The 57671-nt window shown below is 61.4% G+C and carries 52 protein-coding genes, 1 other RNA gene and 1 pseudogene (1 of these 54 running past the window's edge); 25 read left to right on the top strand and 29 right to left on the bottom strand.

The features are described from left to right. From QF629_08090 to QF629_08060, 7 genes are all read left to right on the top strand, one after another. Positions 1–762, top strand: the 3' portion of a protein-coding gene (locus tag QF629_08090) for a cytochrome c (protein ID MDP6013486.1). It extends 6 nt beyond the left edge of the window; the window shows 762 of its 768 coding nt (coding positions 7–768); the start codon falls outside the window, past its left edge; it ends in the stop codon at positions 760–762. Then, entirely contained in the window at positions 755–2299 is a 1545-nt protein-coding gene (locus QF629_08085; protein MDP6013485.1) for a c-type cytochrome, read from the top strand. The genes QF629_08090 and QF629_08085 overlap by 8 nt, the downstream gene beginning before the upstream one ends. A 16-nt stretch (positions 2300–2315) precedes the next feature. Further along, positions 2316–2495 carry a hypothetical protein gene (locus tag QF629_08080; GenBank protein MDP6013484.1) on the top strand — a complete coding sequence of 60 codons (180 nt, stop codon included), beginning with the start codon at positions 2316–2318 and terminating at the stop codon, positions 2493–2495. A gap of 2 nt (positions 2496–2497) precedes the next feature. Then, positions 2498–4147 (top strand): universal stress protein, encoded by a 1650-nt coding sequence (locus tag QF629_08075; protein MDP6013483.1) that lies wholly within the window; start codon positions 2498–2500, stop codon positions 4145–4147. After that, positions 4140–5405, top strand: a complete 1266-nt coding sequence (locus QF629_08070; GenBank protein MDP6013482.1) for a radical SAM protein — start codon at positions 4140–4142, stop codon at positions 5403–5405. The genes QF629_08075 and QF629_08070 overlap by 8 nt, the downstream gene beginning before the upstream one ends. Further along, positions 5402–6808: a protoporphyrinogen oxidase gene (hemG, locus tag QF629_08065; protein ID MDP6013481.1), complete on the top strand. Its 1407-nt coding sequence runs from the start codon at positions 5402–5404 to the stop codon at positions 6806–6808. The genes QF629_08070 and hemG overlap by 4 nt, the downstream gene beginning before the upstream one ends. 353 nt (positions 6809–7161) lie before the next feature. Further along, complete coding sequence (locus QF629_08060; GenBank protein MDP6013480.1) at positions 7162–8364, top strand: putative porin; 1203 nt, start codon at positions 7162–7164, stop codon at positions 8362–8364. Between the two features lie 221 nt (positions 8365–8585). On the opposite strand, the gene QF629_08055 is transcribed toward QF629_08060, so the two are convergent. From QF629_08055 to QF629_08015, 9 genes are all read right to left on the bottom strand, one after another. Then, positions 8586–9902: a TRAP transporter large permease subunit gene (locus tag QF629_08055; protein ID MDP6013479.1), complete on the bottom strand. Its 1317-nt coding sequence runs from the start codon at positions 9900–9902 to the stop codon at positions 8586–8588. Beyond that, complete coding sequence (locus QF629_08050) at positions 9899–10399, bottom strand: TRAP transporter small permease subunit (protein ID MDP6013478.1); 501 nt, start codon at positions 10397–10399, stop codon at positions 9899–9901. The genes QF629_08055 and QF629_08050 overlap by 4 nt, the downstream gene beginning before the upstream one ends. Before the next feature lie 27 nt (positions 10400–10426). Further along, positions 10427–11446 carry a TRAP transporter substrate-binding protein gene (locus QF629_08045; GenBank protein ID MDP6013477.1) on the bottom strand — a complete coding sequence of 340 codons (1020 nt, stop codon included), beginning with the start codon at positions 11444–11446 and terminating at the stop codon, positions 10427–10429. A 13-nt stretch (positions 11447–11459) separates the two neighbouring features. Further along, on the bottom strand, positions 11460–12527 hold the full coding sequence (locus QF629_08040; GenBank protein ID MDP6013476.1) for a TRAP transporter substrate-binding protein: 1068 nt from the start codon (positions 12525–12527) through the stop codon (positions 11460–11462). A gap of 32 nt (positions 12528–12559) precedes the next feature. Next, positions 12560–13393 carry a phytanoyl-CoA dioxygenase family protein gene (locus tag QF629_08035; GenBank protein ID MDP6013475.1) on the bottom strand — a complete coding sequence of 278 codons (834 nt, stop codon included), beginning with the start codon at positions 13391–13393 and terminating at the stop codon, positions 12560–12562. Between the two features lie 69 nt (positions 13394–13462). Then, positions 13463–14182, bottom strand: coding sequence for an SDR family NAD(P)-dependent oxidoreductase (locus tag QF629_08030; GenBank protein MDP6013474.1), 720 nt, complete (start codon positions 14180–14182; stop codon positions 13463–13465). Positions 14183–14398: 216 nt separating this feature from the next. After that, the gene (locus QF629_08025) at positions 14399–15898 is read right to left on the bottom strand and encodes an FAD-dependent oxidoreductase (GenBank protein ID MDP6013473.1); all 1500 of its coding nucleotides are present in this window, start codon (positions 15896–15898) and stop codon (positions 14399–14401) included. Next, entirely contained in the window at positions 15895–16800 is a 906-nt protein-coding gene (locus tag QF629_08020) for a sugar phosphate isomerase/epimerase family protein (protein ID MDP6013472.1), read from the bottom strand. Before QF629_08020 ends, QF629_08025 begins: the two co-directional genes overlap by 4 nt. Before the next feature lie 111 nt (positions 16801–16911). After that, positions 16912–18102 (bottom strand): CoA transferase, encoded by a 1191-nt coding sequence (locus QF629_08015; protein MDP6013471.1) that lies wholly within the window; start codon positions 18100–18102, stop codon positions 16912–16914. 93 nt (positions 18103–18195) lie between these two features. Here QF629_08015 and QF629_08010 point away from each other — a divergent pair, with 93 nt between their 5' ends. From QF629_08010 to QF629_07970, 9 genes are all read left to right on the top strand, one after another. Further along, on the top strand, positions 18196–19044 hold the full coding sequence (locus tag QF629_08010; protein MDP6013470.1) for an amidohydrolase family protein: 849 nt from the start codon (positions 18196–18198) through the stop codon (positions 19042–19044). Next, positions 19041–19877, top strand: coding sequence for an amidohydrolase family protein (locus tag QF629_08005; GenBank protein MDP6013469.1), 837 nt, complete (start codon positions 19041–19043; stop codon positions 19875–19877). The genes QF629_08010 and QF629_08005 overlap by 4 nt, the downstream gene beginning before the upstream one ends. Continuing rightward, a complete protein-coding gene (locus QF629_08000; protein MDP6013468.1) occupies positions 19874–21481 on the top strand; it encodes a carboxyl transferase domain-containing protein in 1608 nt (535 codons plus the stop codon). The genes QF629_08005 and QF629_08000 overlap by 4 nt, the downstream gene beginning before the upstream one ends. 4 nt (positions 21482–21485) lie before the next feature. Further along, positions 21486–22277, top strand: a complete 792-nt coding sequence (locus QF629_07995; protein ID MDP6013467.1) for an enoyl-CoA hydratase/isomerase family protein — start codon at positions 21486–21488, stop codon at positions 22275–22277. A 12-nt stretch (positions 22278–22289) separates the two neighbouring features. Then, positions 22290–22655 (top strand): ion channel, encoded by a 366-nt coding sequence (locus QF629_07990; GenBank protein MDP6013466.1) that lies wholly within the window; start codon positions 22290–22292, stop codon positions 22653–22655. Between the two features lie 65 nt (positions 22656–22720). Then, a complete protein-coding gene (locus QF629_07985) occupies positions 22721–24766 on the top strand; it encodes a biotin carboxylase N-terminal domain-containing protein (protein MDP6013465.1) in 2046 nt (681 codons plus the stop codon). A 3-nt stretch (positions 24767–24769) separates the two neighbouring features. Continuing rightward, positions 24770–25684, top strand: a complete 915-nt coding sequence (locus QF629_07980) for a hydroxymethylglutaryl-CoA lyase (protein MDP6013464.1) — start codon at positions 24770–24772, stop codon at positions 25682–25684. 96 nt (positions 25685–25780) lie between these two features. Continuing rightward, complete coding sequence (locus tag QF629_07975) at positions 25781–26014, top strand: hypothetical protein (protein MDP6013463.1); 234 nt, start codon at positions 25781–25783, stop codon at positions 26012–26014. Then, complete coding sequence (locus tag QF629_07970; protein MDP6013462.1) at positions 25981–26769, top strand: SDR family NAD(P)-dependent oxidoreductase; 789 nt, start codon at positions 25981–25983, stop codon at positions 26767–26769. The genes QF629_07975 and QF629_07970 overlap by 34 nt, the downstream gene beginning before the upstream one ends. Before the next feature lie 91 nt (positions 26770–26860). Here QF629_07970 and QF629_07965 read toward each other — a convergent pair whose 3' ends face one another. The 13 genes from QF629_07965 to QF629_07905 all read right to left on the bottom strand — a co-directional run bounded on the left by QF629_07965 (position 26861) and on the right by QF629_07905 (position 40271). Then, the gene (locus QF629_07965) at positions 26861–28951 is read right to left on the bottom strand and encodes a thioredoxin domain-containing protein (GenBank protein ID MDP6013461.1); all 2091 of its coding nucleotides are present in this window, start codon (positions 28949–28951) and stop codon (positions 26861–26863) included. Further along, complete coding sequence (locus QF629_07960) at positions 28948–29559, bottom strand: 4Fe-4S dicluster domain-containing protein (GenBank protein MDP6013460.1); 612 nt, start codon at positions 29557–29559, stop codon at positions 28948–28950. Before QF629_07960 ends, QF629_07965 begins: the two co-directional genes overlap by 4 nt. Continuing rightward, positions 29540–30136, bottom strand: a complete 597-nt coding sequence (locus QF629_07955; GenBank protein ID MDP6013459.1) for a hypothetical protein — start codon at positions 30134–30136, stop codon at positions 29540–29542. Before QF629_07955 ends, QF629_07960 begins: the two co-directional genes overlap by 20 nt. 3 nt (positions 30137–30139) lie before the next feature. Continuing rightward, entirely contained in the window at positions 30140–30733 is a 594-nt protein-coding gene (locus QF629_07950) for a 4Fe-4S dicluster domain-containing protein (protein ID MDP6013458.1), read from the bottom strand. Beyond that, positions 30730–31725, bottom strand: coding sequence for a 4Fe-4S binding protein (locus QF629_07945; GenBank protein MDP6013457.1), 996 nt, complete (start codon positions 31723–31725; stop codon positions 30730–30732). The genes QF629_07950 and QF629_07945 overlap by 4 nt, the downstream gene beginning before the upstream one ends. Continuing rightward, positions 31726–32316, bottom strand: a complete 591-nt coding sequence (locus QF629_07940; GenBank protein ID MDP6013456.1) for a 4Fe-4S dicluster domain-containing protein — start codon at positions 32314–32316, stop codon at positions 31726–31728. 37 nt (positions 32317–32353) lie between these two features. Further along, positions 32354–35062, bottom strand: a complete 2709-nt coding sequence (locus QF629_07935) for a molybdopterin-dependent oxidoreductase (GenBank protein ID MDP6013455.1) — start codon at positions 35060–35062, stop codon at positions 32354–32356. Between the two features lie 15 nt (positions 35063–35077). Then, positions 35078–35731 carry a c-type cytochrome gene (locus QF629_07930; protein MDP6013454.1) on the bottom strand — a complete coding sequence of 218 codons (654 nt, stop codon included), beginning with the start codon at positions 35729–35731 and terminating at the stop codon, positions 35078–35080. A 12-nt stretch (positions 35732–35743) separates the two neighbouring features. Further along, positions 35744–36415 carry a NapC/NirT family cytochrome c gene (locus QF629_07925; protein ID MDP6013453.1) on the bottom strand — a complete coding sequence of 224 codons (672 nt, stop codon included), beginning with the start codon at positions 36413–36415 and terminating at the stop codon, positions 35744–35746. Positions 36416–36983: 568 nt separating this feature from the next. Further along, positions 36984–37928 (bottom strand): chloride channel protein, encoded by a 945-nt coding sequence (locus QF629_07920; protein ID MDP6013452.1) that lies wholly within the window; start codon positions 37926–37928, stop codon positions 36984–36986. Beyond that, positions 37852–38733 (bottom strand): chloride channel protein, encoded by an 882-nt coding sequence (locus QF629_07915; GenBank protein ID MDP6013451.1) that lies wholly within the window; start codon positions 38731–38733, stop codon positions 37852–37854. The genes QF629_07920 and QF629_07915 overlap by 77 nt, the downstream gene beginning before the upstream one ends. Before the next feature lie 284 nt (positions 38734–39017). Further along, a complete protein-coding gene (locus tag QF629_07910) occupies positions 39018–39395 on the bottom strand; it encodes a DUF4389 domain-containing protein (protein MDP6013450.1) in 378 nt (125 codons plus the stop codon). Positions 39396–39773: 378 nt separating this feature from the next. Continuing rightward, a complete protein-coding gene (locus QF629_07905; GenBank protein MDP6013449.1) occupies positions 39774–40271 on the bottom strand; it encodes a thioesterase family protein in 498 nt (165 codons plus the stop codon). A gap of 89 nt (positions 40272–40360) precedes the next feature. On the opposite strand from QF629_07905, the gene QF629_07900 reads away from it, so the two are divergent. Further along, positions 40361–41293 (top strand): alpha/beta fold hydrolase, encoded by a 933-nt coding sequence (locus QF629_07900; GenBank protein ID MDP6013448.1) that lies wholly within the window; start codon positions 40361–40363, stop codon positions 41291–41293. Positions 41294–41398: 105 nt separating this feature from the next. Here the strand turns inward: QF629_07900 and QF629_07895 are convergent. Beyond that, positions 41399–41629 (bottom strand): annotated as a pseudogene (locus QF629_07895) (thiamine pyrophosphate-binding protein). A gap of 250 nt (positions 41630–41879) precedes the next feature. Here QF629_07895 and QF629_07890 point away from each other — a divergent pair. Next, the gene (locus tag QF629_07890; protein MDP6013447.1) at positions 41880–45941 is read left to right on the top strand and encodes an AsmA family protein; all 4062 of its coding nucleotides are present in this window, start codon (positions 41880–41882) and stop codon (positions 45939–45941) included. A gap of 8 nt (positions 45942–45949) precedes the next feature. Here the strand turns inward: QF629_07890 and QF629_07885 are convergent, their stop codons facing one another. The 4 genes from QF629_07885 to ssrA form a co-directional block, all read right to left on the bottom strand. Then, complete coding sequence (locus QF629_07885; GenBank protein ID MDP6013446.1) at positions 45950–46165, bottom strand: ribbon-helix-helix domain-containing protein; 216 nt, start codon at positions 46163–46165, stop codon at positions 45950–45952. A gap of 14 nt (positions 46166–46179) precedes the next feature. Continuing rightward, on the bottom strand, positions 46180–47802 hold the full coding sequence (locus tag QF629_07880; GenBank protein MDP6013445.1) for a fumarate hydratase: 1623 nt from the start codon (positions 47800–47802) through the stop codon (positions 46180–46182). Between the two features lie 48 nt (positions 47803–47850). Beyond that, entirely contained in the window at positions 47851–48309 is a 459-nt protein-coding gene (locus tag QF629_07875) for a ClpXP protease specificity-enhancing factor SspB (GenBank protein MDP6013444.1), read from the bottom strand. 8 nt (positions 48310–48317) lie between these two features. Further along, positions 48318–48674: a transfer-messenger RNA gene (gene ssrA, locus QF629_07870) on the bottom strand. A gap of 21 nt (positions 48675–48695) precedes the next feature. Between ssrA and thyX the strand changes: the two genes are divergently transcribed. Continuing rightward, positions 48696–49646: an FAD-dependent thymidylate synthase gene (gene thyX, locus QF629_07865; protein ID MDP6013443.1), complete on the top strand. Its 951-nt coding sequence runs from the start codon at positions 48696–48698 to the stop codon at positions 49644–49646. Here thyX and apbC read toward each other — a convergent pair. Next, on the bottom strand, positions 49643–50725 hold the full coding sequence (gene apbC / locus QF629_07860) for an iron-sulfur cluster carrier protein ApbC (GenBank protein ID MDP6013442.1): 1083 nt from the start codon (positions 50723–50725) through the stop codon (positions 49643–49645). The genes thyX and apbC overlap by 4 nt on opposite strands. Positions 50726–50868: 143 nt before the next feature. Between apbC and hflK the strand changes: the two genes are divergently transcribed. The 4 genes from hflK to QF629_07840 all read left to right on the top strand — a co-directional run bounded on the left by hflK (position 50869) and on the right by QF629_07840 (position 54627). Further along, on the top strand, positions 50869–51981 hold the full coding sequence (gene hflK, locus QF629_07855; GenBank protein ID MDP6013441.1) for an FtsH protease activity modulator HflK: 1113 nt from the start codon (positions 50869–50871) through the stop codon (positions 51979–51981). Beyond that, positions 51978–52865, top strand: coding sequence for a protease modulator HflC (locus QF629_07850; GenBank protein MDP6013440.1), 888 nt, complete (start codon positions 51978–51980; stop codon positions 52863–52865). The genes hflK and QF629_07850 overlap by 4 nt, the downstream gene beginning before the upstream one ends. Before the next feature lie 20 nt (positions 52866–52885). Beyond that, entirely contained in the window at positions 52886–53050 is a 165-nt protein-coding gene (locus QF629_07845; protein MDP6013439.1) for a DUF2065 domain-containing protein, read from the top strand. 149 nt (positions 53051–53199) lie between these two features. Then, on the top strand, positions 53200–54627 hold the full coding sequence (locus QF629_07840; GenBank protein ID MDP6013438.1) for a DegQ family serine endoprotease: 1428 nt from the start codon (positions 53200–53202) through the stop codon (positions 54625–54627). A gap of 3 nt (positions 54628–54630) precedes the next feature. Here QF629_07840 and serB read toward each other — a convergent pair whose 3' ends face one another. Further along, positions 54631–55536: a phosphoserine phosphatase SerB gene (serB, locus tag QF629_07835; GenBank protein MDP6013437.1), complete on the bottom strand. Its 906-nt coding sequence runs from the start codon at positions 55534–55536 to the stop codon at positions 54631–54633. Here serB and miaA point away from each other — a divergent pair. Further along, entirely contained in the window at positions 55535–56539 is a 1005-nt protein-coding gene (miaA, locus tag QF629_07830; protein ID MDP6013436.1) for a tRNA (adenosine(37)-N6)-dimethylallyltransferase MiaA, read from the top strand. The two genes, serB and miaA, sit on opposite strands and share 2 nt — an antisense overlap. 29 nt (positions 56540–56568) lie before the next feature. Next, positions 56569–57671 (top strand): thiamine pyrophosphate-binding protein (locus QF629_07825; GenBank protein ID MDP6013435.1); only part of this gene is annotated, 1103 nt, incomplete at its 3' end.

Genomic DNA, 57671 nt, shown 5'->3' with positions numbered 1-57671 from the left:
GTCCCCCGGCTCTTACAGGCGGCGTTGGTCCTGATTGGGGTCTACCTCGGCTTCATCGTTGTCTTCGACGTCATTCTCGGTCAGCCGATTCCGGCGAGCTTGCTGAACATGTACATGTTCTTCGTCTTCGCCGGCGTTTTCATGGTCTTCACCTTCAGTGACGAGAGCACGGCGGCGCTGGTGGCGCCGATCAAGTTGCTGGTCGACGATCCAAGCCGCAAGCTGGCGCGCAATGTTGTCTTCGTGTTGCTGCCCCTGGCCGCCGGCCTGTTCGCGTTCATGCGCATGCTGCCGAGTTTAGAGGCACCGTTGGAGTTGCGCTCTATCCATCCGGCGCCGCCGGCCGCGGCGACGCTGTTCGGTAAGCGCTATGACCTGCTTACCCTGGAGAACCCCTACCGCGTCCTTGAGAGCGAGGATCCCGAGGCCTTTGCCGAGGCCGTCGCCGAAGGCGCCGAAGTCTACATCCGAAATTGCCAGTATTGCCATGGCGACAAACTAGACGGCAATGGCCCCTATGCAGCCGGACTCAATCCCGTGCCGCTCAATTTTCAAGACATAGGCACCATTGCCCAGCTACAGGAATCCTTTCTCTTCTGGCGCATCGCCACGGGTGGACCGGGCCTGCCAAAGGAGGCGACCCCGTGGCTGTCGTCGATGCCGGTCTGGCAGGACTTCCTCAGCGAGGATGAGATCTGGAAGGTCATCCTTTTCCTCTACGACTACACCGGCCACGTGCCGCGGTCTTGGGATCATGAATAACGTCGGTAAGATCTTGGCCTGGTCGGGGGTCTTGGCCCTGTCGCTTGCGGTATTGCCGGTGCATGCTCAGCAGGGTGACCCCGACAACGGAGAGGTCATCTACTTCGAGCACTGTGTCGGTTGCCACGGCGAGGATGGCGACGGCGCCGGACCGGCGGCTGAGCGACTTAACCCGCCGCCGCGCGACTTCAGCGAAGGTGCCTACAAGTTCAAAACCACTGGTTTCGACGACTTCGTGCCAAACGATGCTGACCTCTATCGCATGATCAGCGACGGTATGCCCGGTACAGCCATGCCGGACTGGAGCGATGTGCTGAGCGAGACTGAGATGTGGGATCTCGTGGCCTATATCAAGATCTTCGCCGGCCTCGAAGAGGAGGAGCCGACAGATCAAATCGATTACGGCACCCAGATCGCGACCTCGGCCGAGAGTATCGCGCGGGGCCGCGACCTGTTCCACGAATCCCAGCGCTGCTCCGAATGCCATGGTCATGATGGCCGCGGCGATGCGGTCAAGAAGCTCAAGGACGACGGCGGCGAGCGCACCTGGCCGCGTAACATGACCAAGCCCTGGACTTTCCGCGCCAGCAACGATCCGCGCGACATCTTCACGCGCATGACCGTGGGTATTCCGGGCACCCAGATGCCGTCCTTCGACGATCCTGTGAACAAGAAGCGCCTGAGCATCGATGATCGCTGGCATGTCGCCAATTACGTCACTTCCCTGGCCGAGACCGAGCGCGTGCCGCGGGCAGAGAACACGGTCATTAAGGCGGTTCGCGTCGACGGCGGCGTGCCTGCCGCACCCGACGATGCCCGCTGGGCGGAAATCGCGCCGACGACCTTCTTGCTGGTGCCGCAGATCATCGCTGACGAGCGCCTGTTCACGCCGTCGAACGATACCATCAGCGCCCGCGTCACCTATGACGACGAGACGCTCGCCATCCTGCTCGAATGGGACGACCGCACCCAGTCCATCCCCGGCGACACCGATGCCGAGGCTATTGCCGACCCCAACATGGGCGAGGACAGCGTCGCCGTGCAGTTTCCGGTGGCGATACCGGGTGGTGTAGAGAAACCGTATTTCGGCATGGGCGATGCGAGCAATCCGGTCAACATCTGGCGCTGGAGCAGCGGCACGACCGAGGAGCCCGAAAGCGCTGTGCTGATGAATGCCAGAGGCTTCGCCGACATCGTGCCGCGTGAGGCTGCCGCCGCCGGCCTGCAAGCCACTGGCACTTACACCAACGGCACCTGGCGCGTGGTCATGACGCGACCGCTGACGCCAGTTGATGTCGAGGCCGACATTGGTTTCGAAGAGGGGCGTTTCATCCCCATAGCCTTTGCCGCTTGGGACGGCAGCAATGCCGAGCGCGGCTCGCGCCATACCCTGACCACTTGGTATTGGCTGCTGCTCGAGCCGCCGGGGAGCGCGCGACCAATCATCGTTGCTCTGCTCATTGCCGCCCTGATCGCTGCCGGCGAGGCCTGGTGGCAGCGCAGTGCAACGGCAAGACGACGCAAGGCCGATGTCTAAGGCAGCGCAAGCGTTTATGCCGCGCCGGGGGGTCAAAACCCGGCTGGTCGGCGTGGTGCTTATCTTTCTCGGTATCCTCGATAGTCTGCTCGTATGGCGCGGTGGAACCGCGCCCGAAAATCCCTTCCTTTTGCTGATGGTGGCCGGTGTCACCGTCTATGTCGTCGGTGCCATCAGAGGCCGACAGGAGGCTTGACCATGTCACAGACCGCGCAAACCGAAACTGCGATCCCCATTGCCAGAGAGCCTGCCTTGGGTGGGCGCATATTGGTGGCACTAGATGCCTCGGAACGCGCTGACCGGGCGTTGGCCGAAGCCTTGCGCATCGTTGGCTTCGCCGGTGGCGAGGTCACCGGCATTCACGCATATGCCGCCAAGTTGCATGACCGCCGTTTCCGCCAGATGGAAGGCGGCTTACCTGATCGCTACCGTCAGGAAGACGAGATGGAGCGTCAGCGCGTCGTGCACGACGACTTGATCACACGTGGGCTAGACGTGATCAGCGACAGCTATCACGATAGTGCCGCTGAGACCTGCGCCACGGCCGAGGTCCCCTATCGCCGCCTCAGCCCCGAAGGCAAGAATTACCGGCGCATTGTCGAGGCTGCCAACAGCGGAGATTTCGATCTTATGGCACTCGGCGCGCTGGGGTTGGGAGCCGTACCGGGCGCTGTCATCGGCACGGTTTGCGAACGCGTGGTGCGGCGTTGCGATATTGACGCGCTGGTCATCCGCGATGCCGGGCACGCCATCGGCGACGGTCCCCTGGTGGTCGCGCTCGACGGCTCGCCGCGCGCCTTCGCCGCCCTCAAGACCGCCTTGCGCATGGGCCGCGAGCTTGCTGCACCGGTGCATGCGGTCGCCGCCTACGATCCCTATTTCCACTATGTCGCCTTCAACAAGATTTCCGGGGTGCTCTCCGAGGAGGCAGGCAAGACCTTCCGTTTTAAGGAACAGGAAGCGCTGCACGAGGAAATCATCGATGACGGCATCGCCAAGATCTACCAGTCGCATCTCGACATCGCGGCAGGCATCGCCAAGGATGAGGACGCTCACCTGACCTGCAAGCTCCTTGACGGCAAGCCCTACCAGGCGATCAGCAAATATCTCGATGTCGTTGGCGCCAGTCTGTTGCTGATCGGCAAAACCGGCATCCATGCCGATGCCGATCTCGACATCGGCGGCAATGCCGAGAACCTGTTGCGCCTGGCGCCGTGCCACATCTGGCTGGGTCAATCTACCTACACGCCGCCGGCCGATGCGGTGGCGCGCGAGACCATCGCCTGGACACCAGAGGCTGAGCGCAGTCTCGAGCGCGTGCCAGAGGGCCCGAGACAGATGGTGCGCATGGCGATCATTCGCTTTGCCCAGGAGAGTGGGCACACGATGATTACCTCGGGACTGATGGAGGAGGCGACGCAGCGCTTCTGCCCCGAGCGTGGCGGCGGCATGGCTGCTGACGAGACGTTGGAATGGTCGGCCGAGGCGATGCGGCTGCTCGATGGCGTAGCCGATACCTCTCTTGCGGCTACCGTGCGCCTGCGCGCTGAGAAGCGCGCCCGGCGCGATGATGCCGTTGTGGTGTCGGAAGAGCACGTGCGGCCATTTCTGGAAGACGATGGCGTGCTGTCCATGACCTGGACCGCGACGGCATTGGCGCGTCTCGCCAGAGTGCCGGAGATGGTGCGCGGCTCGGTCAAGCGGCGCATCGAAGTCAATGCCCGTGATGCTGGCCTCGGCGAGGTAACACTGGAAGCTGTTGAGGACGGCCTCGCCGAATCACGATGCGTCATGGAGAGCACCATGGGTGCCGGCGGGCATCGGTTGGGAATGGACGAGGATGGCTGACCCGGCACCGCCATTCCTGGTCGCCTTCAATCTAACGCGGCGCTGCAATCTGCGTTGTGAGCACTGCTATCTCGATGCCGGTACGCGCCGCGATGGTGGGCCGGAAGAGCTTGCCACTGCTGAGGTCAAGGGGATCCTTGACGACATCGCCGCCCTAAGCGACGAGACCATGGTGGTGCTCACCGGCGGGGAACCGCTGTTACGCCCGGATATCCACGAGCTCGCTCGACATGCCAGCGGCCTCGGGCTGATGGTAGTGGTCGGCACTAATGGCTGCCTGCTCGACGATGCAGGCGTTGTAGCCTTGCAGGAGGCCGGGGTCAGTGCCGTCGGCATCAGTCTTGATTCCCTGGACCCGGCACGGCATGACACCTTCCGTGGCGCGTCGGGTGCTTGGGAGAAGACCCTCGCCGGCATTGATGCCTGCCGTCGCGCCGGCTTCATGTTCCAGCTGCATTTCTCAGTCACCGACGACAACGGTGGCGAACTCGAGGATATGGTGGCCTTTGCGCGCTCGGCTGGCGCGGCGGTGCTCAACATCTTCTTTCTCGTCTGCACGGGTCGCGGCGCCGGCATGAGCAACATCAGCGGCGCCACATACGAGGACGTGTTGCGGCGCGTTGCCGAAGCTGCACGCGACGAAACTGAGCTGCTCGTGCGCGCCCGCTGTGCGCCGCATTTCAAGCGTATGGCCATGGCCATGACGCCCCCGCTGCCGATTACACTAATAGACGGCTACGAGGCTGGTGGCTGCCTTGCCGGCACCCGCTATTGCCGTGTCACCCCCGAAGGCGATCTCAGCGCCTGCCCCTACATGGAAGAGACCGTCGGCTCGCTGCGAGCGCAGTCCTTCGCGACGCTGTGGGCTGAGGCACCGATGTTCGAGGCCTTGCGCAAGCCCAAGCTCGAGGGACGCTGCGGCGCTTGCGAATATGTCAAGCTCTGCGGTGGCTGTCGGGCGCGGCCTTTGGCACGCGACGGCGAACTGATGGGCGAGGACTTTCTTTGCGACTATCAGCCCGGCGGCGAAGCTGTCATCGAGCCCTTACCAGATCGTGGCGACAGCCTGCGTTGGAGCGACGAGGCGCAGTCCCGGCTCGGGCACGTGCCGTCTTTCGTGCGCCGTATCGTGCGCCAGCGTGCCGAGGCCCACGCACGAAACCTTGGCGAGTCCGTCGTCACCGCCGAGCACCTGAGTGAGCTTGCCAAGCGGCGCTTCGGCGATGCGCCACCGTGGCGGCGATCGGGGGGGCCATGAGCTTCGATGTTGCTATTATCGGCGGCGGCATCTCGGGTCTAGCGACGGCACAGTCGCTGAGGGAAAAGGGCCTGCGCGTCGCGGTACTCGAGCGCCAGGTCCGTGCCGGCGGCAATGCTGTCTCGGAGCGTATCGGCGGCTTTCTCATGGAGCACGGGCCAAGCTCTCTGAATGCCGGTTCACCTGTGGCTTTGCAGGCCTCGCACAAGCTCGGCCTCGACGCCAAGCGTTGTGATTTAGGGGCCGGTGTGCGTCAGCGTTATCTGGTTCGCGACGGCCGTCTGCACGGCATCAGTGTGCGCCCACTCGGACTCTTCGCTTCCAACTATCTTTCGCTCGCAGGCAGGACGCGATTACTGATCGAACCTTTGGTTCCGGCGCGGCGTGGCGGCGCTGATGAAAGCGTTGCTGCGTTCTTCACTCGCCGCTTTGGCCGCGAGTTTGCTGAGCGCTTGGTCGATCCTTTGGTCGGCGGGTTGTTTGCCGGCGATGCCGGGTCTCTATCTCTGAAGGCGGCGTTTCCGCGTATGGCGAAAATGGAGGCTAGTCACGGCTCGATCCTTGTCGCCGCTGCAAAGGCGCGTATGGCGGCACGCTCGATGCCCGGAAGGCGGCTATTCTCGTGGCGCGACGGTGTCGGTTCCCTACCGAAAACGCTGGCCGCGGGTCTGGGATCGGCCTTGCACACGGGGGTCGCCGTCCGCCGCCTGCGCCAAGCGGGCAGGCGCTGGCGCGTCGAGACGGCGCGGCACGGCACCATCGATGCCGGCGCCGTGGTGATCGCGACGCAGCCACATGTCGCTGCCGGCCTCGTTGAGTCCCTGCAACCGGTGTCCTGCGAGGCATTGGCGGCAATTGCTGCACCACCGCTGGCGGTAGTTTTTCTGGGCTATACGCGACGCCACATCTCGCACCCGCTCGACGGTCTCGGCTATCTGACGCCAAGCAGCGAACAGCGCCTGGTCTCAGGGGTGTTGTTCTGCTCCACCATGTTTGCGGGGCGTGCACCGGAGGGTCAGGTAGCTCTTGCTGCCTATGTCGGCGGCCGGAGGGCGCCGCAGGCCGCGGCTCTGCCGGAACGAGACCTGATCGATCTGGTAGAAGGCGAACTGCACGACCTTGTTGGTGCCGTCGGCCCGCCCACTGTCGCGCGCGTGCGCCACTGGTCGCGCGGCATTCCGCAGCTTGATCTGGGTCACGGCGCCCGCATGGCGGACATTCACATGGCCTTAACAGAGCACCCGGGACTGTTCCTAAGCGGGAACTACTTTGATGGCGTTTCAGTGACGGCCTGCTTGGAGCGGGCGGGCGAAACAGCTGAGCAGGTGGCAGGTTATCTTATGGAAGCCGGCCGCGATGAGGTCTGGATGCAAGAATCATTCGCAGACATGGCGAAAATTTGACCCAAATTAAGGTCATCCTTGTCCAAATACACATAGTGTAGCATCTGTATGCGAGACGAGTGAGTGTTACTGGTGTGTTACCATATATGCCGCGGGCCCCACAGTAGTTTGTAAGAGTCGGCTCTGAATGATTAAATAACGGGGATAGATTTCTTTTTCAGTAATCCAGAATACGGCCGTTTCAGTTGTTATCGGGCACTGTTGCTGGCCGTGCATCAGCGGACTGTTACTGGCGTGTTACCAGACCATGCTACGGACTCCACTGTAATCTGTACGGTGGGGACATATCCGCCACGTTCAGGGGCGCGCGAAGCCTATTTTCAACACTTAGTGGAATTGAAAGAGTTCCTATTATGATCGGATCGAAGCACAAGAGAACATGCTCTGAAGGGCCGAATGCAAGTACTGGTGGGGGTGGCGGGCTGCTGGTAGCTGGCCTCGTGGCCGGATTTGTCTCGCTGCTTGCGACCGGCCCGGCCAGTGGCGACGTTGCGCTGGTAGAAGGCGGCCCGCTCAAGGTCTATGGCGACTTTCGTGCCCGTCAGGAATTCGACTGGGATTCTCAACGCGCTAACGGCGCCATGCGCACCGACCGCACGCGCGCCCGCATTCGTGCCCGATTTGGCTTTAAGTACAAGCCGATCGATGAACTCGAGTTCGGTGTGCGCGCGCGCAGCGGTAACCAGCGCTCGCAGCAGTCTCCGCATGCGACGATCGCCGACTTTTCGAGCGACGACCACGGAGAGCGTAGCGGCGTTCTCGACAAGTATTTTGCTAAGGTCAGCCTTGACCCAGTGTGGGTCTGGGGTGGGAGCAACGGCTTTCCGTTCTGGAAACAGAACGAGCATTTTTGGGATGACGATGTGACCCTACTCGGCGGCGCCGCCGGCGGCGGCTTCGACACGGGCGTTGGCAAACTGTCGGTCACCACAGGCGTCTTCGCGTTGCCGGACGGCATGATGTCGCATCAGCTCGGCAAAATGATCGCCGGGCAGCTCAAGTATTCTGGTGATGTCGCGGAGGGTATAAAACTGAACGCCGCAGCCGGCTATTTCGACATGAAGGGCAAGGACGGCGCAGTCAACATACGTAACGGTAACGGCGCGAGGGACTACCAGATTGGCGTCGTCAGTGTACAGGCGAAGTTGTTGGCCATGGATATGCCGATCACACTCGGTGCTGACTTCATGCATAACTTCGAGAGCTATTCGGCAAGCGATTCCAACGCCTTTACCGTGGCAAATCGCAACGAGCGTGACGGCTTCATACTCTCGGCCAAGGTTGGTAAGCTGAAGGAATGGGGAGATTGGCTGGTCGGCTACTACTTTGCCCGTATCGAGACTCTGGCAGTTAATGCTTCCTACGCGCAGGATGATTGGGTGCGCTGGGGCTCAGCTAACCAGACCGATTCGAGTGATCTGCGTGGCCACGAGTTTCGCACCGCCTTTGCGATCTCTGGCAAAACGAACCTAGTCGCCCGGCTTTATATCGTCGATGCCATTACCAGCACGCAGGACGGGAAGCGCTTCCGCATAGACTTTAACACTAAGTTCTGAGCCTCGTATCCTTAAGCGGGAGGCTCTGATTAAAATTAAGGTCATCCTCTTCAAGATATACATAGTGTAGCATCTGCATGCGATATGGATGGCTGTTACTGGTGTGTCACCGAGCCATGCTACAGACCTCATAGCAATCTTGCTCGGGCGCTTCATTCACTTTTAATAAGTTCACTACGTTGTACTGTATCGGTCAAGTTTTAGTGGGTGCGCTGAATCGGCTAATTCCGGAGCTGAGCCGGTAACCAAAGCGCGATCTCCGGGAAGAACAGCACCAGCACCAGGCCGCAGGCTTGTAGCGCGATAAAGGGCCACATGGCGTTGTATATGTGGCCGAGTTTGATGCCCGGTGGTGCCACTCCCTTGAGGTAGAAGGCGGCGGGGCCGAAGGGCGGGGTCAGGTAGCTAATCTGCATGTTCATGCAAAATAGAATGCCGAACCAGATAGGGTTGTAGCCCAGCGTGATCACCACCGGCACGAAGATCGGCATGGTCAAGAGACAAATGCCGATCCAGTCCATGAACATACCGAGGATGATGAGAATCGCCATCATCACTACGATGATGGCAAGGGGGCCGAGCGGCAGGCCGGTAATCAGACCCTCGACGAAGGTGTCGCCACCCATGCGGTTGTAGATGCCGATCAGTGCCGTAGCACCGAATGTGATCCAGAGAAGCATGCCGCACGTGTTCATGGTCTGATAGAGAGCTTCGCGCAACATGGTCCAAGACAGCTCGCGGCGCACGCCTGCAGATATGATGGCGCCGAGCGCACCCATGCCGGCGGCCTCGGTGACGCTGGCGATACCGAGATAGATCGAGCCCAGCACCGATGCCGCGACACCGAGCGGCAACGATAATCCGATGATTAGGCGCAGCTTTTCTTCACGCGGCAACTGTCGCTCTTCGAGCGGCGCCGGCGGCCCCAGCTCTGGGTTGAGTTGGCAGCGGACGATGATGTAGCCGACATAGATGCTGGCGAGTAGCAGTCCCGGCATGACAGTGGCGACGAAAAGCTGGCCAATATCCACGCCGGCTGTCAGGCCATAGATGATAAGCACGATCGATGGCGGGATCATGGTGCCTAGCGAGCCGCCGGCGCAGATCGTACCAATGGCGAGCCCGCGGTCGTAGTTGAGACGCAGCATCTGCGGCAGGGCGACGAGCCCCAGCAGGATGATCTCGCCGCCGATGATACCGGTCATTGCCGCCATTAGAACGGCCACTACCATGGTCTGGATGGCGAGTCCGCCACGCAAGCCACCGGCCAATATGTGCATAGCTCTGTAGAGGTCGCGCGCCACTCCCGAACGCTCGAGCACTGAGGCCATGAGGATGAACATGGGCACGGCGACGAGCACGAACTCGCGCACCAGGCTAGTGATGCGGCTTTCGATGAGAAACAATCCAGAGAGGCCGAACTCGCTCACGGCAACCGTCATGGCCACGGCCCCAGTCACGAAAGCGAGCGGCAGGCCCATGATCAGCAGCACGGCAATGGCGCCAACCATGAGGCAAGTGAGTAGCTCGATGCTCACGTTTGGTCCACGCTACGCGGTTCGCCTGAAGGCTGGCGTGTTAGCGACTGGATCAGATGCACCAGCGCCAGAATGAACATGAGGATGCAAACAGTCGCCAGCGCCGACTTCACGATGGCCGGTAACGGCAACTGCGACGCCGTGCCCGCGGTCTCGCCGATGCTGACCGAGGTGATCGCGCTCTTGGTTGACTGATAGCCCAGCAGCCCGAGAAAACCTAAAATGATGAGACTATTGACTACGTCGAGGACGTCGCGGACGGCTGAAGGTAGGTGTTCGTACACAAGCGACACGCGGATATGGGCGCGCCGCTGCATGGTATAGAGCCCGCTCAGTAAAAAGCCTGTCGCGCACAGCGCCGTGGTGACGTCATGGGCCCAGATTGTGGGCGCATTGATGCCGTAGCGCATCACCACCTCGTAGGCGATGATCGCCATGCAGATGAGAAAGAGGAAGCTGAAGAGCCGCCCGATGCGCTCGGACAGCCATTCGATCATGGCGAAGAGACGTGCCATACGAGTGCGCTATTCCGTAGCCAACAGCCCGATGGCGCGCAGGAACGCGGTTTGCGCTTCGTAGGCGCGCCGTGCCATCTTGCTGCGCCCCGCCCAATCCTGCCAGATTTCGACGGCGATCTCACGCATGCGGTCTCGCTCAGCCTTTGGCCAGTCGACCACCTCGATTCCCTTAGCGCGGTCGGCGGCAACGTCGGCAAGGTCCTGCAGCTCCAGCCGGCGCGTGACGTCACCCGCAAAGTCGCGCACTCCCATTTCCAGAATAGCCTTGAGGTCGTCCGGTAACGCATTCCACTTCTCTGCGTTCACCGAGATGTCGATCACTGGCATGGAGTGGATGCCGGGATAGATCGGGTAGCGGGCGATGGCATGAAACCCGAGCTGGTGGTTCATGGAATAAGTCGCCCAATCGGCCGCATCGACGACGCCGCGCTCTACCGCCGTATAAACTTCCGCCGCTGGAAGATTAACGGGCGCCGCGCCGATGCGCTCGAAAATGTCCTGGGCCATGCCTTCGGGTGCGCGCAGCTTGACGCCGGCGAAATCGTCGACGCGGCGGATCGGAATTTTGGAGACGAACGCCTCCTTCCCAGTCGCCGAGCCGCCGATGTAATGCACGCCATAGGGTGCCATCAGCTCGCGCAGTAAGGCATCGCCGCCACCGTGGCGCAGGAACATGAACACTTGCTCCGGATGCTCGTAGGCCGCGATGAGGTCGCCGAGAAGCGCAAAAGCCGGATCTTTACCGGAAAAGTACACTGTCGCCGTGATATGGCCGTCGAGCAGGCCGGTGCCGACCGCATCCAGTGTCTCATTGTATTGTACCACCGAGCCCACAGGCACCAGGCGCACGGCGAGGCGCCCGTCCGTCAGCATCTCGATGGAATCGGTGAATTCCTTGGTGATGACGAAGGCGATCTCGCCGGCCGAGGTCGACGCTTGCCAAGTCCATTCGACATCCGCCGCCTGGGCAGGTGTCGCGGCCAGTAGCATGGAGACGGCGGCAACAAGCCTTTTGGGTTTTCGCATGTCTCTCGCTCCCTTACAGCAAACCGAGACGCGCGAGAAACGCCATGTGAGATTCATAAATGCGCTGAGCCATCGGGCTTTGCGCCGCATATTCGGCCCAGACGCCAGACGCCACCTCACGAAATTTGCGCCGCTCCTCGGCACTCCAGGCGACTAGCTCGATGCCCTTCTCAGCTGCCGCTGCTGCCACCGCCGCGTCTTGTATTCCGATACGTTCGATCATGTCGCGATTGAAGTCGCGTACCGCCATTTCGACCAACGCCTTGATGTCGTTCGGCAGCTCGTTCCAGCGCTCCATATTGACCGCCACGTCCGCTATCGGCGCGGAATGGAACCCAGGATAGATGGGATAAGGAGCGATAGCGTGAAAGCCCAGATCGTCGTTCATGCCGAGGGTGCCCCAGTCGGCGGCCTCAACGACGCCCCGATCAAGCGCGGTGTAGACTTCGGCACCGGGAATGTTTACGGGAGCGGCGCCGATACGCTTGAATATGACTTGCGACATGCCCTCTGGTGCGCGAATTTTGACGCCAGAAAAGTCAGCAATCTTGCGGATTGCTTTCTTGGCCGGAATCGATTCGTGACCCCAGGAAACACCGCCAATGTAATATAATCCATAGGCAGAGAATAGCTCGCGGGCCAGTTCTTTGCCGCCGCCATATTCAAACCACATGGTGAGCTGGCGCACATGCTCATAGCCGCCGTTGATATCGCCGATGATGCCGAAGGCGGGGTCCTTACCGGCAAAATAACCTGTGCCGCCGTGTTGGGCGTCGAGCACGCCGGCGGCGACCGCGTCGAGGGTCTCGTTGTAGCCAACAACACTGCCCACCGGCAGCGGCTCGATGACGAGCCGGCCGCCGGTAATTTCGGTAACGCGGTCGCAGAAATCTTCGAAGACCGTCTGGTTGATTGACCCCGCTTGCCACAGAGACTGCATCTTCCAGCGATATTCGGCTGTCTCTTGGGCGCCCTTCTGCTCGCTGGTTGGCGCGCTGATCTCGTCGCGGAAAAGCACCGCAGCGATGATCACGAGCGCTGCTACGCCGCCAGTCAGAAGCCATCCTACGCGGCCTGACATCGCTTAATCCCCCCTTGACGCTGCCGCTCAACTCATGAGTACGGCTGCCGTTCGGTCCCCTGATAGAGCAACTGACCGTGCAACTCAGCGCTGCGGGCATGATAAGCTACCGCTTTGGGATCAAGATCCGTGCGCGGGCTCGGCTCGATCTCAAAATTGCCATACTCGTCATCGCCGCGCACTAGGCCTGCGGCATCGTGCGGCCCATTGACTTGATGTAGGTGCGTCGGAATGTAGCGGATAGCGAAGCCGATGCGGCGGCCATCGGAGTGGTTGGCCTCAGAGCCGTGGATCAGGCGCACGTGGTGCAGTGACATCTCGCCGGGCCTAAGCACAATATTGACCGCCCTGCTCTCATCGATCTCGGTGTCGATCACTTGGCCGCGGCTCAGCATATTGTTTTCGTGGTGGGTGTCTGTATGGCTGATTTGTTCGGCGGTGTGGCTACCCGGTATGACGCGCATGCAACCGTTCTCTGGTGTGCTCGAACTTAGCGCCACCCATGCCGTCGTCACCTCCGGCGTGCTCAGCCCCCAATAGGTCGAATCCTGGTGCCAGGATACGAAGCTGGGGTCGTGCGCTTCTTTGGTAAAAAACGCCGAGGCCCAGCACAGGATGTTGGGTCCGAGCACGTCCTCTACCGCGTCGAGAAGGCCCTCATCGCGCACCAAATCGTCGAGAAAGGTGTAGAGAATGTGCGGCTTGAAACGCAGTGCACCGGCCATCGGCCCGCCTTGCGTTGCCTCTGCCGCCAACAGTCTGGCGCGAATCTCGGCCGCCGCGTCTTCGCTCATAATGCGGATCGGCGCGACATAGCCGTCGTGCTCGTAGCCGGCGATCTGCGCTGCAGTCAGGCTCTTGCCCATCCCTGTCTTTCCTCGTCGTTTGTCCGGGCGCATGATAGACCATCGCCGAAGTTGAATGCCAGCACCTGCCTAAAAGCGCTCCTTGTACGGCCTCAACTCGGTCTCGAAGGTCCAGGCGCTGGGGTGCTGGGCGTGCAGCTGCCAGAAGGTCTCGGCAATGTGCTCAATACCGAGCAGACCGTCTTCGCCGCGCTCCTTGGCCATCTCGGGAACTCGGCTCAGCAGGCGTTCACCGTTGATGCCGCCATCGATGATCACATGCGCGACGTGCAGGCCTTGCGGGCCGAATTCGCGCGCCATGGCCTCGGCCACCGCCTTGATGGCGGCCTTTCCGGCTGCAAAATGGGCAAAGCCAGGCCGGCCGCGGCGGCTGGCCGAGGCGCCGGTGAAGGTGATCGTGCCAGAGCCCCGCGTCAGCATGCGCCGTGCCGCCTCCTGGCCGACCAGAAAGCCGCCGAGGCAGCAGGTACGCCAGAAATTTGTGAAGGTGGCCTCGTCAAGATCGAAGAAGGGGATACGGCGGTTGTTGCCCGCGTTGTAGGCGACCACAGTTGGCACGCCGGCCTCGGCCTCGACCGCATCGAAGATCCGCGCCACGGCGTCACGATCGGTGGCATCACCCGGTAGCGCGGTGACGGTCTCGCCGCATTCTGCCGCTACCCGGCCGAGGCGCTCACCATCGCGCCCGACAATAAAAGTATGATAGCCCTCTCGCGCAAAACGCCGTGCGATTGCAGCACCGAGCCCGTTGCTCGGCCCGACACCCAGAACCAGTATGCTGTTCGTCATCCGTCGTCTCCTCCTGCGTTCGCGAACGGTTATAGCAGACGGGTGGCGATTGACCCGCCGGTGCGCGGTTTCTACACTTTTGTTAAACCCCTCCCCAACAAGGCTGCCGGACATGAGCAAAAGCGCCAATCGGTCCAGCCCGCGGGGCAAATGATCGCCGGCAACGTCATGCTGTGTCTGTTTGTGGGTGCGGGGCGCTCTATGCCGCCCACGCGATTAGGTTTTGACGGTATCTGCTGTTGTCACTTCGTAGGCCGCATTTCGTCCGGCTAGGCGGCCTGAGGTGAAGGCCCAGCCTAGGTGGTGGCCGTGGCCTTCGAGTAGCAGGCCACCCTGGCCCGCGGAGCCGGCGCCGAAAAGGCCGGGGATGGGCGTATCGTCGGCGAGCACGCGTAGGCGCTCGTCGACGGCCACGCCACCCTCGACGATGATGATCGAGCTTTTGACAGGGCCGAGCGCCACGAAGGGCGGCTTGGTGATAGGTTGGCGGTCTCCGGTTAGGGAACTATTGTATTCCTCGATATTTGCCTTGAGCACGTCTGTCGTCATGCCAAGTACTTTGGCCAGCTGGTTGAGGCTGCGGGCGCGGTGGTAGACGTCTTTACGGTTGCGCTTATAGTCGGGGAGATAGGCATAGGCGATGCCGGGCGCCGTTGAGATGAAATGCGGCCATTTGGAAAATTTCTTGGCCACGCGTCTATCAAACAAGATGTAACCAATTTTGTCGGGGCGCGACGGCAGGTCGAAGGCGGGCTCGGCTAGCTCGTCGGTGAAGCGCTCACCGCGCGCGTCAACCAACACCGCCCCTTCCCGGAAGAGAGAAGGGTCGGCCGCCAAATGGGTGGTCACGAAGCTCATCATGAAGGGCCGCAACAGAACGGCCGGCACGTGATCCATCGACCAGGCCATGAACCGCGCCAGCCAGCGCCAGGGCGGCAGACGGCGAACGAAGCTGTCCTGGGGCGGCGGTACGAAGCGGATCTCTGGCCCCAAGGTCAGGTCACCATTGAGTACACGCCCGCCAAGGTCCATGGCCATGCTCTGGCCGTCGCCCGTGTTGCTTGGGTTGATGGGATCGACGGCGGCGGCCTCAGGCGACATGAAGCGCGCCTTGAGCTCGGCGCTTGCTGCATAATCGCCGCTCGCCAGCACGACGCCGCCGCGCGCGCCGAGGCGGACCCCCTGGTCGGCGATCTCGGCGCGGACACCAACTACACGCTCTCCCTCGCGCAGCAACTCCCAGGCCCTGGCATCGGTGCGAATATCGACACCACGGTGCGCCGCATGCCCACCCAGCACGTGAATGTAAGCGCGCGAGTTGGGCAGCACGTTGTGCATGCGCGGTTTCTTGTGCGGTGGCTCGGGCATGGGTCCGTAGAACACTAAACCGAGATCGCATAGCCAGCGAAAGGTCTCTGGCACGTTCTCTGTCAGTAGGCGGCGCAGGGCGAGATTGTCCCGGTTTTCGAGCCCTGGTGCGAACTTTGGCATGTCGGAGAAATGATCTTGCGGCCGATCCTTGATACCCGCCGCGATCTGGTGCGGCGTGGCGGTCGCGGTGATCGAGCCGATAGAAAGCCCCGTGGTGCCGCCGAGCGCCGGGTTCTTTTCCAGCAGCACGACGCTGCGTCCAGCCTCGCGCGCCGACAACGCTGCTGCAAGCCCACTGCCGCCGCCGCCGACGACGATGACATCGAAGATCTCGTCCATACTCATGCCAACCACTCCTGCCATGCCGGCATGGCTAGCAGGCGTGTGATGCTGTCGCTGATTTCACGATCGGGCTCGGGTGAAATAATCTCCAACATAGCCTCGCCGGCATAGCCGATCTCGACCAACCCCTCGGCAAAGGCCGTGAAATCCACGGCCCCTCCGCCGACGGGATCGTGGCGGTAGACTTTGCGCGGCGTGTCGGAGAGATGCACCAATTCCAGGCGGTTCTGGACGTGGCGCAGCCCCTCGCGCACGTCTTCGCCGATGAATACGGCGTTGGCCACATCGTAGACTACACCGACCTCGCGATAGGGTGTGATGGCCTCCATGAGGCGCTTGGCATCGGGCAAAAAGGCGAACGGCATGTTCTCGGCCAGCAACCGTGTGCCGGCCGCTTCGGCTGCCGGCAGAAGCACGTCTAACGCCGCCTGGAACCAGCCTATGAGCTGGTCTTGTGGCGCCGGCAGGAGTGGATTTGGCTTACCCGGCCCGATCACCACGCCGGGCACACCGAGGTCGCCGGCAAGTGCGATCACACGCACTAGATGGGCGACGCTGAGGGTGCGCATACCATCGTTCGCCGCCGTCAGATTGACGTCGATATTGGGCATGTTGAGGGTGCGGATCTGCAGGCTGTGGCTCGCCACCAGAGCCGCCAGAGAGCGCCGCGCCACTGCGCCCATCTCGCACGGCCAAGCGTGCCCAGGATACATCATCAACTCTACGCTGGTCGTACCTTGGTCGGCCAGCCGCGTCAGACAGTCGGCGGCACTATGGCCGAGCGTATAGGAGTAGGTATTGACCCCGAACGGACGCGTGGCTGGCAAGACGCTCTCCCAGAAAATCCACAGGGGATCGTAGTAGCGCGCAAACGGAAAAAAGGCGAGTGGGCTATCGCGCCGCATCGATATCGTCTGCAAGCATGCGACGATTGGCGCCGAGCATAGAGACGGCGTGTTTGATGCTCGCCGGACCTTGTCGCCGCGGCCGTCCGGGACTGGTGGCTTAAAGCCTGATTAGCTTTCGCCGGTCGCCATCTCGATCTCTGCTTCGGAAAGGCCAGCTTCGGCCAGCACCTCGCGGGTGTGTTCACCGAGACGCGGAGCGTGGCGACGCAGCGCGAAGGGCGCCTTGCCGAAGTTCACCGGCCGGCGCACCATCTGATGGCGACCCTCGCTGGGATGCTCGACGGTCTCGAACAGTCCAACCGCCTTCACGTGCTCGTTGTCGCGTAAGTCCTCGAAGGCGAGCACGGGCATGCTGGGAATACTCGAACGATCGCAGAACTGGACCCATTCCGCGGTCGAGTGCTTGGGCGCAGCCTCGGCGATCAGGCCGTAGAGAAAATCCACGTTCAATCCGCGCGTGGTCACCGATTCCAGTCGTGGATCGTCCTTCAGTTCGGGTTGGCCGATAAAATCCACGAAATCGCGCCAGTTGGCGTCCGAATAGGGCATGATGCAGCAATAGCCGTCTGCCGTGGGAAAGGGCTTGCGGTTCTTCGCCAGTACGCGCGGATAGCCGAACTCGGACAGTGGCGGCTCGAACACGGCACCGGCATAGTGCTCGGGCGTAAGAAACTCGATTGCGGTCTCGAACATCGGCACTTCTATGGCCTGGCCGCCACCGCCGCGCTCAAGCTGCAACAAGCCGGCGAGAATAGAATAGGCGATCGCCTGTCCAGCTAATTTATCGCAGACTACTGTCGGTGCGTAATTAGGCTCACCATAGCGCTTTCCGTGCAAAGCGGCGAGGCCTGAACCCGCTTGGATGACGTCGTCATATGCTGCCTTGTCAGCATAGGGACCGTCCTTGCTGAAGCCGTAGGCGCCGCAATAGACGATGTCCGGTCTAAGCGCTGACACCGACTCGTAGTCGAGACCGAGACGGTCGATGGCCTTTGGGCGCAGTGCATGCACGAAGACATCGGCAGTGGGAATCAAGCGCTTGAGTGCCGCCAGCGCCGGTTCGTGTTTGAGATCCAGCATTACGCCGCGCTTATTGCGATGTAGCTGCAGAAAGGCGCCGCCCATGCCGGCATTGCGGTACGGCTTAAGGTTGCGCATCAGGTCGCCCTCGGGCGCCTCGATCTTGATCACGTCCGCACCCATGTCCGCGAGAATATGGGTAGCGAACGGCCCCATGATCACGTTGGTGATGTCGATAATGCGAATGCCGTCGAGTGGCCCCGCGCCGAAGTCCGTCATGCCGTCCATCCCTCGTGTCGTACTTGAGCCGCCGACAAGACCGGGACGGGCGCAGTCTGTCAAGCACGCGCCGCTGTTGCTACACTGCACGCCATGGAACCGTTGATCGACTCCCATTTCCACCTATGGCGCGTGAGCGATATGCGCGAGCCGGGGATCGTCGCGCATCCGCGTTTCGCGGGCGAAATCGGCTGGCAGGACTATGCGGCGGCGCGCGGGGAAATAGCGTTGGCCGGCGCTGTGGCCGTGCAGGTGGATCAGAACCCGGGGGACGGCGAACCGGAGGTGGAGTTCTTCGAGCGTGCTGCCGCCGAGCATCCCGAGCTCAGCGGCATTGTCGCTTTCGCGCCCGTGGAAGGCCCCGATCTCGTCGCTCATATCGACCGTTTGTCACGGCATCCCCTGGTGTGCGGCATCCGACGCAACACGCAACACGAGGCTGACGACGCCTTTTGCCGGCGCGAGGACTTCATTGCCGGCGTGCGCCTACTTGGGCGACGCGGTGTAATCTGCGACATCTGCGCCCGCCACTGGCAGCTCGAGAGCGTGATCGCCATGGCCCGCGCCTGTCCCGACACCACTATCGTCATTAATCATCTCGGCAAGCCTGATGTGCAAGGCGGCAAACTCGATCCCTGGCGCGAAAATATGAGCCGGCTGGCGGCTCTACCCCATGTCTTCGTCAAGCTTTCCGTCGTGGTGCAAATGCCCGATGACAACACCTGGACGGAATCCTCTGTGGCGCCTTTCGTCTCCCACCTGCTCGCAGAGTTTGGGCCCGAGCGCATGATGTGGGCGAGCAACTGGCCTGTCGCGGCCCTGGTCACGCCATATGGCGACTGGCTTGCTGCGGCGCAGTCCATGACCGCACATTTGCCTGACGCTGCCCGCCGGCAGATCTTCCATGACACTGCCGCGACGATCTACGGGCTTGAGCGATGAGCGTGGTTGACGCCCATTTCCACGTATGGCGTGGCGCGGTCCTGCACCAACCCGGTTTGCTGGGTGAGCTATTTGCGGAAGACTACGACTGGGAAGAATACGCCTCGGCCCATGGCGGCGTGCCGGTAACGGCCGCTATCGCTGTGCAGGCCGATACCGATGTTAGCGACGGTGAGCCGGAAGTCGAATTCCTCGAGAGCGTCGCGGCCGCGCATCCGGTCTTACGCGGCATCATCGCCGCCGCTCCGATCGAAGCCGACAACGCGCGCGACAAGCTCACGGTGCTCAGGGGTCACTCTCTAGTCAAGGGCGTACGGCGCACGGTGCATCATGTCGCCGATCCGCATGTTTGGGCCCAACCCAACTTCATCCGCGGCGCCCAACTTCTGGCCGAGTTCGGGCAGGTCTGCGATATCAATGCCCATCATTTCCAGCTTGCTGGCGCGCTGGCCGCAGCGCGGCAGGCACCGCAGACGACGATCGTGCTCAACCACATCGGCAAGCCCGACATCACGGAAGATGGCTTCGACGCCTGGCGGGCGCGGCTCGATCCCTTCGCCGATCTCGCCAATGTTTCCATCAAGCTGTCCATTGTCACGTCGGTGAGCACGGAACCGGAATGGTCCATCGACCGGCTCGCGCCTTACGTGGCGCACGTCTTGGAGCGTTTCGGTGCGCAGCGGGTGATTTGGACCAGCAATTGGCCTGTCTCCGGGCGCGTAATCGGGTATGAAGCGTGGTACGACGCGGCGCAACAGCTCACCACTCACCTATCGGAGAGCGAGCGCCGGAGCATATTCCACGATAACGCGGTGCGTATATACGGCCTATGACTACTTTGCAGACAGCGCTCGATACGCGCGCACCGCGATACCAGGAGAACGCCGCGCGCGTCGTGGCTCTGGTCGAGGACCTGCGCGCCGAAGTAACCAAGGCCAAGCTAGGCGGCGGTGAAAGTGCCCGCGAGCGACATCTCGGTCGCGGCAAGTTGCTGCCGCGCGACCGGGTGCGCCTGTTGCTTGATCCCAGTTCCCCGTTCTTGGAGCTTTCGCAGCTCGCGGCACACAGCATGTACGACGACCAGGCGCCGTCAGCCGGCGTCGTTACCGGTATAGGCCGCATCCGCGGGCGTGAATGTGTGGTTGTCGCCAACGACGCCACGGTTAAGGGCGGCACCTACTTCCCGATGACGGTGAAGAAACACCTGAGGGCTCAGGAAATTGCTCGCGAGAACCGCCTGCCATGCCTCTACCTCGTCGATTCCGGCGGCGCCTATCTGCCCAAGCAGGATGAGGTATTTCCCGATCGTGAGCATTTTGGGCGCATCTTCTTCAATCAGGCCACCATGTCGGCCGAAGGCATTCCGCAGATCGCGGTGGTGATGGGTAGCTGCACGGCGGGTGGCGCCTATGTGCCGGCGATGTCTGACGAGGCTGTCATCGTACGCGAGCAGGGCACTATATTCCTCGGTGGCCCGCCATTGGTTAAAGCAGCGACCGGCGAGGTGGTCAGCGCCGAGGAACTGGGCGGCGCTGACGTTCATACGCGCATCTCGGGTGTCGCCGACCATTACGCTCAGAACGACCGCCACGCGCTCGCCATCACCCGCCGCCTGGTTGGCCATCTGAACCGGTCCAAGCGAGTCGCGCTCGATATGGCTAAGCCGCGCGAGCCGCTGCACGATCCGGGTGAGATATACGGGCTGTTGCCGGGGGATCTGCGCCAGCCTTACGACGTACGCGAAGTCATCGCCCGTTTGGTCGATGCCAGCGAGCTCGACGAGTTCAAGCCGCTTTACGGTACCACACTAGTCACAGGCTTCGCTCGGCTCGGTGGCTATCCCGTCGGCATCGTCGCCAATAACGGCATCTTGTTCTCGGAATCGGCGCTCAAGGGTGCCCACTTCATTGAGCTCTGCTGCCAGCGAGGCATTCCGCTCGTCTTTTTGCAGAACACTGCCGGATTCATGGTGGGGCAGAAGTACGAGTCCGGCGGTATCGCCAAGGATGGCGCCAAGCTCGTCACTGCTGTGGCTTGCGCACAGGTACCTAAGCTCACGGTGATCATCGGCGGCAGCTTTGGCGCCGGAAATTATGGCATGTGCGGCCGTGCCTACAGCCCGCGCATGATGTGGATGTGGCCGACGGCGCGCATCTCGGTGATGGGCGGCGAGCAAGCGGCTACCGTGCTCGCGACGGTGCGCCGTGATGGCATCGAGAAACGCGGCGAAAGCTGGAGCGCCGACGACGAAGCCGCCTTCAAGGCGCCGATCCTCAAACAGTATGAGCACCAGGGCCACCCCTATTACGCCAGTGCGCGCCTTTGGGATGATGGCGTGATAGACCCGGCTGAGACCCGCCGGGTTCTGACGCTGGCGCTTTCGGCAACCCTCAACGCGCCGATACCGGAGCCTCGCTTCGGCGTCTTCAGGATGTGATGCGATGACCGATTCCCTGCTGCTGACCTACGATAGGCTCGGCGTTGGCCGCATCACCCTCAATCGGCCCGAGGTGCACAACGCGTTCAACGAGGACCTCATCAACGCACTCGACGAGGCCATCGATTCGCTGGCCTGCAACGCTGCGGTTCGTGTGGTGGTAATGGCGGGCAACGGCAAGAGTTTCTCTGCCGGTGCCGACCTTAACTGGATGAAGCGCACGGCGGACTACGATTTTGCCGAGAACAGCATCGATGCGCTGCGCTTCGGCGAGATGTTGGGGCGCTTGGCCTCTATGCCGAAGCCGGTTGTCGGTGTCATCCAGGGCCCCGCCTATGGCGGTGGCGTTGGCCTCGTCGCTGCTTGTGATATCGTTATCGCTAGCGAGGCCGCCGCCTTCATGCTGTCCGAGGTGAAGCTCGGGCTCATCCCTGCCGTGATTAGCCCCTATGTTGTGCGCGCCATTGGTGCTCGCCAGGCGCGACGCTACTTCCTTAGCGCCGAGCGCATCGACCCGGCGACCGCACGCGTCCTCGGCCTAGTGCACGAGGTGGTGGCCGATGGCGAGCTAGAAGCGGCGGCTGACGCCATGATAACGCGTCTACTTAAGAATAGTCCTGCCGCCATGGCCGCCTCGAAAGACTTGATTGATGCAGTCAGCGACCGGCCGACAGATCGGGCGGTGATCAAGGACACGGCGCAGCGCATTGCCGAAGCGCGCGCCAGCGCCGATGGCCGCGAGGGCATCGCTGCCTTTCTGGAGAAACGCAAACCCGTCTGGCCCGAACAGGGATAGGGGAAACCTTGCGTGGCCTATACGGGTCGCCGACGTATCGTCGGCATCGTGCTCATCGTCGCGATGATCCTGCTGGGCGCATTTTCTGTGACGGAGATTGCCTTCTGCCTCGCCTTCCTCATCTTCTATTCTCTCCATGTCATCGTCTTCGCCGCGCTCTACCGTATCGTCGAGGGTGTCCTCGGCGAGTTTCAATTACTGGTGGCAGGCGACCCAGACACGATCACCTTTTCCGAAGTCCTATATTTCTCTCTCATCAGCGCGCGCACGGTGGGCTATTGTGACATCACGCCTATGGGCCCTGGTGCGAGCGCTGGCCAGCGTGAGGATCATCATCGGCGCACTGTTGTTGCTTGTTCCGCTTCTACGAGATCATGAGCTATGCTCGCTACCATCTCCAACATGAACACAAGCGGCGTTGGGTAGGTGAGTGGAAGTGATACGTGTTCGATAGAGTTTTGATTGCTAATCGCGGCGAGATCGCCTGCCGTATTATCGACACCGCTCGGCGGCTGGGAATCCGCACGGTCGCGGTCTATTCCGAGGTGGACGTGGACGCGTTGCACGTGCGGCTCGCCGACGAGGCCTATCCCATCGGTGCCGCTGCGGCAGCAGACAGCTATTTGCGGGTCCATACCATCGTCGAGGTGGCACGGCATTCCGGCGCCCAGGCGATTCATCCTGGCTACGGCTTTCTGTCGGAGAACCCGGCCCTTGCGGAGGCTTGCGCGGCCGCTGATATTGCCTTCGTCGGTCCACCGGCTGAGGCCATCCGCGCTATGGGGGCCAAGGATCAGGCAAGGCGCATCATGCAAGATGCTGAGGTGCCCGTGGTGCCCGGCTATCACGACGACAACCGCGACCTGAAGGTCGTGACCACACAGGCTCGGCTGATCGGCTTTCCTATCATGGTCAAGGCGGTGGCCGGTGGTGGCGGGCGCGGTATCCGCGTCGCAGAGCGCGAACTCGACCTGACCGAGGCCATTGCCGCGGCGCGGCGCGAAGCGCAGTCGGCTTTCGGTGACGATCGGGTGCTGATCGAAAAGTTGGTGCAGCGCCCCCGCCATATCGAGGTGCAGGTCTTTACCGACACCCGTGGCAACGCCGTGCACCTTTACGAGCGCGACTGCTCGGTACAGCGGCGTCATCAGAAGGTCATCGAGGAGGCGCCGTCGCCCGCTGTTTCCCCGGCCTTGCGGGCGGAGCTTGGGGAGACCGCGATCGCCGCGGCGCAGGCCATCGGCTATGTCGGTGCCGGGACGGTCGAATTCATCGTCGATCACGAAGGTACCTACTACTTCATGGAGATGAACACGCGCCTGCAGGTCGAGCATCCGGTGACCGAGATGATTACCGGGCTCGATCTGGTCGAATGGCAGTTCAGGGTCGCTGCTGGCGAGGCGCTGCCATTGCCTCAGGAATCGATCCCGCTTTACGGCCATGCGGTCGAGGCGCGACTTTATGCTGAGGATCCGGCGCAGGACTTTCTGCCGGTCACCGGCACCTTGTCGCGTCTGCGTCTGCCGGTGGAGCCCGGCAGTATCCCTGCTGGCACGCGGGTCGCGGCGCGTGTGGATTGTGGTGTCGTTGAAGGTGACAGCGTAAGTCCCCACTATGATCCGATGATTGCTAAGCTCATATCCTGGGGCCGCGACAGAGCCGAAGCAGTGCGCGCGCTTTCGACGGCACTGTCGGCGACACAAATCGGAGGCACCACTACTAATTTAGCCTTTCTCGGCGCGATTCTACGCCATCCCGCCTATGACATGAACGAGATCGACACCGGCTTCATTGAGCGTCATAGGGAAGACCTAATACCTCTGCCAGCACCGGCGCCGGCTCTGGCGCTAGCTTTGGCCGCGCTCAGCGTGTTGCTCGGACGGCGTCGAACTGCCGCCAATGCCGCGGTGCATTCTGGCGACCCTCACTCGCCCTGGGACACGGCGGACGGCTGGCGCCTCAACGACGAAGCGCACGACACCATCACTTTGATCGATAATGGCGCGCCGGTCGCGATCGGCGTGCGTGGGGGTCCGCATCCTCTCTGGCTCGATCTGCCGGATGGTGAGGTCGAAGCGGATGGCTCCTTGAGCGCTGACGGTAGGCTGCGGGCGACCGTCGCGGGCATCGCCGTCAACGCCACCACATTTTGCGAGACCTTGCCGTCTGGGGGTGAGCACATCACTATCAGCGTGCAGGAATCCACGTGGCATTTTGGACTCGATGAGCCTCTCGCCGCTAGCGTCGCTGACGAAGGCGAGAGCGGCTGGCTGACCGCGCCCATGCCCGGGCGTATCGTGCGCGTGCTGGCTGAAGACGGCGCTAAGGTCGAGCGCGGCACGCCCTTGATGATCCTTGAAGCGATGAAGATGGAGCACACCATTGCCGCGCCTGCGGCCGGCTATGTCGAGCACGTCAACTTTGCCCTTGGCGATTGGGTCAGCGAGGGCGAGGTACTGGTCGATTTCGTCGCCGAGGGAAGCGCTTGAGCCATGGCGCTGCCGACCGCCGTGACGATGTTCGAGGTGGGCCCGCGTGACGGCCTGCAAAACGAGCCGCACGAGGTCGATACTGCGCTTAAGGTCGCGCTCATCGACCGCCTTACCGTCTGCGGCCTCGGCGCCATTGAATCGACGAGCTTCGTCTCGCCTAAATGGGTGCCGCGCATGGCCGACAACGCGCAAGTCATGGCGGGCATCGCTCGCCACGATGGCGTCAGCTATCCGGTGCTCACCCCCAATATGCGGGGCTACGAAGATGCGCGGGCGGCGCAGGCGGATACGGTCTGCGTCTTCAGCGCTGCCTCCGAGACCTTCTCGCAAAAGAACACAAACTGCAGTATCGCCGAGAGCCTGGCGCGGGCCGAACCGATCGTCGCCACCGCAAAGGCCGACGGCATTCGTGTCCGTGGCTATATATCCTGCGTGCTCGGCTGCCCTTACGAAGGCGATGTCGACCCGGCTACCGTGGCAGAGCTTGCCCGGACGCTCGATGCCATGGGATGCTACGAGATCTCGCTCGGCGACACTGTCGGCTTCGGCACGCCCCTGCAGGCGAAAGCGCTTATCGAGACAGTAGCCGCGCAAGTGCCAGTCGGACGCCTAGCGGCGCATTTCCACGATACCTACGGCCAGGCGCTAGCCAATCTCGCCACCGCGCTCGACTGCGGCGTCGCTGTCATCGATTCGAGCCTTGGTGGCCTTGGTGGCTGTCCCTATGCTAAGGGCGCGAAGGGCAATGTGGCCACGGAAGACGTGCTCTACATGCTCGCCGGTATGGGTATCGAGACTGGCATCGACCTGGAGGCCGTGACCCGCACCTCGTGGTGGCTCTTCGGTATACTCGGTCGCCGCCCCAACGGCCGCGTCGCCCAGGCTCTCGGAGCCAAGCTGGGCCTTGCCGCTTAATGCAGGGACCCTTATTGCTAGCACGACGATTAGATCCCCCTATTTAGTGGCGTGCAGACGCCTTCCGCTAGCGGCTTCAGCACCGAGGCTGTGGTCATGAGCCAAGTCATCGGCTTCTCGGTCGTGCTGCGATCTTATCAGGCGTCTCCACTGGTGGACGGTGTCCGCGTCGGCGGCGTTCGTGGTGCCGATATCGCCCGCTGCGCCTTGCGTTGGCACTTTACACCTTTGCCGTCCGGCTCTGCTCAACTATGTTTGATGGTAAGCTATCTGATTTATCTTACGGGAGAGAGAGCATGGCAAGACTGGCAGGAAAGCGGGTGGTCGTGACCGGTGCGGCAAGCGGTATCGGCAGGGCAAGTGCACGTCTCTTTGCCACCGAGGGCGCGAAAGTACTGGCGGTGGACGTGGCCGAAGACGGACTGGCCGAGACCATCGCTCTGATCGAGGCCGATGGCAACAGCGCGCTCGCCCATCCCGCCAGTGTCGCCGAGGAGGACCAGGTGAAAGCCTTCGTCGCCCGCGCCGCGATCGATTGGGGCGGCCTCGATGCGATCTATGCCAATGCTGGCATCAGCGGCGGCTATGTGCCGCTATTTGAGCAGACCGTTGCACATTGGCAGGAGGTTCTCCAGGTCAATCTCGTCGGCATCTTTCTCTGCATCAAGCACGCAGCACCGAGAATGATCGAGGCCGGTGCCGGATCGATTGTCTGCACCGCCTCGGTCGCGGGGTTGCGCGCCAATGCCGGTGGCCCGCCCTATGCTGCCAGCAAGGCCGGCGTCATCTCTCTCGCCCAGACGGTAGCCACTGAGCTAACAGGCACGGGCGTGCGCATCAACGCCATCTGCCCCGGCCTCATCGAGACCGGCATGACCCGTCCTATCTTCGAGCGTGCCCGCGAACGCGGTACAGATCACAAGATCGGACAGCTCAACCCGTTGCAACGCTACGGTGAGCCACATGAGATCGCTAACATGGCGCTATTTCTCGCTAGCGACGAGGCGTCCTACGTCAATGGCCAGGCTTTTGCGGTAGACGGCGGCCTATCGAGCACCCACCCGTTCGTGCCGAAGAGAAAGTAGCCGGTACCCACCCTATGTGCGTTCCACGCGGTCATCCCGCCGCCTTCATTCCCGCCGCTAAACACATTTGTTTCTGCTACCGAGTGATGCGTCACGGCGCTGTTAGGATATCGAGCTGGCTTGCAAGCTCAGCTGGAGTATCGACCGGCAGGTCGCAAAGTCTGTTACGGCAGACATAGGCCGTGGGACGATCGGCGAGCAAGGGACGCGAGGCCAGCAGGGGCCAGCGCATGTCCTGGGTTGGGCCGTTGGGGTCGACCAGTGCGACCACAGTGCCGTGTAGCAGTCGGCTGCGCACTTCGACCAACAGCCGCCTCATCGCGGGATCGCCGACACTGCCGACGATCACCACCTCGCGGGCCTCGTGGGGGCTGAAATCGAAGGCCGCCAACAAGGCGGGCGATGCCGCTGCGGCGCGCCGGAGATGGGCGCCGAGTTCCCGCAGGATCGCTTCGGCATTGTCGGTGAAGGCATCATCGCCGGCAAACAGGCGCAGGCGGGCGAGTGCTGTGAGTGCGACCGCATTGCCCGTGGGCAAACCCTCCTCGCGCAATAGCACCTGCGCCGGCAGCGGCGAGCGGCTGTCAAGCGGGGTAAAGCGAAAGGGTAGCTCTGGCGCCTCCTGGAAGCGGGTGATCAGCACGTGCATCAGGCGTCTAGCCTGCTCCAGGTGAGGGCGTTCGAAACGGGTCTCGTAAAGGTCGAGCAACGCCTGTACTAAGAAAGCATAATCGTCGAGGAAGACTGCCTCTCCACCGAGGCGACTATGCACCAGGGCGCCGTCGTCGCCGACCAGTCCGAGCAGGGTATCGACGGTTGTTGCTGCAACCTCGGCGTAGCGCGCGTCGTCCAGCACCTGTGCAGCCTTGGCTAAGGCGCTCACGGTAAGAGCGTTCCACGACACCAGCAGCTTGTCGTCACGCGCCGGCGGCGGCCGCAAGGCGCGGGCTTCGAGAAGCCTGGCGCGGCTCTTGGCAAGGAGTGATTCGACTTCAAACAGCGGCCCGGCACCGGGGCGTAGGCGGAGGATGGCACGATTTTCGACTAAACCATGGGCCGGGTCGAGATAGGCGGCAAGAAAGCTGTCGGCGTCGGGCCCCAAGACCGCGCGCACCTCGGCCTCGGTCCAGCTGTAGAAGCGCCCCTCGCCGCCGTCGCTGTCGGAATCAAGCGAGCTGGCGAAGCCGCCGTCGGCGAGCGAGAAGCGCTGCAGAAGGTCGTCGAGCACGGCCCGCGCCACAATCGCATAGCGCGATTCGCCAGACACCTGATAGGCCGCCAGGTAAAGCTCCGCCAGCAAGGCGTTGTCGGCCAGCATGATCTCGAAATGGGGCACCTGCCACAGGCGGTCTACGGTATAGCGGTGGAAGGCGCCTCCGAGTTGGTCGCGCAGGCCACCGGCGGCCATGGCGTCGAGGCTGCGCAGCACCGCTTTCACGAGCGCATCGTCCCGGTGCCAAACGCCCTGGCGCAGCAGCAGAGAGAGCGCGTTCGCCATGGGGAACTTCTCTCGTCTGCCGAAGCCGCCATGCTCAACATCGAAGGCTTTAAGCCATTCTGTTGCCGCCAGGACCCGTGGGTCACCGCCCTTGCCTTGGCCAGGCTGCGGTGGTGCGAGCAGAGTGCTCAGCGCATTGCGATTGTTGACTGCGGTGGCGAAAAGCGCATCGCGATCGTCGCGCCAGGCGTCGACTAGGGTCTCCAGAATCTCAATCATGCCCAGCTGACCGTGCTCGCGCTCGGGCGCCACGTACCCTGTGGCGTAGAGCGGGTCTAGATCTGACGTCAGCAGGAAGTTTGCTGGCGCGCCGCGCCAGCTGCGCATCGCACCCAGCACCTCCATGAAATGAGCATCGATGTCAGGGCGCTGTTCGCGATCGACCAGGATGCTGATGAAGTGCTCGTTGAGCAGTGTGATCACGCGCTCGTCGGCGAAAGTTGTGCGCGAGAGCACGTGGCACCAGTGGCACGAGGCATAGCCGATGGAGAGGAAGATTGGCCGCTCGAGGCGCTTCGCCTCGGCTAGCGCCTCTTCTCCCCAGGGACGCCACCCGATTGCGTCCGCCGCATGTAGGCGCAGGTAAGGGCTGGCCGATCCTGCTAGCGGCCCGGCTGCGCTGACCCGCCCGCTGCATATCAGCGCGAGCAGCAGGAATATTGCCGCCGTGAGGCTGTACCTCACTGCTCCTTGCCGCCGAGGCTGGTGATGGCGACCGCCTTGGGTGAGACGATGCACGCTTCGCGGCACATGGCGCAGCCGGTGCAGCGCCCGACATCGATCACGGGCTTCACGCCGCCCTGCCACTGCAGCGCATCGGTTACGGGGCAGGCATGGGCGCAGGCGCCGCATTCGGGGCCCGAATAGGGCAGACAGCTGTCTTTGTCGATTGCGGCATGGGCCAGCCTTGGCAGTGGTTCCTCTTCGGCTTCGGGCAACTCCAGCGTGCCCGGTTCACACGCCGCTACGCAAGGCCAGTCCGCGCATAGCCGACAGGCGCGATTGAGCAGGTCCATGGCTGGCGTGCCCATCACGGTTGCGCCAAGCCGCGCCGCCAGCGGGAATAGCACCTGGTGCGGACATGCCTCGATGCAGGCATCACAGCGGCTGCAGGAAATCAGAAAATCGACCTCCGGCAAAGCGAAGGGCGGGCGAATCCAATGTTTGGCCCGCTGCGCCGCACGCTCACCGGCAACGTGGTAGGCCACCTGGGCAGCCTTCCTGGCGCCGGTCTTGAAGAATACGCGGCGATCCATCACACTGCCCACGCGGTCATGACGGGCCGTCGTCATGCATCTCGCGAACCTTGCCAACCATGGCACGACGACGCTGCACAAGCGTCACCGCGGCGATGGTCAGCACGACGAGCGCAATGATGATCTCCAGAGCGCCAATCATCGGGGCTTCGCCGACGCGCAACGGAAAGTCGATCATGTGTGGCTCGCCGTCGATATCCAAAGTGGCGGTGACGAGAAAGTCTCCTTCCCTGTCCAAACGAAAGGCCTGGCGGAAGACGTTGTCGTCAGGCAGTTGACGCCCGATCTCACGACTTTCCTCACCCATGCCAAACCAGGATAGCCACGTGATCTTGCGCACTGAAAATTCCACCTCCCCTTTGTATAGTCTACCGTTCGTATGTTTGGCATAGAGGTTGAAACGACCAGGTACGCCGAGGCGCGGAAAGGCGGGATAGACCATGGTCGTGACGAGCAGGTCACCGAGTTGTACCTCGACCTGCATGCTAGGTGGGGTGTTCGAATCTTCGTTCAGGCTGTAGGACGGCCGCCCGAGAATGTGATGGGCGCTCGTCGGAGCCACTGCTAGCCATATCGAGATGGCGGCCAGCAGGAGGGTCAATAGGGTGCGCATGGATCAGTTCCTCAATGTTCTGTCGACGATCCAGATCGGCAGGCTGGGGTGCGGGCAGACCTCGACGCAGATGCCGCAGCCGACGCAGCCGTCGCGGACCACCGGACGGTAGAGATTCGCGAAATCGAAGCCTATGGCATGCTTGCCAAGGGGGCAAATGGTCGCGCAGGCGCCGCAGACGCCGCGATCCACCCAGGGCCAGCAGGCATCGCGGTCGATCACGGCAACGCCCATGTCGATCTCGCGCAAGCGCGTCATGGTAAGGGCCTCGGTGGGGCAGGCCGCCATGCACCTGTCGCAGAGAATGCAGGCCTTGTGCGCCGGATCGATGTAGGGAAGGTTGACTTCGCCGCCGCCGCCGCGGGCATGGAAGCGGATGCAACGCGGCGGACAAATCTCGCCGCACAGCCCGCAGCCGATGCAGGCGGCGATGAAGGTCGCCTCGTCCTTGAGTGCTCCCGGCGGACGCAGGTAGTTGCGCAACGGTTTCGCTTGCGCCGGGGCCAGCAGCCGCGAGACGGCGAAGGGCATGCCGGCGGCGAAAAAGGCGGCGAGGCCGGCGACCAGTCCCTTGAGAGCGCCGCGCCGCCCGGTCAAGTCCCCTCGCCTTGTTTCTGGCCGCGATAGGCGCGGCCGAGATGCCCCGGCCCCTGCCGCGCCACGTCGCGCGCGCCGAGCGTGAAGGTCATGGCGGCGGTCGGACATATGGCAATGCAGGCCGTGCAGTTGTTGCATTCCTGGCCGAAATCGTCGTGCATGGGGTCGAGGGCAAACTCGCAAACCATGTTGCACTTGCCGCAATCGTTGCAGCCTTCGACGATGCGGCGGATGCGCAGCAGCCGGTAGCGGCCGAGCAGCGAATAGAGCGCGCCGCCGGGACAGAGATAGCGGCAGAAGCCGCGCCGCGCCACCAGCAGGTCGAACAGCAGCGTCATCAGGAAGAAGACGCTGCCGGCGCCAAAGCCACCGAGCGCCACGGCATAATAGATCTCGCGGCCGACGATGGCGGGCGGGTATATGGCGGCGATCGCCACCGAGCCCGTGGCCGCCGAAAGGCCGAGGCCAAGCGCCAGCACGAGATATTTCAAACGCCTGTCGAAACGTCTGTTGCCGGGTCCGATGCCGGCCCAGCGCAGCCAGCCGGCGAGGTTGGTATTGAGCTCGTAGAGCAAGGTCGCGGGACAGATCCAGCCGCAATAGAAGCGCCCGAAAAGCACCGTCAGGAGCAGCGGAATCAGCGCCGTAAGCAGGAACGGCCAATAGAGCGACAGGCTTGCAGCCGTCTGGCCGATGGCGGCCAGTGGGTCAGAAAGCTGCAGGCCCCAGAAGCTACCGGACCAGGTATTACCCTTGATAGCGTCGAGATCGTTTTCCACATCGTCGACGAAAGGCTCGCTGATCATCTCCATGGCGTCGTAGAGGCGCTGTTCGTTTGGTGCTAGAAGATCGTACGCGTGCGCGGCGACGAAGCTCTGATAGACATGCAGGAAGGGCAGTAGCACCAGCATGGTGAAGATCATGGTCAGACATAGCCAGCGCAGTTTGTTCAGATGGTGCCAGAGAAAGAGGGGCTTGTGGGCGGTGGCCACTCAGGTGCGCTCCCTGTCTTCGCCACGGTCGGGAATAATGCGGATGGCCTGCGGCATCTGGATGCACGAACGTTCGCAAAGCCCGCAACCGACGCACTGGTTGCTGACGTGAGGTTGCTCCAAGCGGCCAACCGAGATGGCAATATCGGGCAGCGGGCAGGCGCGGTAGCAGACGCCGCAGGTCTTACCCTGGTAGGAGAGGCAGAGACTCTCATCGACCACCGCTTGGCCCATCTTGACACTTTTTAGGATGCTCTCGGCCGTTCGCGGGATCTTCGCTATGGCATCCGTGGGACATATCTCGCCGCACTTCATGCAGAGAATGCAGCTCTTCTCGCGCGGAATAATGTATGGCGTATCACTCGACCCCCAACCATTCTGGAGGCCAAAATAATCGATGCAGCGGTTGGGGCAGATCTCGCCACACTGGCCGCAATGAATGCAGCGGGCGAGGAAGTCTGCCTCTGGCAGCGCGCCCGGCGGGCGTAGGTAACGCGGCGACGAACGGTTGCGCGCCGCTTGCGACTCGCTAGACAAAAGGGTAGCCACGGTTCCCATTGCGATCCCGGCAAAGAACTCGCGTCTCTCCATGGCCACCACTTTTCGCTTTTGCGGGGGCGCGCCTGCCTCAGATCTTTTCAATCCGGCAGGCGCTTTTCTTGAAGTCGACCTGGCCCGACACTGGATCCCAGACGCGGCTGGTTACGGCATTCGCTAGCCACTTGTTCTTCTTGGGATCGGCGCTGTCGGCGACCGACAGGTTCCAGGGCCCGAACATGTAGCCCCGTGGCACATTATTGCGGGCCGGCTTGACCAGGCTGTTGGTGCCCACCTGGGCGCGTGCCTCCAGCCAGCCGCGCCGCGTCGTCACGCGTAGCTTGTCACCGTCCTCAATGCCGAGATCGGTGGCATCGGCCGGATTGATCTCGACATACATCTCCGGCACTAGGCGCCGTGTCGTCGGGCTGCGATTGGACTTGGCGGTGTGGAAATGCTCGTAGACCACGCCCAGGCCGAACCAGTAGGGGAACTTGTCCTCGGGCACATCGTGCCAGGGTATGCCTCGAAACTCCTCGTCTGGAATGTCCGGCGTCACGCCCTTGTCGCGCGCCTCGACGATGAGGTCCATGTGGTCGATGGTGTAGAGGGCCTCCTTAGTGCCGAACTCCATCAGCCGCTTGGTCAGCTCTTTGCGGTTGCTGTAGTCCTGTTGGCAGAGCTTCATGTGCACCTTGCCGTCCTTGGTGCGGAAGTAGCCGTAAGGCCGATTCTCCCATTCACCTTCCTGCAGCATGTATCGGCGCTTGGTACCGCCGTTCTGGGCAATCTCGTATGTTGGTGCCGGCCATTGGATGCCGCGCAGCTCGGCGAGCTGAGCATAGGGCGACAGCCCATCCAGCTTCTCCACCTCGAGAATGCCAGTGAGGTCTGTGTCGGTGCCGGCTGAAGCGAGGATGATATCGCGGAATATCTCCTCGGAATCGTAGAAGCCATCTTTCTTGCGCTGATAGGGCAGTACGGTGTCCATGTCCATGCCGAGGATGGTGCCGATCTCCTTCGCCTTGTCGAGCACCATGTCCATGTCGGGTAGGCAGCCTGGCGGTGGCTCGGCGGCCTTCTGGCAAATGTTGAGGCGCCGCTCCGAACTGATATAGACGCCCGATACCTCGCCCCAAGTCGCCGCCGGAAAGATCACGTCCGCGTAGAGATTGTTGGGCGCGTGGCGGTAGATCTCCTGGGCGATGACGAAGGTCTTTGACAGCGCCGGGCGCACCAGATTGTGCTGGTCCGGTAGGTCTATATGGGTGGCGTAGACGAGAAACATGGCCTTGACTTCGTCTTTGAGCGCCCGCTCCATCATGCCGACCGCATAGCCCGGGTTCTTGGAGTTCATAGCGGTGATCAGGTTCTCCTCCGGAACCCGCCAGAAATCGGCCATACGGGCGCGGTGGGTATCGTCCGACAGCGGCATGTTGAAGGGCAGCCTGCCAGTCAAGCCGCCGGTGAAGCGCTCACCCATGGCGTTGGGTTGGCCCGTCATTGAGAACGGCCCGCAGCCGGGCTTGGCGAGATTACCGGTCAGCGTCAGTAGGTTTACGATCGAGATGACGTTGTGCTGGCCGTGTATGTGCTGGTTGTAGCCGATGCCCCACATGATGATGACGCCGCCGTAGCCCTGGCCACTGTGGCGGCCCTTGCTACGGGCGAGGCGCTTGCGTGTGGCGTCGGCAAACATGCTGGCGACGCGCCGGATAAGCTCGGGTGGGACGTCGTGGCTGGGCCCGCCCATGCGGTCCTGCACCTGTTCGGGGCTGTAGTTCGCAAGCACGCCGTCAACGTATTCCTGCCAGCCGGTAGTGTGCTCCTTGACAAACTCCCAGTCAATAACGTCTTCGTGCTCCTTGAGCAGCACGTGGGCGATGGCGTTGAGAAAGCTGATGTCGCCGTTGAGGATAGGCACGTGGACAGAGTTGTCGGGATTGATGTCTTCGTAGCCCATGACCGTGCCGGTGCGCCTGGGATCGACGATCACGGTCGAGATATCGGCCTTTCGCTTCTGGTCGGCGGCGCGCCAGAAGATAATCGGATGTGACTCGCGCGCATTGTGCCCGAAATGCATGATCATGTCGCACAACTCGATGTCTTCGTAGGCGAGCGGCGGTGTGTCGGAGCCGAGAGTAGCAAAATAACCTGTCACGGCAGAGGTCATGCACATCCGCGCATTGGCTTCGATAGTGTTGGAGCCGAGAATACCCTTCAGCAACAGGTTCTCGAGATACTGCCCCTCTACGGTCAGCTGACCGGAGCCGTAGAGCGCGATCGAGTTGCCACCATGGGTCCTGGCAAAATGGGCCACCTTGTGGGCCACCATCTCCGAGGCATCGTGATAAGGCACGCGCACGAAGTGCTCCTCGTCGAACGAACCTTTGCTGGTCGTGATGAACTCGATGTCGCCGTGGTCAAGCTTATTCCATTCATCCCAGACGTCGCGTCGCACGTAGGCGTCGCCTTCCATGCGGTCGACATACATGGGCTCAGCCGCGGTCAGGCCCTTGATGCATTGCAGACCATAATTTGTCGGATGGTCTTTGTCCGGGCGCATGGAGACGATGCGGCCGCCCTCGACCTGGATGATGGTGCCGCAGCCAACGCCGCAATAGGGGCATTGGGCGAGCGCTGTGGTGCGGCTGGCCTCGGCATCGAACTCCTGGGCCTGGGCCGATTCGAGCTCGGGGTTGGTCCCGACCATGAGGCTGGCGCCGGCGGCGCTGCCGGTGATGAAGCTGCCGGTTTTCAGAAAGTCTCGCCGCGACATCGATTTTTTAATGCGTTTCATTAGTCAGAATCTTCCTCAGCTTTGTGTTAGCTCGCGCAGGTACACGATGATGTCATCGATCTCCTGATCCGACAGATTGGCTAGGCCGTCCAAGCCGCTAAAACCAAGCATGCGTGTGTTCGAGCGGCCGTGTCGGATGGTCTCGCGAATAAATCCGTCGGTAACCTTGTCAAGAAAGCCGGGCAGCCCGATCGCCGTACCGGTGCCGCCGGCAAAATAGCCGTCGCCACCGACACCGTGGCATGTCGAACAGATATTGTCATACCAGTGCTTGCCAAGGCGCGGATCGCCATGGGCATCCGGTTGTGCATCGACTTCCTCGGCGCGGTTGGCACCCACCGCGTAGTAGCGCAGGTAAGTCACGATGGCGCGAATGCCGCGGCGCCCTAAATGGGCAAAGGGGGGCATTCCTGTGTCCTCCCTTCCATCGCGGATCGTGGCCTCAAAGAAGGTGTCTGAGGCGATGGACAGTAACTCTGGATTCGTCAGGGAGGGAGCTATGCCCGGATCACCGATGGCATCGGCCTGGTGACACATCTCGCAATTCTCCAGGAACAGCGCCTCGCCCGTCTGCAGCGCCTCTTCTGAAGTAGTCTGTGCCTGGACCTGCCCGGCGGCTAGCGTGAATGTCAAGGTCAGCGCCCAGACCAATCGCCTATCAGCGAACATATCGTTCTCCTTTCAGTTCCAGTCGTTTCCATCGCCTGCTCCTGCCATACCCTCGTGGCAGAGTCCGCAGGGCACTTCAGCGGTCTCTATCTGATCATGCAAGCTATCCATCTCCGCTTTCTTGTCGAAGCTTGTGGGAAGCGAATGCACCACGCCCTTGTGGCAGTCGATGCATGTCATCTGCCATCTTTCCCCAAGATCGTGCGTGGCCCCTGCAGTCATTTCTTGTCGCTCGCGGCGCATGGCGGCGATGTCGTGGCAATTGCGACACTCGCGTGAGTCCGTAGCAACCATGCTCGACCAGACGCGCTCCGCAAGCACCTCCCGGCGCGCCTCGAACTTCTCCGGCGTGTCGATCGAGCCGCGCAACCAATGGAAAAGCTCGTTGGTCGCGGAGATCTTGCGCACTACCTTGTGCACCCATTCCCGTGGCACATGGCAATCTGGACATGAGGCACGCACCCCAGCATGGTTAGCAAAGTGGCTGGTGCCTGTGTAGTCCTGATAGACGAATTCGTACATCTCGTGGCAGGAGATGCAGAAGCGCTCGGTGTTGGCCAGCTCCAGGCTCCAGTTGAAGGCACCCCAGGAGATTATGCCAGCCAGAAATATGGCACCGCCAGCTAGCAGAGATTTATTTGGTGGAGCCAAGGAGAATTGAACCGCCAATCTCTTGAATATCATTCAAGCGCCCTTCTAGCTGAGCTATGGCTCCAAAGTATTGGTTTATTTATCTTTTTATCTTTCTATGGGTATCTCAAAACCTACCTTGTCCAAGTTACTAAGTGCATTTTCAAGGCTGTGCGCGGTTTCTAAACCACGCACAGTCTTTGAGCAACCACATCATCAAAATATTTCTTAGCCCCCCCCTCTATTGTTGACTGCTTTTTTCAACCGCTTCAGATAGCGCTAGTATTTCATCTTGAGGTACTCAGGCTTCTCAATCCCTACGTTGCCACCCAATCAAGGCGCCAAGTTCGTGGAAGAACTCTCGATGTTCTCGATATAATGCGCCCTTCAATTTCATTGAAGAGATGCGTTTGCAAAAAGAGCGGTCGAGAGGTAGGAGCTGCATTATCCGCATTGGGCTCTACAATGTAGCGTACAGAAAGTAGTGAATTTCATAGAATAAGTACTTTACATACTATTATTAATAACAGTATCCGTGACGGCTGTACTACTTTGTATTATTTGACTCTGGAAGTATGTTGTGGTGATTATTAACAACACAATATTATGCTTTCTATTCTGGTTAACTTTCCCCATGTTCCCACGCCCTCTGCTGCAAGAGCGCGCGCGAATAGGCCCGTAGTGCCGACTCTCTCTGCACGACGCCGATGAGGCGGCCCGAGGCACGGGTCTCGACGACGGGAATGAGGCGTTGGTCAGTGGTCTCAAAGAGGTCGAGGGCGCGGTCCAAGGTGTCGTCGGGGGTGAGGCGGTCTACGTGATCGTCGGCGAGTTCGTCCGCCGAGGCGTCGCGGTCGGTGGCCAGGTCGAAGAGTAACGACCGTAGGGTGGCGTGAGGCAGCATGCCGGTGAGCTTGCCGGCCTCGTCGGTGACGAAGATGTCTTCCTTGCCGCCGCTTCCCGCGAGGTCGTAGATGGCATTGGCGGCGGTCTCTGTCGTGACCGTGGCAAAACTGTCGCTCATGACCGACGAGATCGGCACGGTGCGCGTGGTGGCGCGCTCATTGGCGCGGCGCAGATTGACACCCAGAGCGGTGAGTTGACTGACGAAAAAGGATTGTACACCGAGCTGGCGGCTGGTCAGCGAGGAGACGGTGACAGCCACCATCACGGCAATCGTCGTGGCATAATCGCCGGTGAGTTCGAAGATGATCAGGATGGTTGAGATCGGGGCACCTAGCACGGCGCCCGTTACCGCACCCATGCCGACCAGGCTGTAGGTGCTCACGCTTACCTGAGCGTCGGGCACGAAGGCGGTGGCAACGAGGCCGAAGGCGGCACCGGTTAGGGCGCCGATGCAGAGGCTCGGCGAGAAGACGCCGCCCGCGAAGCCTGAGCCCAAGCTGATGCAGGACGCCGCCGTCTTGGCCAGTGCCAGCAGGACCAGGAGCCAGAGGTCGAAGCGCCCGGCAAGCGCTGCATCCGTGGTCTCATAACCGACCCCGATGACCTCGGGGAAGACCGCGGCAATGATACCCACCGCTAAGCCGCCGCAGGCAGGTAGCACCCAACGGGGAATGGGCGCCAGGTCGGCGATGCGCGCGGTCCACCAGCGTGCCGTAGACGAACAGTATCGCCACGCCGGCACAGATCAGGCCGAGCAGGAAGAAGGCAGGCAACTCGTAATAGGTCGAGATCTCCAGGCCGGGCACGACGAAAGCTGGGAAGTCCCCGAAATGGGCCCGGGTGATGATGGTGCCGATCACGGACGATATCACCACGGGCGTGAAGGTGCCGAGGCCGTAATGGCCCACGACCACCTCAAGGGCGAAGAAGACCCCGGCGATGGGCGCGTTGAAAGAGGCCGCGACACCGCTGGCGACACCGCAGCCAAGCAGAGTGATGAGTTGCGGCCGGTCGAGGCCTAGGCGCTGGCCGAGCCAGCTTGCGATGGTCGCGGCAAGATGGACCACCGGGCCCTCGCGTCCGACCGAGGCGCCGGCGCCGATCGAGGTGGCGCTGGCAGCTGCCGCCACTAGGCCGTCGCGCAGGCGCATGCGCGCGCCCCGTGCGGCACAAGCCTCCATGACGTCGGCGACCCCGTGTGCGCGCCGGTCGGGCAATAAGGCATAAATTATGATCCCGACTGCGAGCCCACCCAAAGCCGGCACCAGTAAGCGGTGCCACCATTCCAGGTGCATGGCGATGGATAGCACCTGCTCTGAATCCGAGCCGTAGAAGAGGAACTGGATGGCATCAATGGCGTGGCGGAAGGCGATGGCCCCATACGCTGCAACGGCGCCGGCGACACAGGCCAACACGGACAGAATCAGGTGCGGATTGTGCCGCAGGCGCTCGCCCAGGATCTGCAAGAGATCGCCTCGCTGTGGCTAGAGCATGTCTCGGTTGATTGGGGTCAGTTTGACCGGCCTCGGCGGTGCCCCGGTTAGGTCCGCGTCGCTACGCGACGTGGGCCCATTGGGCAAGATGCGAAACGACATCAGGATGTAGCTAAGACCATGCTGCCGTGGGCCAAAGAGGCTTTTGGGATATGTTGGGATGCTTGGCCGATGCTACATAATCGCCCAGCCGATTGCTCCTATCCGAAGTGCCATCTTGGTCTATCAAACTAGCTCCAATTAACCGAGACACGCTTCTAATCGGTCTTGTCGGCGGCATTGGCTACCACCCGTTTGCGTCGCCTTGTGGGCTTGTGCTTGGGCGCCGCGGCCTCCGTCTCGCCGACGCCGGCGCCTATTGGCGAAAACGGAAAGGGCACGATATTGGTGACGTAGCCGAGGAAGGCGAGCATGTCGCGGAAATAGATGCCGAGCTTGCCCGAGAAATTTCTGAGATTGCCGTTGATGCTTCCTGTGATCCACGACAACAGGAACTGCGCTGTGGCTAGAAAAATGATCAGCCACAGCGCCGCCCACGCGAGGATGGCGAAGATAACCATATAGAGAAACCGCATCCTGCGGTCGTCGAACGCAACGCGTGTCACTTCACATGTTTCGGCAGTGCTGTCTGCCATGCCCAATCTCCCCAGATGATCGCCCGGCGCGGCCCGTCGCCTATGATGAATTGGGGAGGGAAGGCTGGCAAGTGTTCTGAGTGTGCTGCATCAGGATGTCGGTGATCTCGCGGTCCATTTCGCCGGGCGTGTGCGCTACCTTGATGCCGTTCTTGGCCTTGACCTCAGCAGTGGTCAGGGTGACCAGGTTTTTGACGCCGCTCTCGACCGCGTCCTACGCCATCTCGGCGACGGTCCAGTGAGCTTTATTAGATGCGCGCAGCGCGCTTTACAGCGGCAGCACTCCTGAGATTCTCACGCTCATTTCAGCCTCCGAAAATCAAGCGTTTCACGTACCAGTATACAGTAGAAAAGCGGGCTGCCGCATTGTGGGGGGCGTCACGTAAGCTTGCCTGCCATTAAGCTCATTTTCCGGCTCAGACCCGGCGGTAGGGGCCGGGCGGCGTGCTCGGCCTTGAGCGTGGCCAGGCGCTCCAGCGTTGCCTTCGGCATCGCAGCAGCACGGCGAGTTTCCAGGTTTACGTACAACTGCATTATCTCGATCGTCGCCGCGTGATAGCCGTCCCTATCGTGATGCATGGAGTGGGCGAAGTGGATACGTTTGGAATCGAAATCGAGCACATGGGTGGTGAACCGCAAAGGATCGTCAAGCATCACTTCCTGAAGATAGGCGATGTGGCTCTCGAGAATGAAGATAGAGCCGCTGGTGGTCCTGGTGTGATCCCAGCCGATGCCGATGTGGTTACACAGAGCATCGGTCGCATGGTCGAAGACCAGCACATAATAAGCGACGTTCATGTGCCGGTTGTAGTCGAGCCACTCGGCCTTCACCGTTTCGCGGTGCAGGACCAGCGGCGCTGTTGTGCTTACTGTCATAGGCACTCTCCTCTTGCTGCGGAGCATAGGTAGGCAAGCCTGTCGCCGCCAGCGTCGCCGTGCCCTAATGTGGGTGCGGGAGGACTGATATGGCAAAAATTCAACATTGTCTCATTGCCATCATGCTTTTGGCGGCAACGGCGGCGGCGGCACAGCAAAGCCGCCCGGTAACGATATGGAGCCAAGGTGTCCGCCTGGCTGGGGACCTCTGGACACCACCTGGCTGGACCGTAGATGCGCCAGCGCCGGCGATCGTACTCGCCAACGGCTGGAGCGGCCTGCGCAGTGGCCTGAACCAAGCTCACGCGCCGATCTTTGCCGAGGGCGGCTTTGTCGTGTTGACTTTTGACTATCGCGGCTGGGGTGATTCCGAGGCGCGGCTGGTGCTGGCCGAGACCTTGCCCCAACCTGACAGCGACGGCATCCTCACTGTGCGCGCTTATGTTGAGCGCGGCGTTATCGATCCGCAAGACCAGATTGCCGATCTGCTTGCTGCGGTAGCCTACGTCATGGGTGAGCCCGGGGTCGATGTTGCGCGCGTCGGTGTCTGGGGCACGAGCTATGGCGGCGGCCACGCTATCGAAGCGGCGGCGCGCGATCCGCGTATTGCCGCCGTCGTTGCACAGGTGGGCTTTATGGGCGTGAGCCGCGATCCGGAGCGTGCTGTGCTCGGTCTGACGCGAGCCACCCAAAAGGCACGCGGCGCCTTAGTGCCGTTGCCTGAGGGCACGGACCGTCAGGGCTCGATCCCTGGCACGCCCGATCTCGCGCGCATGGCAGCGCATCGCCCGCTCGACCTCGCTGGCAGGGTGCGTGCGGCAACCCTGATCATCGATGCCGCCGAGGATCAGTACTTCGATCCCAAGGTCAACGGCGAAGCCGTCTACGAAGTGATCCGCGCCAACGCCCCGGCATTGTACCAGCTCTTTCCAGGTGATCATTATGCGCCCTATGGGCCCTATTTCGAGGACGCCGTGCTGCTAACCGTTGACTGGTTTCAGAGCCACCTCGGCGGCGGCTGATCAGATCGGACAGACGAGATTGCCCAGGCGCTTGGTCAGGCGCTGGTTCTCAGTATAGTCTACCGGCGCGGCGATTAGGGCCGGGCCAGGTTGTGCAAAGGCCGCGTCGAGGGCGCCGGGGCCACGGGTGCCGAGGCAGATCCCGGCCTTGCCGGTGAGCCGTCCGTAAGCATCTTCTATAAAGGCTGCCGCCTGCTCGTGGCGGCACAGCACAAAGGTGATATCGCTATCCTCGAGCGACATCATCACATGGGCATTTTCTTCGTCCGGAACGCCGAAAATGTGGGTCACACCTTCGGCTTCGAGGCATTTCACGAAGAGATCCGATGTTTTCATGCGCTGCCACCCATCCGTCCGTGAAGCCGTATTTTTCATCAGACCGCTTGCGGTAGTCGCCGAGATTGACTACCTGAACCCTGGGAGAAACGCGGACAGACGGGCCGCGTGAGGGCCTTTATCGCGATCGGGATATTGCGATCTATATCAGCACTATCGCATTGTTTAGATTACCGGGGTCTGCAGGCGACGCAAGCTTGCGGAAGATTGCCTTGGTTGGATATTGCGTGATGCCCTGGGAAATGCAGCGTTGAAGGCAGTTCTTTATGGTGTGGCAGCCGTCTCTGTGCTCGTGCTTGCGGCATTGCTTGCAGGGCCGAGCTTTGTCGATTGGAATCGCTTCAAGCCGCAGATCGTAGGCCAGCTGGAAGCGGCCACCGGCTGGCAGGTCGAAGTGGACGGCAACATCGATTTTGCCATGTTGCCGGCGCCGACCTTTTCCGCGGCACAAGTGCGTATCAGCGACGGTGAAGGCGTGTCTGATGCGGCTATGGCGCAAATCGAATCGCTGGACGTCCATATCGGCATGGTGGCCCTGCTAACCGGCAAGCTGCGTGTGGATAGTGTCACCCTTGTAGAGCCCGAGATAAATTTGGAGCGCCGGGCCGACGGCAGCCTCAATTGGCGCCTGCAAAGCAGTCTTGACGACAGTTTCGGTTCCGGCGTGCTCCCGGGTATTGGCTCAGGCCTGCTGAGCGGCGATATCAATATGAGCCTGGAGATGGTGGCCGTCGAGCGGGGTTTATTGATTTGGCGCAACCTGGCGGCGAGTTGGGAAGAGCGAATCGAGAACGTCAACATGGTGCTGGCCGCGGAATCGTTATCGGGTCCGTTTCGTGGGCGCGGCACAGTATCCCTGCGCGGGGTAGCGACGGAGATCGACCTGTCGGTAGGCCAGGTGGCGGCTAAGAAACGTGTCGCCATACACCTGAAGGCGCTGACGCAGGAGACGGCTATCGAGTTCTCCGGCGGTGGCCTTCTGGATGTCCCGAATCCGAGCGTTAACGGCAAGATGACCATCAACGCTGCCGGGCCTAATGCCGTCGTTGACCTTGTTGCCGAATTGAGCGGCGTATCCATCACCATGCCTATGCTTGGCGACCAAAGCGTCGAGATTGTTAGCAAGGTTAATATTACGAATAATGATATCTCGGCTACTGAAATAAACTTACGCATGGGTGACATGATTGCTAAGGGTGAGGCGAAAGGAAGCTTCGTGAAGCCGACACACCTGGAAGCCAGTCTGACTGCTAGTCGCCTGGATTTGGATGCCTTTCTTGCCGCACCCGGCGTTGCGGAAGATCTCGATAGTGTGGCGGTGAGTGTGCCGTTGGTAGGCATCGATACCGGAAAGCTTCAACTTGCTGTTGATGCCATTATCTATCGTGAGCAAATAGTTCGTCAGGCTGTTCTTGAGGCGACGTTAGCCGATGGGGTAGTTGGTGTGCAACGTTTATCCTCTCTTTTGCCCGGCGGCTCGGACGTCCGTATCACTGGTAATATTGCCTTGGTCGGCGAGCGGCCGCACTTGGTGGGCCAACTAGAAGCGGCGTCGGATAATCTGCGTTCGATGCTGAGCTGGCTGGGCGTGGACCTCTCCAGCGTCCCGGCAGACCGGTTACGAACTTTTAACGTCAGCGCCACAGTCGATGGCGATATAATCGGCGGTCAGGTCACTGGTATTGATGTGCATCTAGACGCTGCAAATCTTCAAGGTGGCATTGCCTACGCCAATCGGGCACGACCCGCATTTGGTGTCAATCTCAGCATAGACCGGCTCAACCTTGACGCCTACACTATGCGTCAAGACACCGAGCTGGCGTCGTCCGGGCCCCGGCCACCGCCGGAGCAGGACACTGCGGCCGAAGATGGGCAAAATGGGCAGGCTTTGTTGGCAGTTTTGGCCGACTTCGATGCCGATTTCGTTCTTCAGGCGGACAATCTGATATGGCGCGGTTTACCGGTCAGCGGTCTGCGGCTTGATGGTCTTCTTCAGTCTGGCAGCCTCACATTTCGGGACACGGGTGTTGGTGATCTGGCCGGGGCTAATGCCAAGATGACGGGCAATATTGCAGATATGGATTCGGAGCCCATTGTTGATCTTGGCGTGCAGTTTGACACTGCGGATCTGTCGGCGATGACACGCGTGATCCCGCGGCTTGCAGATTTACCCCCTGCCTTTGGCCGTGCCCTTACCGTTATTGTGCGAATGGCCGGCGGGCTCGATGCCTTGGTTATCGATGGCACTGTGGAGATCTTGGAAAGCCACATCGATATAGACGGCACGCTGTCGGAGGTGATGACCGAGCCATCATTCGGAGGTGAGGTAACCCTTAGCAACGACAATTTTTCTGGCCTGCTCGAGGCACTTGGCCTGATGGCGGGTGATGCACCGCAGATTTTTGTGGCGCCGGTCGTAGTGGAGGCCACATTAGACGGTACGATGTCGGATTTTGAGATGGAGGTGAAGACGTCCCTGTCGGAGGCCGATGCGCGGGTTTCTGGGCGTTTTCAAGAAGTCGCGGATACGCCGCGCCTCAATCTTGACGGCGAATTCTCCCACCCCAATCTGGCGCGCCTTTTGCGCTCCGCAGATCTTCTCGACAATGGAGCGCCGGATGCGTTGGCAGCGCCAGTAACCATGAGTGGCTCGGCCGAAGGGTCGTTGGACGGCTTAGAGATTTCTACAAAACTGGGTGTGGCCGGCGGTGATATTGCTGCGAATGGGCGCTTGGAAGGCCTGCCTGGCTCTGTCAGTGTCTCCCTTGTTACCGAGCTAAATCATCCCGATCTGGCCGGACTGATCGGCGGCTTCGGCTTGGTCGTACCGGCCAGAAAAATGAACGGTCCACTCACGGTTGGTGCCCGGGTCAATGGCGATGCGAAGGAGATTACGGCTCTCAATTTGAGCGCCAACCTCGGTGGCTCATCGGTGTTGGGAAGCCTCTCATTGGCCCTTGAGGGTGTGCGTCCGAAGTTGGGAATCGACCTCACCACGGGCCCCATCGGTGCGGACGCTGTTCTGGCATTGCTGGTACCGGCAAACGGTGGCGACACGGTGCCGGGCGGATGGTCGCGCGAACTCCTTGATCTCAGCGCCCTCAAAAGCTTCGACGCGTCGGTTAAGTTGTCTTCGGACACTCTGGAAATTGGCAGTTTGGATATCGATGGAGCCGAGATCGCTTTGGCTCTCGACAACGGAACACTTGATATCGCGCGCCTAGTAGGCGAATTGATGGGCGGTACCCTAGACCTCAGCGGACAACTGGTTTCGGAGCCCGTGCCGCGAATTCGGCTCGCGGTTGAGCTCGACGAGTTTGAGATGCGTGAGGCCCTGAGCAGCCTTGTCGGCATAGAGGCAGTCGATGGACGTGCTACCTTCGACGGAACTTTTAGCACTAGCGGTGTCAGCCAGCAGCAAATGATTTTAGCCCTGACGGGCAAGGGTCGCTTCCGCGAAGTCGGTGCTGGTGTCGTAGATGTGCTCGACCTAGCGGCCCTGTCGGCCGGTCTTGACGATACGGCCTCGGTGGCGGCATTCGTCGCGTCAGCTGCGAGTGCTACCAGTGCCGGCAGTAGTCGCTATCGCTCCCTCTCGGGAAGCTTCACGGTCGCCGATGGCGAGATGCGTAGTGACGATGTGCGACTGGTCGGCGAACGAGCGACCGGCGATTTGGTCGTCGCGTTCGACCTTGCCAGTTGGCTCATCGATGCCAAACTATGGCTCCGCTTCGACGATCACCGCGATATCCCGCCACTCGGTCTGTGGTTCACTGGCCCGCCTGAAAACACCACCAAGCAGCTACGTACTGACGCGATTGAGCAGTTTTTACTGGAGCGTGGTGTGAGTCCGGACGGGCCCAGGCCTGAACCAGAGCCAGAGCCTGAACTCGAGTCAGAGTCAGAACTCGAGCCAGAGCCAGAGCCAGAACTCGAGCCAGAGCCAGAACTCGAGCCAGAGCCAGAGCCAGAACTCGAGCCAGAACCGGATTCCGACGCGGAGTTTGAGTCCCTAATAATCGAGCAACTCTTACTGGAGCGTGACGTGAGTTCGGACGGCCCTGGACCTGGATCGGAGCCAGAGGCGAGGCCGGATTTTCAGCCGGAACCGGAGCCAGAATCCGAGCTAAAGCCAGATCCTGACGCGGAGTTTGATTCCCTAATAATTGAGCAACTCTTACTGGAGCGTGACGTGATCTCGGACAGCCCCGAGCCTAAATCGGAGTCAGAGGCGGAGCCGGATTTCCAGTCGGAGCCAGATCCCGACGCAGAGTTTAAATCCGTGATAGACGACCTGCTTGGTGGGCGGTGACCGTGGCCTCAGCGCGCCTGGTCGCGTAGGCGTTTGAGCACCCACAGGCGCACCGCTCCCGACAGACCACCATCCCGTTCGTGATCAATGGCGGCCAGGCCGTCGGCGAGCCGCGTGCCGTCTTTCTTACAAAAATCGACAAAAGCATCCCAGAATTCGGGCTCCAGTGACAGGCTAGTGGGATGACTGTCGATGACGACGGATATCTTACGCGGTCGGCTCATCCGACTCACCCCCGTCAGGTGGGTGTGAAGGCAGAAAAAAAGTCGTTACCCTTGTCGTCGACAACGACAACAGCTGGGAAATTCTCGACCTCGATGCGCCAAATCGCCTCCATGCCGAGCTCGGGATATTCTATGCATTCGACCTGCTTGATGCAGTCCTGGGCGAGCCGCGCGCCGTGGCCGCCGATCGAGCCAAGGTAGAAGCCGCCATGCTTGGCACAGGCATCAGTGACGGTTTGCGAGCGATTGCCTTTCGCCAGCATCACCATCGAGCCGCCGTGGCTTTGGAAGAGATCAACATAGGCATCCATGCGTCCCGCGGTGGTCGGGCCAAACGAGCCTGTGACATAGCCCTCGGGTGTTTTGGCCGGACCCGCGTAATAGATGCAGTGATCCTTAAAATAGCTAGGCAAGCCCTCGCCGACTTCGAGACGCGCGCGTAGGCGCGAATGAGCCGCATCGCGGGCAACTATCATGGGGCCGCTGAGCTTGACGAGGGTCTTGATGGATTGCTGGGATAGGGCTTGGCGAATCTCGTCCATCGGCCGTGTCAGGTCGATGGCCACGGCATCGCCTGCGATATCGGCCGGGGGTATGTCCGGCATATAGCGCGCAGGATCGGGCTCAAGTTGTTCCAAGAACAGCCCATTCGTGGTGATTTTGGCGAGTGCTTGGCGATCGGCGGCGCAGGAAACACCGATGCCGATGGGTATGCTGGCTCCGTGTCGCGGCAGGCGGATGGCGCGCACGTCGTGGCAGAAATACTTGCCGCCGAATTGAGCACCGATGCCAAAATTACGCGTCAGCGCAAGGATTTCTTCCTCAAGGTCGGTGTCGCGAATCGCATGGCCAGTCCCGCTCGTTGAGGTGGTGGGCAGGCTGTCCAAATAGCGGCACGAGGCTAGCTTCACGGCTTTCAAGGTGAGTTCGGCCGAAGTGCCGCCAATTGCTACAGACAGGTGGTAGGGCGGGCAGGCAGCCGTGCCGAGGGTGCGTAAGGTTTCGTCGAAGAAAGCCAGGAGGCGCTTGCGCGTGAGCACCGCCGGGGTTTGTTGAAAGAGAAAAGTCTTATTGGCCGAACCACCGCCCTTAGCGACGAAAAGGAACTTGTAGGCATCGCCCGGCACTGTGTGGAGGTCGAGTTGCGCCGGCAGATTGTTGCGCGTATTCACCTCTTCCAGCCCGGCCAGAGGCGCGAGCTGGCTGTAGCGCAGGTTGGTCTCGGCATAGGCGCGCCAGACACCGCGGCTCAGTGCTTCTTCGTCGTTCGTGTCGGTCCAGACGCGTTCGCCCTTCTTCGCCAATATGATGGCGGTGCCCGTATCCTGACACATCGGCAGCACGCGGCCGGCGGCGATGTTGGCATTCTTCAATAGCTCATAGGCGACGAACTTGTCGTTGGCCGAAGCTTCTGGGTCGTCAAAGATGCTCGCCAGCTGCTTGAGATGGCCGGGTCTAAGCAGATGTGCGATGTCCTTGAAGGCCTCGAAGGCAAGCAGGGTAAGGCCTTCGGGATCGACCTTGAGAATACTCTTGCCAGCGAGTTCCGCCCGCGTCACGTAATCACCGGTAACCTTGCGGTAGGGCGTTTCGTCGGGTCCCAGCGGAAACATTTCCTGGAACGTGAACGCGGTCATATCTGGCATCCCTTCAGGCTGGAGAGTTGGGTGCCAATATAGTGCCCGTCAGTTTTTTCGGAAGGTCTCCAAGGTCACGACGTTATCGTCGTCGTCTGCGTTCGCAGCCTTTTCGGGTATCTCGTCTTCTGCCGAGGTGTCAGCTTTGCCCGTCGCAAATTGCAGTCCGAAATTGACGTGCGGATCGGCGAAGGCGGTTAGCGCCGCGAAGGGAACGGTTAGGCGGCGCGACTGGTCGGCGAAACTCAGCTCAACCGAAAAACCGGTCTGCGTTACCGTAAGATCCCAGAACTGGTGCTGCAGGATGATGGTCATCTCCTGCGGAAAGCGCTGGCATAGATCGTCGGGGATTTCGACGCCCGCGGCATGGGTAAGGAAGGTTATGTAGAAATGGTGCTCGCCGGGCAGGCCTTTCATAGCCACCGTCTCCAGCGCTTCGCGGGCGACGCCACGCAGCGCAGTATCGACCATCTCTTGGTATTCCAGCGTGTTTTCCACTATTGCCATGCCTTTGTAGTGGAGCGCTTCTGTTGCCAGGTGCGCTCCGAACCCCGCCCAGACGTGCGACCGCCTGGGGCCTAGAGTGAGACTGCTAGCCGCTTACGCAGCGAGCGCTGTCTCCGCGTAGTTGTCATTGGCAACTATGCTTTTGGCCCGATAACGGCGGTACCATGCCGAGCGAAGACCCTATCTTTACCACGCATGTCGAACCTGTTTCGCCCCCGCACACCGCAGCCAAGACCGCTGGAGATTGGTGGAGGCGCCGGGCACTGCCCCCGGGTCCATGACGCTTATTTCATAGCGCGTTTATCGCCATAGTCGGCAGAGCCGACGCCTTGTATATAAGGCGTCAGGTGGGAATTCGGAAGACCCGTTGCGGGTAGGGGGAGCCGATGGGCGACGGCAATGAGGTGCTAAGCGAGGCGCAGGCGGCAGAAGTAGCGGCCCAACGTGGGCAAAGCTTGCAAACACTGCGGGCTACGGTGCCGGCCCTGGAGGCACTGTTATACGAGGCGCTACCGGTGCTTGACCACGGCTTCGTGCGTGTTATTGACTATATGGGCGACGACAGCGCGGTGGTGCAGGCGGCGCGGGTGTCATACGGCACGGGCACGCGCAAGGTGCGCGAGGACACAGGCCTGATTCGCTATCTCCTACGCCACCGCCACACCACGCCCTTCGAGATGTGCGAGATCAAGTTCCATGTGAAGCTGCCGATCTTCGTCGCGCGGCAATGGATTCGCCACCGTACCGCCAACGTCAACGAATACTCTGCGCGCTATTCGATCCTCGATAACGAGTTCTATCTGCCGGCACCGGAGCATCTGGCGGCACAATCGACTGCGAATCGGCAAGGGCGCGGAAAAGTGTTGGAGGGCGCGGAGGCTGCGCGCGTGCTCGATGTGCTGCGCGACGATGCCGAGCGCGCTCACGCACACTATGTCGAGATGCTCAACGAGGATGACGACGGGGAGGGTATCGACGATTCACGCACGGGCCTCGCGCGCGAGTTGGCACGGATGAACCTCAGCCTTGGCTTTTATACCCAATGGTATTGGAAGACCGATTTGCACAATCTGCTGCATTTTCTGTCTCTGCGCGCCGACAACCACGCGCAATATGAGATACGTGCCTATGCCGACGTAATGCTGGAGAAAGTGCTAAAAGCCTGGGTTCCTGCTACTTACGCTGCTTTTATGGATTACGCTTATGGTGCTGTGTCGTTATCCGCGCCCGCGCTTGTCGTGGTCAAGCGTCTGCTTGCTGGCGAGGCCGTCGAACAGGCCGATAGCGGCCTCAGTCCGCGCGAATGGCGCGAGCTGGAGGCGGTGCTGAAGGGCTAGTCGATAACGATCCTCGGCGGTGGCTTCTGCGCTCCGCCAGAAAGCATCGCGCTGATGTGCTCCGCAATCTCGTGGAAAGTGCGGGCATGCGGGCTATCAGCATGTGAGACGACGATAGGTCTGCCGTTGTCAGATGTCTCGCGTATCTCAATATCCAGCGGTACTTCGCCGAGGAAAGTGACATCTAACTTAGCGGCCGTATCCCGCGCACCGCCGTGACCGAAGATTTCGGCCCGGTGGCCACAGTCGGGGCAGATGTAATAACTCATATTCTCGACGATGCCGAGCACGGGTACGTCGACTCGGCGAAACATGTTGAGGCCTTTGCGAGCGTCGAGCAAGGCAATGTCCTGTGGTGTCGAGACGATAATCGCGCCGGCGAGCGGTACCCGCTGGGCCAGCGTGAGCTGGGCATCGCCCGTGCCGGGCGGCATATCGACCACCAACACATCGAGCTCGCCCCAGGCGACATCGCGCAGCATTTGTTCAAGCGCGCCCTGCACCATAGGCCCCCGCCAGATCATCGGTGTGTCTTCTTCGATCAGGAGCCCCATGGACATGCAGGCCACGCCATAGGCGCGCATGGGCTCGAGTATTTTCCCGTCGGTAGTTTCGGGTCGCCCGCCCAATCCCACCATGCGTGGCAGCGAAGGGCCGTAAATGTCGGCATCGAGAATACCCACCCGGCTGCCATTGGCGGCCAATGCCAGCGCCAAGTTGACCGCGATCGTCGACTTTCCGACGCCGCCCTTGCCGCTCGCCACGGCGATGATTGCGCCAATACCGGGAATGCCGCTGGCTTCAGACGTCGGCGTGGCTTGAGGCGCCTCGACCTCGGCAGTCAGCACGGCCGTAACAGAGACCACCCCCGGCAGGGCATGGACAGTTTGCTCGCAGGTCTTGCGTAAGCCTTCCATGACCTCATGATCGGCCGGGTCGATCTCGATCGAGAAACCGACATTGCCGTCCTTGACTACCAGGCCCAATATCATGCCGAGTGAAATCGGGTCGCTATCGCGCCCCGGCACCGCTATGCCGGCCAACGCCTCCCGAATCTCGACCTCACTTATCGCCACCATGCTTGAAAAACCCCATGCTCCGCTAATATGCTGCGCCATGCCTCGTGGCCAAGCGCGCGCCAGATATAAGGCCTGCCGCGCGGGCCGGCAAATCGTGGTCCGGAAATGGGGCGAAACGAGTTTATCGAAGGGACAGGTTGAACATGCCTTGGACTAATCAGGGCGGCGGCAATGGCGGCCCATGGGGACCGCGTGGCGGCGGCAACGGCAAGGGTAGTGATGGCGGCGGTCAAGGTGGTGGTGGCTCGCCACAGGGGCCGGATCTTGAGGATCTTCTGCGCCGCGGCCAGGACCGCATGCGCACCGTGTTGCCGGGAGGTTTTGGCGGCAAGGGCTTGATGCTCGCGATCATCGCGGCTCTCGTGCTGTGGGGCTTTAGCGGCGTTTACACGGTTGAGCCCGAGGAACAGGCGCTGGTGCTGCGCTTTGGCGAATATCACCGCACTACTGATCCCGGCTTGCACTTGCACCTTCCCTATCCGGTGGAATCGGTGCTCAAGGTGCCCGTGCTGACGGTTCGCCGCGTCGAGGTCGGTGACCGGGGCGAACAGCGTCTCGAGCAGGAAAGCCTGATGCTGACCGGCGACGAGAATATCATCGACATCAGCTTTATCGTGCAATGGCAGGTTAAAGATGCGGAAGCCTTTGCGTTCAATGTCCGCAATCCGAATGAGACGGTGAAACTGGTTGGCGAAAGCGTCATGCGCGAGGTGATCGGCGATTCCGTTATCGCCTCTGCCCTCGCCGAAGGTCGTCAGGAAGTTGCCGCCAAGGCTGCCAATCTGTTGCAGGTTGTTCTCGATGAGTACGGGTCCGGTATCATGGTGACCGAGCTGCTGTTGCAGCGCGCTGATCCCCCGTCTGCCGTCATCGACGATTATCGCGATGTACAGCGCGCGCGCGCCGATCAGGAGCGTGCCATCAACGAGGCCAACGCATATCATAACCGCGTCATTCCGGAGGCTCGTGGGCGTGCCGCCCAGGTGCGCAACGAGGCTCAAGCGTACAAGGAACAAGTGGTGGCGCACGCTGAAGGTTCAGCACAGCGCTTCATCAAGGTTTTCGAGCAGTATGACCTGGCCAAGGACGTCACGCGCAAGCGCATCTATCTCGAGACGCTGGAGGAGGTCTTCGCAGATATGAACAAGGTGATCATTGACAGCGATGGCGGTAACAGTGGCGTCGTGCCCTACTTGCCCTTGCCGGAGATTCAGCGTCGGGCGCAAACAGGCGCTGGCGGGGAGACAGTTCGATGAGCGGTTTTGTGAAAGCCCTGTTGGGCGTTATCGCCATCGTTCTGCTGATCGGCGTATCGGGATCTCTGTTCACTGTGGAGCAACGCCAGCAGGCCTTGGTCTTACAATTTGGTGAGCCCATGCGGGTCATCAAGGAGCCCGGCCTTTTCGTGAAGTGGCCGATGATCCAGGAGGCGATTATCCTCGACAACCGTCTGCTCGACTACGATGCTCCGGCGGAGGAAGTCATTGCCTCGGACCAAAAGCGCCTAGTGGTCGACGCCTTCGCCCGCTTCAAGATAGAGAACCCCCTCAAGTTCTACCAGACGGTGCGCACCGAGAACGTGCTGCGTCCGCGGCTGGGTGCCATCATCAACTCCAACCTGCGTAAAGTGCTCGGTACCGTGCCCTTGCAGGACGTCATCTCGGAAGATCGCGAAATGTTGATGCGGCTCATCGCCGACAGCGTGCGCGAGGAGGCGATGGCTTTCGGCATTCGCGTCTACGACGTGCGCATCAAGCACGCCGATCTGCCGCAGGCCAACTCGGAAGCCGTCTTCCGTCGCATGCAGACCGAGCGTCAGCAGGAAGCGGCGGAGCTGCGCGCAAAAGGTGCCGAGGAAGCTCAGCGCATCCGTGCGGAAGCCGACCGCAAGCGTGTCGTGATCGTAGCCGAGGCCGAGCGCGAGGGGCAGATTCTGCGCGGTGAAGGCGAAGGCGATTCCAACCGCATCTTTTCCGAAGCCTTCAACCGGGATCCGGATTTCTTCGCCTTCTACCGCTCCATGCAGGCCTATCAGAAGGCGCTCGGCAGCGGCGATACCACCATGGTGTTGTCGCCGGATAGCGAGTTTTTTCGCTATTTTGGCGAGACCACGCCGAACGCACCAAGGGAACCGCGCTGATCGGCGATCTGTGGACGGCATTGGCTTTGGTTCTGGTCATCGAAGGGGCGGCTTGGGCGTTGTTTCCGGACCAGATGCGGAATATGGCTCTGAAGGCACAGGAGATGACCTCTTCGACGCTGCGAATCGGCGGGTTGATCGCCGCTTGTCTGGGTGTCGCGGTGGTGTGGGCGATACGTGGCTGATCGGGCCACGGCCCCTTATCTTGAAACGGTGGTGGTGAGCCTCTACCTTGAAGACGTTCGCGTGTTGCGCTGACGCTGTTGGGCCGCGCGCTCCCGTATTGGAGGATCGACCTTTGAATCCACGCCGTGTCGCTGTCGCCGCTATAGGGCTGCTGGTTGTCTTTCTGCCCGCTGGCTTTTCCGCTCAGGCGGCTGGTGGGCCGGAGGATTTCGCTGATCTTTCTGATAGGCTGGTGCCTGCAGTGGTCAATATCTCGACGACGCAGGAGGGGGAGAACTTTCAGGGGAACCCTCCGCAGGTACCGCAATTTCCGCCGGGATCGCCGTTCGAGGAATTCTTCCGCGACTTCTTCGATCGCCAAGGCGAAGCACCGGAGGACCGGCCTCGGCCGCGCACGACGTCGCTCGGCTCCGGTTTCGTTATCGATTCCAGCGGTTTCATCGTTACCAACAACCATGTCATCGCCGATGCTGCTGAGATCACTGTGACCTTTGCCGACGAGACGTCGTTGAGGGCGGAGCTGGTCGGACACGATCCTAAGACTGACGTGGCGGTGCTCAAGGTCGAGCCGGAATCGCCTTTGAATGCGGTGGAATGGGGTGATTCGGATGGTGCCAGGGTAGGCCATTGGGTGGTTGCTATCGGCAATCCGTTCGGCCTTGGGAACACCGTCACCGCAGGCATCATCTCGGCCCGGGCGCGAGATATCAACGCCGGCCCCTTCGATGACTTCCTGCAGACCGACGCCTCGATCAACCGGGGCAACTCCGGCGGCCCGCTGTTCAACATGGAAGGGCACGTGATCGGCATCAATACCGCTATCTATTCCCCCTCTGGCGGCAGCGTCGGCATCGGTTTTGCGGTGCCTTCGAACCTAGCGCGCCACGTGGTGTATCAGCTGCGAGAATATGGTGAGACGCGGCGCGGTTGGCTCGGAGTTCGCATCCAGACCGTTACCGACGATCTGGCTGAAAGCCTCGGGCTCGACCGTTCCCGCGGGGCCTTGGTGGCGAGCATCTCGGCTGACAGTCCGGCAGCCGCTGCAGGCATTGAGGTTGGCGACGTCATCGTCACTTTTGACGGCAAGTCGGTTGAGACTATGCGGCGCCTGCCGCGGATCGTTGCTGAGACCCAGATCGACAAGCAGGTGACCGTGGAAGTCTGGCGTGACGGTGCGGTCGTCGCCCTGCCGGTGACTGTCGGCCGGCTTGACGAGACCGGCACTCAGGTCGCGTCCGCGGCCGTGCCGGAGTCTGAGGTACCGGTTCTCTCGGAGGTGCCGGCGCTGGGTCTGACGCTGTCCGCACTGACCGATGAGCTGCGCACCGAGTTCCAGATCCAGGAAGACGTCAACGGCGTCATGGTGGTCGCCGTCGATGCTAGCGGTGTTGCGGCCGAGAAGGGCGTGCAGCCCGGCGACATCATCGTCGAGGTCGGACAGGAAGAGGTCAGCACGCCGGCCGATGTTGAGGCCAAGGTTGAGGAGCATCGCCAGCACGACAAGAGGACGGTGCTGTTGCTGCTCGACCGCCAAGGCGATCTGCAGTTCATCGCCTTGCGCTTGCTGGACAGTTAATCGCTACGGGCCGGCGACGATGTCATCGGCCCGATAACCCTGCATATAGAGAAGCGCCGTGAGATCAGCGTGGTCTATGCGTGCCGATGCCGCTTCGGCAATGGCGAGTTTAGCGCGATAGGCTACACCGAGGCCTGCGGCCGCCAGCATGTCGAGGTCGTTGGCGCCATCACCGACCGCGAGCACGGCAGCATTGGTGATATCGCGCCCGGCCGCAATCTCGCGCAGGGCCCTGCGTTTGCCGTCCCGATTAATGATCGGCTCGACCACCTCTCCCGTTAGGCGTCCGTCAACGATCTCGACTTGATTGCCCTGGTGGGCATCGAATCCTGCCAGCGCCGCCACGTACTCGGTAAAGAGCGTGAAGCCGCCTGACACCAAGACCGTGTGGGCGCCGTGCGCCCGCATAGTCGCGAGCAGAGCGAGGGCGCCGGGATTGAGAGTGATGATCTCGTCGCGGACCTGCTGCAATAGGCTATCGGGCTGGTTTGCGAAGAGCGCCACCCGGCGGCGTAGGGAATCGGCGAAGTCGAGTTCGCCGCGCATGGCTGCTGCGGTGATCGCCGAGACCTCGTCTCCCTGTCCCGTCAGTGCGGCCATGGCGTCGATGGTCTCACCGTTGATGATAGTGGAATCCATATCTGCCACCAAGAGCGCCTTGCGCCGCCCGGCGGCCGGCTGTGCGACCGCATCGATGGGCTGTCCCGCCAGGGCATCGTGCGCCGCGGCCGTGGCGGCGACAGGGGGTATGCTGGTGAAGGGGATTTCCATGGCCTCTTCCGGAGCTAGCGTGAGCGGCGATCCTAGTGTGGCGCCAGCTTCTCTCAGGGCCGTCTTAACGCTCTCTACGGCGGCGGCAGCCAGCTGCGCTTTACCGCGAGCGGCGATCAGTGTGAGGATGCTACTCATGACGACTGGTGTGACAAATGGACCGCAGGACGCTGGGGAAGGTGTCGTGGTGCTTGCCGGGCCAACGGCATCCGGCAAGTCTGCGTTGGCGCTGGCTATTGCAAAAGGCTTGGCTGAGTTTGGCCGTAGTGCGGTCCTTATAAACGCCGACAGCATGCAGGTCTATCGCGAGCTGCGATTGCTTACGGCGCGTCCCGATGCTGCGGACGCGGCGCAGGTGCCACACAGGTTGTACGGAGTGATGTCGGCTGAAACCGCATGCTCCGTGGCGCAATGGCGCGCACTTGCGTTGACGGCAGTGGAAGAGACGCTTGCCGCTTCGCAGGTGCCGATCGTGGTCGGCGGCAGTGGGCTTTACATCCGTGCGTTTCTCAAAGGCCTGTCACCAATGCCTGACATTTCACCAGCGGTGCGAGCCGCCGCTCGAGCGCGCTATGGCGCGCTCGGTGAAGACGCTTTCCGCGCGGCGCTCGCCGAGCGCGATCCGGCCGCTGCGTCGCGCATTGCGGCGGGCGACCAGCAACGTCTGATCCGTGCCTGGGAAGTAGTCGAGGCGAGCGGCCGGCCTTTCGAAGACTGGCGCACGCAGGAAGCGGAGGCGCTGGCATGGCCGGCCTTGAAGTTGCTGCTGCTGCCGGGCCGGGAGGAGCTCTATGCTGCCTGCGATGCTCGCCTCAAGGTCATGTTTGAAGCCGGCGCTTTGGAAGAGGTCGCGGCGTTGATGAGGGTTGGCATGGACCCGAGCGTGCCGGCAATGAAGGCGCTGGGCGTCGAGGCGATCGCAGCACATCTGGTAGGCGAGATCAACCGCGACGAGGCGTTGCGCCGTGCGAAACAGGCGACGCGCCGCTATGCTAAGCGGCAGCTCACTTGGTTCCGCCACCAATATGCTCCCGACATCACCTTACCTCCGGGGCCTGACTTAGAGGTACGGGCCTTGGCCGTAGTAGACAGCTTCCTGTTGACCGCAGACCGCGCGGATACTAGCTTGCGCGCCCTTTGAGGCCGTTGTGGTGCGTAACGGAGGCTAAGATGAAATTGCTTGGAGGCGAGATCGTCATTAAATCCCTGGTGGACCAGGGCGTTGACGTCATTTTCGGCTATCCGGGCGGCGCCGTGCTTCCGATTTATGACGCACTGTTCCAGCAGAACAATCTGCGGCATGTGCTGACCCGCCACGAGCAGGCGGCGGTGCACGCGGCGGAAGGCTATGCGCGCTCGACTGGTAAGGTAGGCGCTGTGCTCGTGACATCCGGCCCGGGCGCGACAAATGCGGTAACCGGTCTTGCCGATGCCATGATGGACTCGATCCCGGTGGTTTGTCTGACCGGTCAGGTACCAACTCATCTGATCGGCAACGACGCCTTCCAGGAAGCCGATACCGTCGGTATCACGCGGGCTTGCACCAAGCACAATTATCTAGTCAAGGATGTCAACGATCTCGCCCGCAGCATAGCAGAAGCGTTTCACGTTGCGCGCTCGGGCCGGCCCGGGCCGGTCGTGGTCGATCTGCCGAAGGATGTGGTCAACGACAGCGCCGACTACAAGCCCATTGGCGAGGTTCGGCATCGCACCTACCGGCCAAAAATGAATGCGCCGCATGAGCGTGTCGCTGAGGCCGTGAAGTTGCTCGCCGAGGCGGAGCGGCCGATCATCTACTCAGGCGGTGGCGTGATAAATTCCGGACCGCGTGCAAGTAAGCTGTTGCGCGAGCTGGCGGCGCTGACCAAATTTCCCGTGACTCAGACGCTGATGGGGCTGGGGGCATTTCCAGCAACAGATCCGCAGTCGCTCGGCATGCTAGGCATGCACGGCACTTACGAGGCCAACCTGGCCATGCATCGCTGTGACGTGATGCTGGTAGTCGGGGCGCGTTTCGATGACCGCGTGACGGGTCGCCTGGCCGACTTCTCACCGGATTCGACAAAAATTCACATCGATATCGATCCTTCGTCGATTAATAAGAACGTCTCCATCGACGTGCCGATTGTTGGCGATGTTGCCAACGTGCTCGACGATATCCTGGCGGGTTTGAAAAAACATAAGTGCCACACTCGTGAGGCTGCTGTCAAAATCTGGTGGCAACAGATTGATAAATGGCGAGATAAGAATTGTCTATCCTATACGCCAAGTAA

The sequence above is a fragment of the Alphaproteobacteria bacterium genome (genome assembly GCA_030739735.1).
Taxonomy (GTDB): Bacteria; Pseudomonadota; Alphaproteobacteria; order UBA7887; family UBA7887; genus UBA7887.
This window is presented reverse-complemented; position numbering and strand designations above follow the sequence as displayed.

Coding starts and splice junctions, on each gene's coding strand:
- QF629_08015 (MDP6013471.1), bottom strand. CDS start 18,102: ATGACGGACTTCGGCGCGGGGCCACTCGACGGCATTCGCATTATCGAC.
- QF629_08070 (MDP6013482.1), top strand. CDS start 4,140: ATGGCTGACCCGGCACCGCCATTCCTGGTCGCCTTCAATCTAACGCGG.
- QF629_07885 (MDP6013446.1), bottom strand. CDS start 46,165: ATGAGCCGACCGCGTAAGATATCCGTCGTCATCGACAGTCATCCCACT.
- QF629_08005 (MDP6013469.1), top strand. CDS start 19,041: ATGAGCGTGGTTGACGCCCATTTCCACGTATGGCGTGGCGCGGTCCTG.
- apbC (MDP6013442.1), bottom strand. CDS start 50,725: ATGGTGGCGATAAGTGAGGTCGAGATTCGGGAGGCGTTGGCCGGCATA.
- QF629_08075 (MDP6013483.1), top strand. CDS start 2,498: ATGTCACAGACCGCGCAAACCGAAACTGCGATCCCCATTGCCAGAGAG.
- QF629_08010 (MDP6013470.1), top strand. CDS start 18,196: ATGGAACCGTTGATCGACTCCCATTTCCACCTATGGCGCGTGAGCGAT.
- QF629_07930 (MDP6013454.1), bottom strand. CDS start 35,731: ATGTTCGCTGATAGGCGATTGGTCTGGGCGCTGACCTTGACATTCACG.
- QF629_07850 (MDP6013440.1), top strand. CDS start 51,978: ATGAGCGGTTTTGTGAAAGCCCTGTTGGGCGTTATCGCCATCGTTCTG.
- serB (MDP6013437.1), bottom strand. CDS start 55,536: ATGAGTAGCATCCTCACACTGATCGCCGCTCGCGGTAAAGCGCAGCTG.
- QF629_07875 (MDP6013444.1), bottom strand. CDS start 48,309: ATGGCAATAGTGGAAAACACGCTGGAATACCAAGAGATGGTCGATACT.
- QF629_08080 (MDP6013484.1), top strand. CDS start 2,316: ATGCCGCGCCGGGGGGTCAAAACCCGGCTGGTCGGCGTGGTGCTTATC.
- QF629_07955 (MDP6013459.1), bottom strand. CDS start 30,136: ATGCGCACCCTATTGACCCTCCTGCTGGCCGCCATCTCGATATGGCTA.
- QF629_07925 (MDP6013453.1), bottom strand. CDS start 36,415: ATGATATTCAAGAGATTGGCGGTTCAATTCTCCTTGGCTCCACCAAAT.
- QF629_07975 (MDP6013463.1), top strand. CDS start 25,781: ATGAGCCAAGTCATCGGCTTCTCGGTCGTGCTGCGATCTTATCAGGCG.
- hemG (MDP6013481.1), top strand. CDS start 5,402: ATGAGCTTCGATGTTGCTATTATCGGCGGCGGCATCTCGGGTCTAGCG.
- QF629_07880 (MDP6013445.1), bottom strand. CDS start 47,802: ATGACCGCGTTCACGTTCCAGGAAATGTTTCCGCTGGGACCCGACGAA.
- QF629_08025 (MDP6013473.1), bottom strand. CDS start 15,898: ATGAGTATGGACGAGATCTTCGATGTCATCGTCGTCGGCGGCGGCGGC.
- QF629_08040 (MDP6013476.1), bottom strand. CDS start 12,527: ATGTCAGGCCGCGTAGGATGGCTTCTGACTGGCGGCGTAGCAGCGCTC.
- QF629_07970 (MDP6013462.1), top strand. CDS start 25,981: ATGGCAAGACTGGCAGGAAAGCGGGTGGTCGTGACCGGTGCGGCAAGC.
- QF629_08030 (MDP6013474.1), bottom strand. CDS start 14,182: ATGACGAACAGCATACTGGTTCTGGGTGTCGGGCCGAGCAACGGGCTC.
- QF629_08050 (MDP6013478.1), bottom strand. CDS start 10,399: ATGATCGAATGGCTGTCCGAGCGCATCGGGCGGCTCTTCAGCTTCCTC.
- hflK (MDP6013441.1), top strand. CDS start 50,869: ATGCCTTGGACTAATCAGGGCGGCGGCAATGGCGGCCCATGGGGACCG.
- QF629_08020 (MDP6013472.1), bottom strand. CDS start 16,800: ATGCGGCGCGATAGCCCACTCGCCTTTTTTCCGTTTGCGCGCTACTAC.
- QF629_08085 (MDP6013485.1), top strand. CDS start 755: ATGAATAACGTCGGTAAGATCTTGGCCTGGTCGGGGGTCTTGGCCCTG.
- miaA (MDP6013436.1), top strand. CDS start 55,535: ATGACGACTGGTGTGACAAATGGACCGCAGGACGCTGGGGAAGGTGTC.
- QF629_07960 (MDP6013460.1), bottom strand. CDS start 29,559: ATGACGACGGCCCGTCATGACCGCGTGGGCAGTGTGATGGATCGCCGC.
- QF629_07910 (MDP6013450.1), bottom strand. CDS start 39,395: ATGGCAGACAGCACTGCCGAAACATGTGAAGTGACACGCGTTGCGTTC.
- QF629_08035 (MDP6013475.1), bottom strand. CDS start 13,393: ATGGGCAAGAGCCTGACTGCAGCGCAGATCGCCGGCTACGAGCACGAC.
- QF629_07940 (MDP6013456.1), bottom strand. CDS start 32,316: ATGGAGAGACGCGAGTTCTTTGCCGGGATCGCAATGGGAACCGTGGCT.
- QF629_07995 (MDP6013467.1), top strand. CDS start 21,486: ATGACCGATTCCCTGCTGCTGACCTACGATAGGCTCGGCGTTGGCCGC.
- QF629_07935 (MDP6013455.1), bottom strand. CDS start 35,062: ATGAAACGCATTAAAAAATCGATGTCGCGGCGAGACTTTCTGAAAACC.
- thyX (MDP6013443.1), top strand. CDS start 48,696: ATGGGCGACGGCAATGAGGTGCTAAGCGAGGCGCAGGCGGCAGAAGTA.
- QF629_07900 (MDP6013448.1), top strand. CDS start 40,361: ATGGCAAAAATTCAACATTGTCTCATTGCCATCATGCTTTTGGCGGCA.
- QF629_08060 (MDP6013480.1), top strand. CDS start 7,162: ATGATCGGATCGAAGCACAAGAGAACATGCTCTGAAGGGCCGAATGCA.
- QF629_08045 (MDP6013477.1), bottom strand. CDS start 11,446: ATGCGAAAACCCAAAAGGCTTGTTGCCGCCGTCTCCATGCTACTGGCC.
- QF629_08000 (MDP6013468.1), top strand. CDS start 19,874: ATGACTACTTTGCAGACAGCGCTCGATACGCGCGCACCGCGATACCAG.
- QF629_07905 (MDP6013449.1), bottom strand. CDS start 40,271: ATGACAGTAAGCACAACAGCGCCGCTGGTCCTGCACCGCGAAACGGTG.
- QF629_07980 (MDP6013464.1), top strand. CDS start 24,770: ATGGCGCTGCCGACCGCCGTGACGATGTTCGAGGTGGGCCCGCGTGAC.